This is a genomic window from Propionicimonas sp. T2.31MG-18 (assembly GCF_964266745.1).
In the GTDB taxonomy this organism is placed as follows: domain Bacteria; phylum Actinomycetota; class Actinomycetes; order Propionibacteriales; family Propionibacteriaceae; genus Propionicimonas.
Genome location: NZ_CAXWGX010000012.1, coordinates 222,869 through 277,841, shown reverse-complemented (window position 1 = coordinate 277,841; position 54,973 = coordinate 222,869). Strand labels below are relative to the sequence as shown.

Annotated in this window: 61 protein-coding genes (2 of these 61 cut by a window edge); 15 read left to right on the top strand and 46 right to left on the bottom strand. The window is 72.1% G+C overall.

Annotated features, from left to right (window positions below):
- The 13 genes from smc to ACFQQJ_RS06210 all read right to left on the bottom strand — a co-directional run.
- Positions 1-995 carry the beginning of a chromosome segregation protein SMC gene (gene smc / locus ACFQQJ_RS06270; protein WP_377105131.1) on the bottom strand. The gene continues 2,566 nt to the left of window position 1, outside the view, so 995 of the gene's 3,561 nt are visible here — the first part of the coding sequence; it begins with the start codon at positions 993-995; its stop codon lies beyond the left edge, outside the window.
- A 7-nt stretch (positions 996-1,002) separates the two neighbouring features.
- Positions 1,003-1,539: a GtrA family protein gene (locus tag ACFQQJ_RS06265; RefSeq protein ID WP_377105487.1), complete on the bottom strand. Its 537-nt coding sequence runs from the start codon at positions 1,537-1,539 to the stop codon at positions 1,003-1,005.
- Positions 1,540-1,565: 26 nt separating this feature from the next.
- Positions 1,566-2,432, bottom strand: coding sequence for a bifunctional DNA-formamidopyrimidine glycosylase/DNA-(apurinic or apyrimidinic site) lyase (mutM, locus tag ACFQQJ_RS06260; RefSeq protein ID WP_377105130.1), 867 nt, complete (start codon positions 2,430-2,432; stop codon positions 1,566-1,568).
- Positions 2,425-3,246, bottom strand: a complete 822-nt coding sequence (rnc, locus tag ACFQQJ_RS06255) for a ribonuclease III (protein ID WP_377105129.1) — start codon at positions 3,244-3,246, stop codon at positions 2,425-2,427. Before rnc ends, mutM begins: the two co-directional genes overlap by 8 nt.
- The gene (gene rpmF, locus ACFQQJ_RS06250) at positions 3,195-3,386 is read right to left on the bottom strand and encodes a 50S ribosomal protein L32 (RefSeq protein ID WP_377105128.1); all 192 of its coding nucleotides are present in this window, start codon (positions 3,384-3,386) and stop codon (positions 3,195-3,197) included. The genes rnc and rpmF overlap by 52 nt, the downstream gene beginning before the upstream one ends.
- Positions 3,387-3,390: 4 nt before the next feature.
- Entirely contained in the window at positions 3,391-3,951 is a 561-nt protein-coding gene (locus tag ACFQQJ_RS06245) for a YceD family protein (RefSeq protein WP_377105127.1), read from the bottom strand.
- A 103-nt stretch (positions 3,952-4,054) separates the two neighbouring features.
- The gene (locus ACFQQJ_RS06240; RefSeq protein ID WP_377105126.1) at positions 4,055-4,552 is read right to left on the bottom strand and encodes a hypothetical protein; all 498 of its coding nucleotides are present in this window, start codon (positions 4,550-4,552) and stop codon (positions 4,055-4,057) included.
- On the bottom strand, positions 4,545-5,036 hold the full coding sequence (gene coaD / locus ACFQQJ_RS06235) for a pantetheine-phosphate adenylyltransferase (RefSeq protein WP_377105125.1): 492 nt from the start codon (positions 5,034-5,036) through the stop codon (positions 4,545-4,547). Before coaD ends, ACFQQJ_RS06240 begins: the two co-directional genes overlap by 8 nt.
- Positions 5,033-5,617, bottom strand: coding sequence for an RsmD family RNA methyltransferase (locus ACFQQJ_RS06230; protein ID WP_377105124.1), 585 nt, complete (start codon positions 5,615-5,617; stop codon positions 5,033-5,035). Before ACFQQJ_RS06230 ends, coaD begins: the two co-directional genes overlap by 4 nt.
- A 27-nt stretch (positions 5,618-5,644) precedes the next feature.
- Positions 5,645-7,828, bottom strand: coding sequence for an ATP-dependent DNA helicase RecG (locus ACFQQJ_RS06225; protein ID WP_377105485.1), 2,184 nt, complete (start codon positions 7,826-7,828; stop codon positions 5,645-5,647).
- A 94-nt stretch (positions 7,829-7,922) separates the two neighbouring features.
- On the bottom strand, positions 7,923-8,375 hold the full coding sequence (locus tag ACFQQJ_RS06220; protein ID WP_377105123.1) for a hypothetical protein: 453 nt from the start codon (positions 8,373-8,375) through the stop codon (positions 7,923-7,925).
- A gap of 118 nt (positions 8,376-8,493) precedes the next feature.
- Positions 8,494-8,679 carry a 50S ribosomal protein L28 gene (rpmB, locus tag ACFQQJ_RS06215; RefSeq protein WP_294127552.1) on the bottom strand — a complete coding sequence of 62 codons (186 nt, stop codon included), beginning with the start codon at positions 8,677-8,679 and terminating at the stop codon, positions 8,494-8,496.
- A gap of 120 nt (positions 8,680-8,799) precedes the next feature.
- Positions 8,800-10,482: a ribonuclease J gene (locus ACFQQJ_RS06210; protein WP_377105122.1), complete on the bottom strand. Its 1,683-nt coding sequence runs from the start codon at positions 10,480-10,482 to the stop codon at positions 8,800-8,802.
- A gap of 80 nt (positions 10,483-10,562) precedes the next feature.
- On the opposite strand from ACFQQJ_RS06210, the gene ACFQQJ_RS06205 reads away from it, so the two are divergent.
- Positions 10,563-11,093: a GNAT family N-acetyltransferase gene (locus ACFQQJ_RS06205; protein ID WP_377105121.1), complete on the top strand. Its 531-nt coding sequence runs from the start codon at positions 10,563-10,565 to the stop codon at positions 11,091-11,093.
- 5 nt (positions 11,094-11,098) lie between these two features.
- On the opposite strand, the gene ACFQQJ_RS06200 is transcribed toward ACFQQJ_RS06205, so the two are convergent.
- The 4 genes from ACFQQJ_RS06200 to rpsO all read right to left on the bottom strand — a co-directional run bounded on the left by ACFQQJ_RS06200 (position 11,099) and on the right by rpsO (position 15,486).
- The gene (locus tag ACFQQJ_RS06200) at positions 11,099-11,788 is read right to left on the bottom strand and encodes a DUF2993 domain-containing protein (protein ID WP_377105120.1); all 690 of its coding nucleotides are present in this window, start codon (positions 11,786-11,788) and stop codon (positions 11,099-11,101) included.
- Between the two features lie 2 nt (positions 11,789-11,790).
- The gene (gene dapB / locus ACFQQJ_RS06195; protein ID WP_377105119.1) at positions 11,791-12,525 is read right to left on the bottom strand and encodes a 4-hydroxy-tetrahydrodipicolinate reductase; all 735 of its coding nucleotides are present in this window, start codon (positions 12,523-12,525) and stop codon (positions 11,791-11,793) included.
- Between the two features lie 301 nt (positions 12,526-12,826).
- Positions 12,827-15,034: a polyribonucleotide nucleotidyltransferase gene (locus tag ACFQQJ_RS06190; protein ID WP_377105118.1), complete on the bottom strand. Its 2,208-nt coding sequence runs from the start codon at positions 15,032-15,034 to the stop codon at positions 12,827-12,829.
- Between the two features lie 188 nt (positions 15,035-15,222).
- A complete protein-coding gene (gene rpsO, locus ACFQQJ_RS06185) occupies positions 15,223-15,486 on the bottom strand; it encodes a 30S ribosomal protein S15 (RefSeq protein ID WP_377105117.1) in 264 nt (87 codons plus the stop codon).
- A gap of 269 nt (positions 15,487-15,755) precedes the next feature.
- Between rpsO and ACFQQJ_RS06180 the strand changes: the two genes are divergently transcribed.
- Positions 15,756-17,309 (top strand): Re/Si-specific NAD(P)(+) transhydrogenase subunit alpha, encoded by a 1,554-nt coding sequence (locus tag ACFQQJ_RS06180; RefSeq protein WP_377105116.1) that lies wholly within the window; start codon positions 15,756-15,758, stop codon positions 17,307-17,309.
- Positions 17,310-17,311: 2 nt separating this feature from the next.
- On the top strand, positions 17,312-18,739 hold the full coding sequence (gene pntB, locus ACFQQJ_RS06175; RefSeq protein ID WP_377105115.1) for a Re/Si-specific NAD(P)(+) transhydrogenase subunit beta: 1,428 nt from the start codon (positions 17,312-17,314) through the stop codon (positions 18,737-18,739).
- A gap of 109 nt (positions 18,740-18,848) precedes the next feature.
- Here pntB and ACFQQJ_RS06170 read toward each other — a convergent pair whose 3' ends face one another.
- Entirely contained in the window at positions 18,849-19,652 is an 804-nt protein-coding gene (locus ACFQQJ_RS06170; protein ID WP_377105114.1) for a DUF6612 family protein, read from the bottom strand.
- Between the two features lie 188 nt (positions 19,653-19,840).
- On the opposite strand from ACFQQJ_RS06170, the gene ACFQQJ_RS06165 reads away from it, so the two are divergent.
- Positions 19,841-20,332: a GNAT family N-acetyltransferase gene (locus tag ACFQQJ_RS06165; RefSeq protein WP_377105113.1), complete on the top strand. Its 492-nt coding sequence runs from the start codon at positions 19,841-19,843 to the stop codon at positions 20,330-20,332.
- A 19-nt stretch (positions 20,333-20,351) separates the two neighbouring features.
- On the opposite strand, the gene ACFQQJ_RS06160 is transcribed toward ACFQQJ_RS06165, so the two are convergent.
- The 6 genes from ACFQQJ_RS06160 to ACFQQJ_RS06135 form a co-directional block, all read right to left on the bottom strand.
- Entirely contained in the window at positions 20,352-20,792 is a 441-nt protein-coding gene (locus ACFQQJ_RS06160) for a hypothetical protein (RefSeq protein ID WP_377105112.1), read from the bottom strand.
- 38 nt (positions 20,793-20,830) lie between these two features.
- A complete protein-coding gene (locus tag ACFQQJ_RS06155) occupies positions 20,831-21,766 on the bottom strand; it encodes a bifunctional riboflavin kinase/FAD synthetase (protein ID WP_377105111.1) in 936 nt (311 codons plus the stop codon).
- A 41-nt stretch (positions 21,767-21,807) separates the two neighbouring features.
- Positions 21,808-22,743 carry a tRNA pseudouridine(55) synthase TruB gene (gene truB, locus ACFQQJ_RS06150; protein WP_377105110.1) on the bottom strand — a complete coding sequence of 312 codons (936 nt, stop codon included), beginning with the start codon at positions 22,741-22,743 and terminating at the stop codon, positions 21,808-21,810.
- Between the two features lie 22 nt (positions 22,744-22,765).
- A complete protein-coding gene (rbfA, locus tag ACFQQJ_RS06145; RefSeq protein WP_377105109.1) occupies positions 22,766-23,206 on the bottom strand; it encodes a 30S ribosome-binding factor RbfA in 441 nt (146 codons plus the stop codon).
- A 33-nt stretch (positions 23,207-23,239) separates the two neighbouring features.
- Entirely contained in the window at positions 23,240-26,140 is a 2,901-nt protein-coding gene (gene infB / locus ACFQQJ_RS06140) for a translation initiation factor IF-2 (protein WP_377105108.1), read from the bottom strand.
- Between the two features lie 165 nt (positions 26,141-26,305).
- Complete coding sequence (locus ACFQQJ_RS06135) at positions 26,306-26,551, bottom strand: YlxR family protein (protein WP_377105107.1); 246 nt, start codon at positions 26,549-26,551, stop codon at positions 26,306-26,308.
- 179 nt (positions 26,552-26,730) lie between these two features.
- Between ACFQQJ_RS06135 and ACFQQJ_RS06130 the strand changes: the two genes are divergently transcribed.
- Positions 26,731-27,261 carry a PT domain-containing protein gene (locus tag ACFQQJ_RS06130; protein WP_377105106.1) on the top strand — a complete coding sequence of 177 codons (531 nt, stop codon included), beginning with the start codon at positions 26,731-26,733 and terminating at the stop codon, positions 27,259-27,261.
- Between the two features lie 4 nt (positions 27,262-27,265).
- On the opposite strand, the gene nusA is transcribed toward ACFQQJ_RS06130, so the two are convergent.
- From nusA to ACFQQJ_RS06110, 4 genes are all read right to left on the bottom strand, one after another.
- Positions 27,266-28,234 (bottom strand): transcription termination factor NusA, encoded by a 969-nt coding sequence (gene nusA / locus ACFQQJ_RS06125; protein ID WP_377105105.1) that lies wholly within the window; start codon positions 28,232-28,234, stop codon positions 27,266-27,268.
- A 1-nt stretch (position 28,235) separates the two neighbouring features.
- Positions 28,236-28,730, bottom strand: a complete 495-nt coding sequence (gene rimP, locus ACFQQJ_RS06120) for a ribosome maturation factor RimP (RefSeq protein ID WP_377105104.1) — start codon at positions 28,728-28,730, stop codon at positions 28,236-28,238.
- Positions 28,731-28,823: 93 nt separating this feature from the next.
- A complete protein-coding gene (locus ACFQQJ_RS06115) occupies positions 28,824-30,608 on the bottom strand; it encodes a proline--tRNA ligase (RefSeq protein ID WP_377105103.1) in 1,785 nt (594 codons plus the stop codon).
- 43 nt (positions 30,609-30,651) lie between these two features.
- Positions 30,652-31,401: a siderophore-interacting protein gene (locus ACFQQJ_RS06110; protein WP_377105102.1), complete on the bottom strand. Its 750-nt coding sequence runs from the start codon at positions 31,399-31,401 to the stop codon at positions 30,652-30,654.
- A 149-nt stretch (positions 31,402-31,550) separates the two neighbouring features.
- Between ACFQQJ_RS06110 and ACFQQJ_RS06105 the strand changes: the two genes are divergently transcribed.
- Positions 31,551-31,955 (top strand): DUF1304 domain-containing protein, encoded by a 405-nt coding sequence (locus ACFQQJ_RS06105; RefSeq protein ID WP_377105101.1) that lies wholly within the window; start codon positions 31,551-31,553, stop codon positions 31,953-31,955.
- Positions 31,956-31,959: 4 nt separating this feature from the next.
- On the top strand, positions 31,960-32,439 hold the full coding sequence (locus ACFQQJ_RS06100) for a YbaK/EbsC family protein (RefSeq protein ID WP_377105100.1): 480 nt from the start codon (positions 31,960-31,962) through the stop codon (positions 32,437-32,439).
- Between the two features lie 40 nt (positions 32,440-32,479).
- Here the strand turns inward: ACFQQJ_RS06100 and ACFQQJ_RS06095 are convergent, their stop codons facing one another.
- The 5 genes from ACFQQJ_RS06095 to dxr all read right to left on the bottom strand — a co-directional run bounded on the left by ACFQQJ_RS06095 (position 32,480) and on the right by dxr (position 37,489).
- A complete protein-coding gene (locus tag ACFQQJ_RS06095) occupies positions 32,480-32,857 on the bottom strand; it encodes a VOC family protein (protein ID WP_377105099.1) in 378 nt (125 codons plus the stop codon).
- Positions 32,858-32,908: 51 nt separating this feature from the next.
- Positions 32,909-33,736: a GNAT family N-acetyltransferase gene (locus ACFQQJ_RS06090; RefSeq protein WP_377105098.1), complete on the bottom strand. Its 828-nt coding sequence runs from the start codon at positions 33,734-33,736 to the stop codon at positions 32,909-32,911.
- A gap of 19 nt (positions 33,737-33,755) precedes the next feature.
- The gene (ispG, locus tag ACFQQJ_RS06085; protein WP_377105097.1) at positions 33,756-34,904 is read right to left on the bottom strand and encodes a flavodoxin-dependent (E)-4-hydroxy-3-methylbut-2-enyl-diphosphate synthase; all 1,149 of its coding nucleotides are present in this window, start codon (positions 34,902-34,904) and stop codon (positions 33,756-33,758) included.
- Between the two features lie 139 nt (positions 34,905-35,043).
- Positions 35,044-36,333, bottom strand: a complete 1,290-nt coding sequence (locus ACFQQJ_RS06080; protein WP_377105096.1) for a M50 family metallopeptidase — start codon at positions 36,331-36,333, stop codon at positions 35,044-35,046.
- A 1-nt stretch (position 36,334) separates the two neighbouring features.
- On the bottom strand, positions 36,335-37,489 hold the full coding sequence (dxr, locus tag ACFQQJ_RS06075) for a 1-deoxy-D-xylulose-5-phosphate reductoisomerase (RefSeq protein WP_377105095.1): 1,155 nt from the start codon (positions 37,487-37,489) through the stop codon (positions 36,335-36,337).
- Between the two features lie 232 nt (positions 37,490-37,721).
- Between dxr and ACFQQJ_RS06070 the strand changes: the two genes are divergently transcribed.
- Together ACFQQJ_RS06070 and ACFQQJ_RS06065 are read left to right on the top strand one after the other, a co-directional pair.
- Positions 37,722-38,069, top strand: a complete 348-nt coding sequence (locus tag ACFQQJ_RS06070) for a DUF1330 domain-containing protein (protein WP_377105094.1) — start codon at positions 37,722-37,724, stop codon at positions 38,067-38,069.
- Positions 38,066-39,160 (top strand): LOG family protein, encoded by a 1,095-nt coding sequence (locus ACFQQJ_RS06065; protein WP_377105093.1) that lies wholly within the window; start codon positions 38,066-38,068, stop codon positions 39,158-39,160. The genes ACFQQJ_RS06070 and ACFQQJ_RS06065 overlap by 4 nt, the downstream gene beginning before the upstream one ends.
- Positions 39,161-39,193: 33 nt before the next feature.
- Here the strand turns inward: ACFQQJ_RS06065 and rlmN are convergent, their stop codons facing one another.
- From rlmN to rpsB, 6 genes are all read right to left on the bottom strand, one after another.
- The gene (gene rlmN / locus ACFQQJ_RS06060; protein WP_377105483.1) at positions 39,194-40,432 is read right to left on the bottom strand and encodes a 23S rRNA (adenine(2503)-C(2))-methyltransferase RlmN; all 1,239 of its coding nucleotides are present in this window, start codon (positions 40,430-40,432) and stop codon (positions 39,194-39,196) included.
- The gene (locus ACFQQJ_RS06055; RefSeq protein ID WP_377105481.1) at positions 40,426-41,241 is read right to left on the bottom strand and encodes a phosphatidate cytidylyltransferase; all 816 of its coding nucleotides are present in this window, start codon (positions 41,239-41,241) and stop codon (positions 40,426-40,428) included. Before ACFQQJ_RS06055 ends, rlmN begins: the two co-directional genes overlap by 7 nt.
- A gap of 63 nt (positions 41,242-41,304) precedes the next feature.
- Entirely contained in the window at positions 41,305-41,859 is a 555-nt protein-coding gene (frr, locus tag ACFQQJ_RS06050; protein WP_377105479.1) for a ribosome recycling factor, read from the bottom strand.
- Positions 41,860-41,893: 34 nt separating this feature from the next.
- Positions 41,894-42,607, bottom strand: a complete 714-nt coding sequence (gene pyrH / locus ACFQQJ_RS06045; RefSeq protein ID WP_377105092.1) for a UMP kinase — start codon at positions 42,605-42,607, stop codon at positions 41,894-41,896.
- A 370-nt stretch (positions 42,608-42,977) separates the two neighbouring features.
- Positions 42,978-43,793: a translation elongation factor Ts gene (tsf, locus tag ACFQQJ_RS06040; protein WP_377105091.1), complete on the bottom strand. Its 816-nt coding sequence runs from the start codon at positions 43,791-43,793 to the stop codon at positions 42,978-42,980.
- Positions 43,794-43,807: 14 nt separating this feature from the next.
- Complete coding sequence (gene rpsB, locus ACFQQJ_RS06035) at positions 43,808-44,815, bottom strand: 30S ribosomal protein S2 (protein WP_377105090.1); 1,008 nt, start codon at positions 44,813-44,815, stop codon at positions 43,808-43,810.
- Between the two features lie 313 nt (positions 44,816-45,128).
- On the opposite strand from rpsB, the gene ACFQQJ_RS06030 reads away from it, so the two are divergent.
- Entirely contained in the window at positions 45,129-46,082 is a 954-nt protein-coding gene (locus ACFQQJ_RS06030) for a peptidoglycan DD-metalloendopeptidase family protein (RefSeq protein WP_377105089.1), read from the top strand.
- An 8-nt stretch (positions 46,083-46,090) separates the two neighbouring features.
- On the opposite strand, the gene ACFQQJ_RS06025 is transcribed toward ACFQQJ_RS06030, so the two are convergent.
- Positions 46,091-47,029 (bottom strand): tyrosine recombinase XerC, encoded by a 939-nt coding sequence (locus ACFQQJ_RS06025; protein ID WP_377105477.1) that lies wholly within the window; start codon positions 47,027-47,029, stop codon positions 46,091-46,093.
- A gap of 211 nt (positions 47,030-47,240) precedes the next feature.
- On the opposite strand from ACFQQJ_RS06025, the gene def reads away from it, so the two are divergent.
- The gene (gene def, locus ACFQQJ_RS06020; RefSeq protein WP_377105088.1) at positions 47,241-47,831 is read left to right on the top strand and encodes a peptide deformylase; all 591 of its coding nucleotides are present in this window, start codon (positions 47,241-47,243) and stop codon (positions 47,829-47,831) included.
- A 42-nt stretch (positions 47,832-47,873) separates the two neighbouring features.
- Here def and ACFQQJ_RS06015 read toward each other — a convergent pair whose 3' ends face one another.
- On the bottom strand, positions 47,874-48,677 hold the full coding sequence (locus ACFQQJ_RS06015; RefSeq protein ID WP_377105087.1) for a TrmH family RNA methyltransferase: 804 nt from the start codon (positions 48,675-48,677) through the stop codon (positions 47,874-47,876).
- Between the two features lie 105 nt (positions 48,678-48,782).
- Between ACFQQJ_RS06015 and ACFQQJ_RS06010 the strand changes: the two genes are divergently transcribed.
- Entirely contained in the window at positions 48,783-49,781 is a 999-nt protein-coding gene (locus tag ACFQQJ_RS06010) for a bile acid:sodium symporter family protein (RefSeq protein ID WP_377105086.1), read from the top strand.
- Positions 49,782-49,814: 33 nt separating this feature from the next.
- Positions 49,815-50,402, top strand: a complete 588-nt coding sequence (locus ACFQQJ_RS06005; protein ID WP_377105085.1) for a TetR/AcrR family transcriptional regulator — start codon at positions 49,815-49,817, stop codon at positions 50,400-50,402.
- A 25-nt stretch (positions 50,403-50,427) separates the two neighbouring features.
- Here the strand turns inward: ACFQQJ_RS06005 and ACFQQJ_RS06000 are convergent, their stop codons facing one another.
- The 5 genes from ACFQQJ_RS06000 to fabG all read right to left on the bottom strand — a co-directional run bounded on the left by ACFQQJ_RS06000 (position 50,428) and on the right by fabG (position 54,522).
- Complete coding sequence (locus tag ACFQQJ_RS06000; protein WP_377105475.1) at positions 50,428-51,621, bottom strand: SPFH domain-containing protein; 1,194 nt, start codon at positions 51,619-51,621, stop codon at positions 50,428-50,430.
- A gap of 72 nt (positions 51,622-51,693) precedes the next feature.
- The gene (locus tag ACFQQJ_RS05995) at positions 51,694-52,149 is read right to left on the bottom strand and encodes an NfeD family protein (protein ID WP_377105084.1); all 456 of its coding nucleotides are present in this window, start codon (positions 52,147-52,149) and stop codon (positions 51,694-51,696) included.
- A 25-nt stretch (positions 52,150-52,174) separates the two neighbouring features.
- Positions 52,175-52,990: an ABC transporter ATP-binding protein gene (locus tag ACFQQJ_RS05990; protein ID WP_377105083.1), complete on the bottom strand. Its 816-nt coding sequence runs from the start codon at positions 52,988-52,990 to the stop codon at positions 52,175-52,177.
- A gap of 19 nt (positions 52,991-53,009) precedes the next feature.
- The gene (gene fabI, locus ACFQQJ_RS05985; RefSeq protein ID WP_377105082.1) at positions 53,010-53,780 is read right to left on the bottom strand and encodes an enoyl-ACP reductase FabI; all 771 of its coding nucleotides are present in this window, start codon (positions 53,778-53,780) and stop codon (positions 53,010-53,012) included.
- A gap of 13 nt (positions 53,781-53,793) precedes the next feature.
- A complete protein-coding gene (gene fabG, locus ACFQQJ_RS05980; protein WP_377105081.1) occupies positions 53,794-54,522 on the bottom strand; it encodes a 3-oxoacyl-ACP reductase FabG in 729 nt (242 codons plus the stop codon).
- A gap of 53 nt (positions 54,523-54,575) precedes the next feature.
- Here fabG and ACFQQJ_RS05975 point away from each other — a divergent pair, with 53 nt between their 5' ends.
- Positions 54,576-54,890 (top strand): DUF3099 domain-containing protein, encoded by a 315-nt coding sequence (locus ACFQQJ_RS05975; protein ID WP_377105080.1) that lies wholly within the window; start codon positions 54,576-54,578, stop codon positions 54,888-54,890.
- Positions 54,890-54,973, top strand: partial view of an SURF1 family protein gene (locus ACFQQJ_RS05970; RefSeq protein WP_377105079.1) — the beginning only. It continues 720 nt past the right edge of the window; only the first 84 of its 804 coding nucleotides appear in the window; its start codon is at positions 54,890-54,892; the stop codon falls past the right edge of the window. Before ACFQQJ_RS05975 ends, ACFQQJ_RS05970 begins: the two co-directional genes overlap by 1 nt.

Here is a 54,973-nt window from a genome sequence, read left to right as displayed (position 1 = left end):
CGCTCGATGGCCTCCGGGTCACGGCCGGGGCGGTCCTCCGTGCCGACGTTCTGCGCGTTGCGCAGCCGCTCCGCGGCGATCGAGGACGTGCTGGCGACACGTTCGGCCAGCCCGGCGAGGGCGTACCACGTCTCCTGCGCTGTGGTCAGCCGGGGCAGCGCGTCGCGCGCGGCGGCCTCGGCCTCCTGCTCCTGCGCGCGCGCCCTGGTGAGATCCTCCTCCAGGCGCAGGCGCCGCTGCTTGAGCTCCGCCTCGGCCGCGAGCTCCACCTCCAGCCGGCCGGTGAGGCCCACCAGTTCGTCGGCGAGCAGCCGTGCCCGCGCGTCCCGCAGGTCGGCCTGGATGACCGCGGCCTTGCGGGCCACCTCGGCCTGGCGTCCCAGCGGCTTGAGCTGGCGGCGGATCTCGCCCAGGAGGTCGCTGAGCCGGTTGAGGTTGACCGCGGTCGCCTCGAGCTTCCGCTCAGCCTTCTCCTTGCGCTTGCGGTGCTTCAGGACGCCCGCGGCCTCCTCGATGAAGCCGCGCCGCACCTCGGGTGTCGCCTGGAGGATCGAGTCGAGCTGGCCCTGGCCGACGATCACGTGCATCTCGCGGCCGATGCCGGAGTCGCTGAGCAGGTCTTGCACGTCGAGCAGGCGGGCCGGGGAACCGTTGATCGCGTACTCCGAGCCGCCCGCGCGGAACATCGTCCGGCTGATCGTCACCTCTGTGTAGTCGATCGGCAGGGCGCCGTCGGAGTTGTCGATGGTGAGCACGACCTCCGCGCGTCCCAGCGGGGCGCGGCCGGACGTGCCGGCGAAGATGACGTCCTCCATCTTGCCGCCGCGCAGGGTCTTGGCGCCCTGCTCGCCCATCACCCAGGCGAGGGCGTCCACGACGTTGGACTTGCCCGAGCCGTTGGGGCCGACCACACACGTGATGCCCGGCTCGAAGACCATCGTCGTGGTCGAGGCGAACGACTTGAAGCCGCGCAGCGTCAGGCTCTTCAGGTACATGGGCGGCTCAGGCGTCGATGGTGGTGGCGTGCTTGTTGCGGACGTGGCGGAACGTCCACAGCTTGTTCACCACGAAGTTCAGCGGCATCGTGATCAGGATCGTGAGCAGCTGCGCCCAGTACTCCCGCGACTGGAGACCGGCGTTCTCGTGGAACCAGGGCTCGGGGAGGTAGAACGGCGAGGTCGGGTTGGTGAAGCCGATCTTGATGAAGATGCCCGCCAGGGCCGCGGCGCTGCCGACAGCGAGGAACGGCCAGAACTCCCGCAGCCACGGGGCCTTCTGGGTGTGCCGGAAGGTCCACGAGCGGTTCAGCTGGAAGTTGAACACGTTCGCGACGAGGAAGGCCACGATCCACACCAGCGTGGTGTAGCGCAGGTTGTACGGGGTGCCCGGGAACGACAGGATCACCCGCTGCGCGTTCACGGTGCCGCCGTTGGCCTTGTTCATCGCGATGGCCACCAGCATGTTCACCACGACGCCCGCGCCGCCGACCAGCCCGAACTTCACGAACTGGCGCAGCACGTGCCCGTAGCGGCTGTACATGTCGGCGGGGGTCACGAGTGCGAACATTACCGTCCGGCGGCGCCGGCCGGGGGACGCGGACGCCGCTGGCAGGCGGGGCAGCGGTAGCTGGAGCGGTTCATGAACGGCTCCCGGACGATGGCGCGCCCGCAGCGCGGGCACGGCAGCCCCTCGCGCCCGTAGGCGGACAGCGACCGCTCGAAGTAGCCCGAGCTGCCGTTCACGTTCACGTAGAGCGCGTCGAAGGAGGTCCCGCCCTCCGCGAGCGCGTCGCCCATCACGTCCCTGGCCGCGGTGAGCAGCTCCCGCACCCGGGCCGGCGACAGCCGGTCGGCAGGGGTGTCGTAGTGCAGGCGGGCCCGCCACAGCGACTCGTCGGCGTAGATGTTGCCGATCCCCGACACCACCGTCTGGTTCAGCAGCACCCGCTTGATGCCCGAGCGCCGCCGGCGGACGGCGGCCACCACGGTGGCGAGGTCGAGCTCGGGATCGAAGAGGTCGCGCGCGATGTGGGCCACCTCCGCGGGCAGCTCTGCTCCCCCGCGGCTGATCCACAGGCCGCCGAACATCCGCTGGTCGGCGAAACGCAGTTCGGGGCCGCCGTCGGTGAAACGGAACTCCAGCCGGCACTGCGGCGGGTGGGGGGCGCCCGGGTCGTCCAGGCGGAACTGACCGCTCATGCCCAGGTGGGCCATCAGGGCGTCCCCGTCGGTGAACGGCAGCCACAGGTACTTGCCGCGACGGCGCGGCTCGGCGAACGTCCGGCCGACGAGGGATGCGGCGAAGTCGTCCGGGCCACCAGGATGGCGACGGACCGGGCGCGGATGGAGGACGGTGACCCCGGCGAGGGTGCGCCCGGTCACGGCCGCGTCCAGCCCGGAGCGGACCACCTCCACCTCGGGAAGCTCAGGCATCACCCTGTCCGGCGCGCGCCGTGCCGGCGGGCTCCGCGGCCGTGGAGTCCTGGCCGGTGAGGCCCTCGAAGGCGTTGCGGGCCGCGCCCTGCTCCGCCTGCTTCTTCGAGGTCCCCGTGCCTGCCGGGTAGGCCTGGTTGCCGACGATGGCGACCGCCTCGAAGCGCTTGTCGTGGTCGGGGCCGGACTCGGTCACCCGGTAGCTCGGCGAGCCGAGGTCGCTCTCCGCGGCCAGCTCCTGGAGGCTGGTCTTCCAGTCCAGGCCGGCGCCGAGGGCAGCCGCCTCGAGCACGAGCGGGTCGAACAGGTGGTGCACCAGCCGGTCGGCGGCGTCGCGGCCGGCGGAGATCAGGACCGCGCCGAGGAACGCCTCGAACGCGTCGGCGAGGATCGAGGACTTGTCGCTGCCGCCGGTGGCGATCTCGCCCTTGCCCAGCAGGATCTGGCTGCCGAGGTCGAGCGAACGGGCCACGTCGGCGAGGCTCTGGGCGTTCACGACGGCCGCGCGCAGCTTGGCAAGGCGGCCCTCGGGGAGGTCGGGGAACCGCCGGTAGAGGAACTCGGTGACGACCACGCCGAGGACGGCGTCACCCAGGAACTCGAGCCGCTCGTTGTGCGGCAGCCCGCCGTTCTCGTACGCGTACGAGCGGTGGGTGACGGCAAGCCGAAAGAGCTGGGGATCGAGGTCGATCCCCAGCTGCTCGATCAGCTCGAGGGTGCGGCCAGGGGCCGCGTCGGTGCCGGTCGTGGCCGGACCCGGCGTCAGGGCTCGAGGATCTGCCGACGAGCGGCGCGCGGGCCGTACTGGCCGCACTCGGGGCAGGCGGTGTGCGGCAGGTGCTTCGCACCGCACGCCGCGTTGGCGCAGGTCACCAGGGTCGGCGCGGAGGTCTTCCACTGGGAACGGCGGGCCCGCGTGTTGGCGCGGGACATTCTCCGCTTGGGAACGGCCACGGCGTTACTCCTTGTTGTTCGGTTCGTTCGTCGGTTCCGTCCACCCCTCGAGCCCGGCCCACCGGGGATCGGTGGGTTCGGCGTGGCCGTGGTCCGGGTCGCGGTTCAGGTTGGCCCCGCAGTCGGGGCACAACCCGGCACAGTCCGGGCGGCACAGAGGCGTGAACGGCAGGTCGAGCACCACCGCGTCCCGCAGGACGGGCTCGAGGTCGATCATCTCGCCCTCGATGCGCAAGGCCTCGGCATCGTCGAGCTCCTTGCCCGGGTAACAGAACAGCTCCTGGAGGTCGACCTCCTCGGTACGGGAGATCTCGTCCAGGCAGCGTGCGCAGTTCCCCGACAGCCGGACCTTGGCGGTACCGGTGACCAGGACCCCCTCCACCACCGACTCCAGCCGGAGGCTGAGGTCGACGGGTGAGCCGGGTGGCACCCCGATTACTTCGATGCCGAGATCCGCCGGAGCCTCCGCGACCCGCGTGACCTCCTTCAGCGTCCCTGCCCTCCGACTCAGTTCGTGAGTGTCCAGGACGAGCCCGGATCGGGGGTCAGGCAGACGGGGAGGCACGATGGATCCCTTCAGCAGCGGCACGACAGCGTCATAACCAACGCAGAACTCTACCGTGCGGCCGGACCGGGCACCAAAACGCCGGTCGCGGCCCCCGGCGGAGTCACAGCTGGAGGCGCGGCAGGGCCTGGGTGGAGGTGTCGTCGAGGGAGGACCTGCTCGCCAGTCGGTCGCGCATCGTGCGCACCTGGGACATCGTCTTGTGCAGCCCGGCCTCGAAGGAGGCGATCCGGGCGTCCACGTAGGCGTCGGCCTCGCGGCGCAGCGCCTCGGCGTCGGCCAGGGCCCTCGCCTCCAGCTGGGCGGCCTTCTTGCGGGCGATCTCCATCACCGGGGTCTGGCCGGCCAGGAACTGCGCACGCTCCTCCGCGGACGCGATGATCTGCGCGGCCTCCGCCTGCGCCCGCTCCAGCGTCTCCAGGGAGGTCGCGGTGACCCGCTGCGCCTCGCCGACGTCGCTGTCGAGGGCCTGGGTGGCCTGGTCGATCAGGCTCAGCGCCTCGGTGCGGTTCACCATGCACGACGCCGACATGGGCACGGACTTGGCGCCCTCGACGAGCTGGCGGAGTTGCTGGAGCACTTCCCTCGTGCGCTCAACCATTGGCCTGCTCCATTCCCTGGGTCTTCTGGCGGATGCGCCGGGCGACCACGTCCGGCACGAAGGCGGAGACGTCCCCACCGTAGGAGGCGACCTCGCGCACCATCGTGGAGGACAGCGTGGACCAGACCGGCGACGCGGGCAACATCACGGTCTCGACCGGACCGACGACGGCGTTGATGTGGGCCATCTGCAGCTCGAAGTCGACGTCGGAGGCGAACCGGATGCCCTTCACCAGTACCCCGGCACCGTGCCGTCGCGCGAACTCGACCAGGAGCCCGTCCAGCGCCTCCACGCTCACGGTGGGCAGGTGGGCCGTCGTGGCCCGCACCAGCTCGAGGCGCTCCTCGGTGCTGAACAGGTAGTTCTTGGCCGAGTTCCGGCCCACGGCGACCACGACCGACTCGAACAGCGCGGCGGCGCGCGTGATGATGTCGAGGTGCCCGTGGGTGACCGGGTCGAACGACCCTGGGCAGATCGCGATCATGCGGGGGACCTTCCGGCGAAGTACAACGTCGTCTCACCGTAACGCCGATCCCAGCGCTCGGACAGTTCCCGCGGCCAGACGGGCGCGAGGTCTCGAGTGGCCCGTTCGACTACCAGCAGCCCGTCGGTGGCGAGCCATCGCTCCTGGACCGCTGCGAGCACGGGAGCCAGGCGCTCCCCGGGAAGGTCATAGGGCGGGTCGGCCCACACCACGTCGAAGCGGGCCGGGGGCGGCGCGCCGAGGGCCTTCTCCACCGTGGTGGCCACGACGGTCACGGGCAGCCCGGTGGCGGTGGCGTTGCCACGGGCGATCCGGGCGGTGCCGGCGTCGCTCTCCACCGCCCACACCGGACGGGCGCCGCGGCTGGCCGCCTCCAGGGCCACGGCCCCGGAGCCGGCGTACAGGTCGAGGAACGACAGCCCCTCCAGCATGCGTTCGGCCGGCTCGCCCAGCGTGCCCGCCCAGTCGCCGACCAGCGAGAAGGCCGCCTCGCGCACCCGGTCGGTCGTCGGACGCGTCGCCGAGTGCGCGGGCGTGCGCAGGCGGCGTCCCCCCGCGGAACCGGCGATGATCCTCGTCACCGGTTCAGGGTATTCGAGACGCGGCTGTCAGTTGCGCTCGAGCCAGTCCGGCGAGGCGAGCAGCTCCGTGGCCCGGATCGCGTCGGCGAACCCGGGCGTGGCCGCCCCCGGGTCGCGGGCCACGCACTCCGCGGCCAGGTCGCGCGCCTGGGCGATGAGGTCGGCGTGCTCGAGCACCCGCAGCAGTCGCAGGCTGGACCTGCTGCCCGCCTGGCTGGCGCCGAGGACGTCGCCCTCGCGCCGCTGCTCGAGGTCGAGCTCTGCCAGCTCGAAGCCGTCGCGCGTGCCGGCCACGACGTCCAGCCGGTCGCGGGCCGGCTCGCCGGCCGGCACGCGCGTGACCAGCAGGCACACGCCGGGGTGGGCGCCGCGGCCGATGCGCCCGCGCAGCTGGTGGAGCTGGGAGATGCCGAACTTGTCCGCGTCCCAGATGACCATCATCGAGGCGTTCGGCACGTCGACGCCCACCTCGATGACCGTGGTCGCGACCAGCACGTCGAGCGCACCGGCGACGAAGGCCCCCATGGCCTCGTCCTTGGCCTCTGTGGGCAGCTGCCCGTGCAGGACGCCGACCCGCAGGCCGGCCAGCGGTCCGGAGCGCAACTCGTCGGCGAGCTCGACCACGCCGGCACCGTCGGCCGACGACCCCCCACGGCCACCGATCCGCGGCACGACGACGAACACCTGGCGCCCGGTGGACACCTCCTCGCGCACGCGCTCCCAGGCCCGGTCCACCCACTGGGGGCGGCTGGCAGCGTCCACGACCACCGTGCTCACCTCTGCCCTGCCAGAGGGCAGTTCGGCGAGCGTGGAGACGTCGAGGTCGCCGAAGATCGTCATCGCCACCGAGCGCGGGATCGGCGTCGCCGTGAGCACGAGGACGTGCGGGCGCCCGGCGGCCTTGTCGGCCAGGACGGCGCGCTGCTCGACGCCGAACCGGTGCTGCTCGTCGACGACGATCAGGCCCAGGTCGGCGAACTGCACGCGGTCGGACAGCAGCGCGTGGGTGCCGATCACGATCCCCGCCTCGCCGCTGGCTGCACGCAGCAGCGCCGTCCTCTTGGCTGCGGCCGACAGCGAGCCGGTGAGCAGGACCACGTCGGTGGCCACGTCGGGTGCGCCGAGCATGCGCCCCTGGCCGAGGTCGCCCAGCAGCGCGCGGATCGTCTGGTAGTGCTGGGACGCGAGCACCTCCGTCGGCGCGAGCAGCGCCGCCTGGCCGCCGGCGTCGACCACCGTGAGCATCGCGCGGAGCGCCACGACCGTCTTGCCGGAGCCGACCTCGCCCTGGAGCAGCCGCTGCATGGGCCGCGAGCGCGCCAGGTCGGACTGGATCGCTGCGCTCACCGAGGACTGGCCGTCGGTGAGCCGGAAGGGCAGCCGCTCGTCGAAGGCGTCGAGCAGGCCCCCCGGCACCGGGACGCGGGGTACGGCGGGCCGGTTGGCCGCGTCCGCGCGGCGGTAGGCCATCGTCAGCTGGGTGGCCAGCGCCTCGTCGAACCGGAGGCGCTCGGCGCCACGCCCGGCCTCGGCCAGGCTCGCGGGCTCGTGGACGGCGGCGAGGGCCGTCGGCAGGTCGAGGACGCCCGCCCTTTCGCGCAGCCAGGCCGGCCACGGGTCGTCCACCCCGGCCAGCGCCGCCAGCGCCAGCCGGGCGCACTCGGCGACCTTCCAGGTCGGCAGCCTGGCCGTGGCCGGGTACAGGCCCACCAGTCCGCCCGTGGCCAGGGTGGCGATCCGCTCCTTCTCCTCGGAGGTGGCGACGATCCGGCCTGATCCGTCCATCATCGCGAAGACCGGGTGGCTCATCTGGAGGTTGCCGCGGAAGCTGCCCACCTTGCCGACGAACACGCCGGCGACGCCCTCGCGGAGCTGGCGTTCCCACCACGTGAGCAGGTGGGTCTTGCCGAAGAAGGTGGCCGTGAGCCGCCCGTGGCCGTCGCTGAGCAGAACCTCGAGCCGTCCCGGGCGTGCGGACCGTCCGGGCTGGCCGTGGCCCTCGTGCCGGCGGATGTCGGCCACCCGGGCGATCACGGCGACGTGCTCGCCCTCGCTGAGGGTGGCCAGGTCGGTGAGGTCGGTGCCGGACAGGTAGCGCCGCGGGATGAACCTCAGCAGGTCGCCGACGGTGTGGATGCGCAGGGACGCGAACTCCTTCGCCGTCCGCTCTCCCACGACCGGGCCCAACGGCGCGTGCAGCTGCGCGTACATCGCCGTGCGCCAGCCACCCAGTCCCGCCTCCACGGTGCCACAGCCTAGGCGCTGGCCCCGACACCGCGGACGCCGACACGTCCGCCCCCGCCGGCTACCGCGGGAGCATGCTCCAGGCCAGGCGGGCGAGGAACACCGTGACCGCTGCACCGACGAAGAACTGCGCCGTCGACCCGCCCGCAGCCTCGGACGCGAACAGGGTCGTCAGGGTGAACCCGAGCGCCAGCACGAAGGCCAGCAGGGTGGGCCCGAGCAGGCGGGAGGCCGCCCGGGTGCGCGGCGTCCGCCTCGCAGGGACCGCCTCCACCGGAGGGGGTGCCGCCGGGCGCGGGGTCGCCGGCCGAGGCGCCGCAGGACGAGGTACCGCCGAAGGGTGGGGTGCGTGGGGGGCGGGTGCGAGGCCGGCCACGCCGGGCACGCGGGCCGGTTCGTCGACGCGCACCGTCTCAGGTAGGGGTGGCTCGACGCCGGGGCCCTCCGCAGGCGCCCAGGACAACGGGAGGTCGGGCGCCCAGCCGAGGAAGTCGGGGTCGGGGGTCCTGGTCACGCCGTCATGCTGGCACACCGGCACCCACCCGCGGGGGGCGAGGCGACGATCAGGAGCGTTCTCCCGGCCCCGGACATGCGAAGAGACCCGCCGCAGCGGGTCTCTCCTTCGGGTGCGGTCAGCGGGTGACCCGGCCGGCCTTCAGGCAGGAGGTGCACACGTTGAGGCGCTTGGGGGTGCCGTTGACGACCGCGCGGACCCGCTGGATGTTCGGGTTCCAGCGCCGGTTGGTCTTCTTCTTCGACCACGGCACGTTGTGCCCGAAGCCGGGCCCCTTGGCGCAGATGTCACAGACGGCAGCCACCGGAGTACTCCTCGTTGTCTAGCGAAATGGCGCGTCCAGCACGCGCAGGCACAGGGCCCCCGAAGCGGGGACCTGCCTACGATACCCGACGCGCGGGCGTGGGCGCGAATCGGCTCCTCGTCAGCTGGCCACCACGATCGGCAGGATCATCGGCCGGCGACGGAAGTTGTTGTTCACCCAGCGCCCGATCGTCCGCCGGACGAGTTGCTGCAACTGGAAGGTGTCCTCCACCCCGTCGGCGAGCGCCTTCTCGATCACCTGCACCAGCTCGGGACGGATGTCGTCGAACACCTGGTCGTCGTCGGCGAACCCGCGCGCGTGGATGTCGGGGCCGCTGACGAGGGTGTTGGCGTGGAAGTTCACCACGGCCACGACGGAGATGAATCCCTCCTCACCGAGGATCTTCCGGTCGGTCAGCTCGGTGTCGCCGATCTCCCCCTCGGTGAGCCCGTCGACGAAGATGTAGCCGCAGTCGAGCTGTCCCACCAACCGGGCGCGACCGTTGGCCAGGTCGATGACGGCGCCGTCCTCCACCGCGAGCGCGCGGTCGGCCGGGACCCCGGTGGCCACAGCGAGCTGGGCGTTCGCGATCAGGTGGCGCACCTCGCCGTGGACCGGCAGCACGTTGCGCGGCTTGAGCAGGTTGTAGCAGTAGAGCAGCTCCCCCGCGCTGGCGTGACCGGACACGTGCACCATGGCGTTGCCCTTGTGCACCACCGTGACCCCGTTGCGGGACAGCCCGTTGATCACCCGGTACACCGAGTTCTCGTTGCCCGGGATCAGCGAGGACGCGAGCAGCACGACGTCGCCGGGCCCTGCCGTGATCACCGGGTGCTCGTGGTTGGAGATGCGCGACAGCGCGCTCAGCGGCTCCCCCTGGGAACCGGTGGAGATGATCACCACCTCGTCGTCGCGGTAGTTCTCGATCTGCTTGAGGTCGATCAGCGTGTTCTCCGGGACGTGGAGGTAACCCAGTTCCCTGGCCACGCTCATGTTCCGTTGCATGGAGCGGCCGACGTAGACCACTTTGCGGCCGTGGCGGACGGCGGCGTCCATCACCTGCTGCACGCGGTGCACGTGGGACGCGAAGCACGTGACGATCAGCTTCTGCTTCGCCTCCGCGAACACGCGCTCCATGGCCGGCTGGATGTCGCGCTCGTGGGTGGTGAAGCCCGGGGTCTCGGCATTGGTGGAGTCGGGCATGAACAGGTCGAGGCCCTCCTCGCCGAGGCGGGCGAACCCGCGCAGGTCGGTGAGCCGGCCGTCGAGCGGCAGCTGGTCCATCTTGAAGTCGCCGGTGTGCAGCACAGAGCCGCCACGGGTGCGCATCACCACGGCCAGCCCGTCGGGGATGGAGTGGTTGACCGAGAGGAACTCCAGGTCGAACTCGCCGATGGTCAGCCGGTCACCCTCGGCCACGACGCGCAGGTCGACGTCGCGGATGCGGTGCTCGCGCAGCTTCTCGCGCACCAGCGCGAGCGTCAGCCGCGAGCCGAGCACCGGGATGTCGCTGCGCCGGCGCAGCAGGTACGGGACGGCGCCGATGTGGTCCTCGTGGCCGTGGGTGAGGACGAGCGCGCGCACCTGGTCGAGGCGGTCCTCCACCAGGTGGAGGCCCGGCAGGATCAGGTCGACGCCGGGGTGCTCCTCGGAGGGGAACAGCACACCGCAGTCGATGAAGAGCAGTTCGCCGTTGATCTCGAACGAGCTCATGTTGCGGCCGATGTTGCCGTGACCGCCCAGCGGCGTGATCCGCAGCGTGTCCCTGGCCAGCCGGGGTGGGTTCTTCAGGCTCTCTCGCACGCGCCCAACCTAGCCCGCCGGGCCGCGATCGCGCTCGTCGGCACCCCGGGGTGGTCCGGCTGCTGGGTACAGTGACCCCCATGCTCGCCGACTCCGTCCGTCTCGCCCTGCCCGGGGAAGCCGCGGCGATCGCCGCCCTGCAGCGGCGGGCCTGGACACGGTCGCTGCCCCCCGACGTCGCAGAAGCGGTGCTGTCGGCGGTCGACCTCGCCTCCATGACCGACAGCTGGGAGGCCGCCATCCGGCGTCCCCCGCTGGCGCAGTTCCGGGTGCTGGTCGCGGTCGGCTCCGACCGCGTGGTCGGGTTCGCCGCCCTCGGCCCGTCCGACGACCCGGACGCCGAGGCGGGCGCGGACGCCCTCGTCGCCGAGTTCGAGGTCGACCCGGTCGCGCAACGGCAGGGACACGGCTCCCGCCTGCTGAACGCCGTGGTCGACACCCTGCGCGCCGACGGCTTCACGCGGGCGACGTGGTGGGTGCGTTCGTACGACGATGTACTACGCCAGTTCCTCGTGGAGGCCGGGTGGGACGCCGACGGCGCACACACGGAGGTGGCGCTCGGCGACGACGGGCCACGGCTCAAGCTGTTGCGCCTGCACACCGCGATCTGACGGACTCAGGCCACGGGCAGCGACACCCCGGTGACCACAGCGGCGACGGCCACGCCGCCGTCCGACGGTGCGAAGGACACCAGGCGGGCGCCGTTCCCGAGCCCGACGGGGATCGGCGCTGCCACCCGGGCCAGTTGCGCCCTGGACAGCCGGATCGTGTTCCGGCTCGACGCGTCCTGCTCGGGCTCGGTGAGCCGGATGGTCCCCGCGTCGGTGTCGAGGACGGGCAGCGCGGTGATGCCGACGCTCACGTCCTGCGGCCCCGCGTCGACGGTGTAGGTGGCCGTGATGCGCCCGTCCCCTGCGTAGGCCACCGGCACGCCGATGATCGCGGAGAGGTCGCCGTAGTCCAGGACGCCGGTGGCCTCGGCCCGCGCCACGCGGACGGTGTCGCCGGCGAGGCTGATCCCGCTCGCCTGCACGCGGACGCCGCTGAGGCTCACCCGGGACGTCCCCACCTCGAGGGGCACCTGGGCCGCGGTCGCCCTCGCGTCCGGGACCGTGCCGGTCAGGAGCGCGAGCGTGAACGGGAACCCGCCGAGGGAGACCTGGGGTGCCTGGTCGAGGGACAGCCGCGTTCGGAGCGCAGAGGCCGCCTCGGACTCGACGCGGCCCCGCACGGCGGCGTCGGCCACGTACCCGCCGACCCCGAGGACGGCCAGCACGACCAGCCCGACCAGGAGGCCCCTGCGCACGCCTACAACCCCAGCAGGCGGTCGATGCCGACGGTGAGGCCGGGCAGCCCCCCGACGGCGCGGACGGCGGCGAGCACGCCCGGCATGAAGCCCGCCCGGTCGAGGGAGTCGTGGCGGATCGTCAGGGTCTCCCCCTCCGCCCCGAACAGCACCTCCTGGTGGGCGATGAGTCCGCGCAGGCGTACCCCGTGCACGTGGATCCCGGCGACCTTCGCCCCGCGGGCACCCGGGAGGCCGGACGTCGTCGCGTCCGGGACCGGCCCCAGTCCCGCCTCCGCGCGCGCCCGTCCGATCCGGGTGGCGGTCGCCTGGGCCGTCCCCGACGGTGCGTCCACCTTGTTCGGGTGGTGCAGTTCGATGATCTCCGCGGACTCGAAGAAGCGGGCCGCCTGCTCGGCGAAGTGCATCATCAGCACCGCGCCGATCGAGAAGTTCGGCGCGACGAGCACGCCCACACCGGGACGCGCCGCGGTCAGCTCACGCACGCGGTCGAGCCGCTCCTGCGTGAACCCCGTCGTGCCGACGACCATGTGGATGCCACGTTCGACGCACCAGGCGACGTTGTTCATCACCGCGTCCGGGACCGTGAAGTCCACCACGACGTCCGCGGCCTCGACGGTCGACCGGTCGTCCCCGGCGTCCACCGCTGCGACCAGTTCGAGATCGTCCGCGGCCTCCACCGCACGGCAGACCTCCGCCCCCATCCGTCCACCGGCCCCGAACACCGCAACGCGCATGCTGCTCCCTTTCCTCGGCCCGCCCATCCTACGGGCGCCTCCGTCACGGCACCCCCACCCCACGGTCCCACCGCTTCGCCCACCGTCCACCCAGCCGGCGCCACGCATCGTGGATCCCACGTGGCGAAGCGACGACGGGGACGCCCTCGGCGTGCGTCAGGACGCCCGACGGAGGCCCGGCGCGAGAGCGAAGCCGCCATCGACGATCAGCCGGGGCGGATGCGCGGGCGGGCGGAGTGGTCCGGAGACGGCAGGAGCCGGCGCCCCCAGGGGGACGCCGGCTCCGCCGGTGACGCGGGACTCAGGCCTCGGCGGGCGCCGCGGCAGCCTCCTCGACGACCGGGATCAGCGACAGCTTGCCCTTGTCGTCGATCTCGGAGATCTCCACCTGGATCTTCTGGCCGACGCTGACGACGTCCTCCACGTTCTCCACGCGGGCGCCGCCGGCGAGCGGACGCAGCTTGGAGATGTGCAGCAGGCCGTCCTTGCCGGGCAGCAGGGAGATGAACGCGCCGAACGGCATGATCTTCACCACGGTGCCCAGGTAGCGCTCGCCCTTCTCCGGCATCGTCGGGTTGGCGATGGCGTTGATCAGGGTGCGCGCGGCCTCGGCGGCCTCGCCGTTGTCGGCACCGATGTAGATGGTGCCGTCGTCCTCGATCGAGATGTTCGCGCCGGTGTCGTCCTGGATCTGGTTGATCATCTTGCCCTTGGGGCCGATGACCTCGCCGATCTTGTCGACCGGGATCCGGATGGTGATGATCCGCGGAGCGTAGGGGCTCATCTCGTCGGGGGTGTCGATGGCCTCGGCCATCACCTCGAGGATGGCGTGGCGGGCCTCACGGGCCTGCTGCAGCGCACCCGCGAGCACCTCGGACGGGATGCCGTTGAGCTTGGTGTCCAGCTGGAGGGCGGTCACGAAGTCCTTCGTGCCGGCCACTTTGAAGTCCATGTCGCCCAGGGCGTCCTCCGCGCCGAGGATGTCGGTCAGCGCGATGTAGCGCGTCTCACCGTCGATCTCCTCGCTCATCAGGCCCATCGCGATGCCCGCGACCGGGGACTTCAGCGGGACGCCGGCGTTCAGCAGCGCCAGCGTGGACGCACACACCGAACCCATGGACGTCGAGCCGTTCGAGCCCAGCGCCTCGGACACCTGGCGGATCGCGTAGGGGAACTCGTCCCGCTTCGGCAGCACCGGGACCAGGGCCCGCTCGGCGAGCGCGCCGTGGCCGATCTCGCGCCGCTTCGGCGAGCCGACCCGGCCGGTCTCACCGGTGGAGTACGGCGGGAAGTTGTAGTTGTGCATGTACCGCTTGGTGGTCTCCGGGGAGAGCGTGTCGAGCTTCTGCTCCATGTCGAGCATGTTCAGGGTGGAGACGCCCAGAATCTGGGTCTCGCCACGCTGGAACAGCGCCGAGCCGTGCACGCGCGGGAGCACGCCGACCTCGGCGGACAGGGTGCGGATGTCGCGGACGCCACGACCGTCGATGCGGACCTGCTCGGTCAGCGTCTTGTGCCGCACGACCTTCTTGGTCAGCGCGCGGAAGGCACCGGTGATCTCCTTGTCGCGCTCCGGGAAGCGCGGCCCGAGCTCGGACTGCAGCTCGGCGAGCAGCTCCTCGGTGGAGGTCTCACGCTCGGCCTTGCCCGCGATGCTCATCACGGCCTTCAGCCGGTCGGTGCCGGCGGCCGCGACGGCCTCGTACACGTCGGGCTGGTAGTCCAGGAACACCGGGAACTGCTGGACGGGCTTGGGCAGCATCGCGGCCAGCTCGGCCTGCGCGTCGCACAGGGCCTTGATGAACGGCTTGGCAGCCTCCATGCCCTGCGCCACGACGTCCTCGGTCGGAGCGGTGCGGCCGGAGCGGACGAGGTCCCAGGTGGCCTCGGTGGACTCGGCCTCGACCATCATGATCGCGACGTCGCCGTCGGGCAGGACGCGGCCGGCGATCGCCATCTCGAAGGTGGCGTCCGCGGACTGCTCCACGGTCGGGAAGCCGACCCACTTGTCGCCGATCAGCGCGACCCGGAGGCCGCCGACCGGGCCGGAGAACGGCAGGCCCGCCAGGGTGGTGGACGCGGAGCCGGCGTTGATCGCCAGCACGTCGTAGCGGACGTTCGGGTTCAGCGCCATCACGGTGATGACGACCTGCACCTCGTTGCGCAGCCCCTTCACGAAGCAGGGACGCAGCGGGCGGTCGGTGAGGCGTGCGGCGAGGATCGCGCCCTCGGACGGGCGGCCCTCGCGGCGGAAGAACGAGCCGGGGATGCGGCCGGCGGCGTACATCCGCTCCTCCACGTCCACGGTCAGCGGGAAGAAGTCGATGGCGTCGCGCGGGTTCTTGGCCGCGGTGGTCGCCGACAGCAGCATGGTGTCGCCGTCGAGGTAGACCGCGGCGCTGCCGCTGGCCTGCTTGGCCAGGAGGCCGGACTCGAAGCGGACGACGTGCCTGCCGAGCGCGCCGTTGTCGATCACGGCCTCGGTGAAACGAAGGTCAGGACCTTCCATTCGGGGTTCCTTTCGGTTGTACCCGCCGGCCTCGCCCGGTCTTCGATCGAGGCTCGCGGGAGGCCGGCGTCCGGCTGCCCGAAAGTCACTACCGAGGACCAAACCAGGTCCGTGGGCTCTTCTTGGGTTGTATTGCACGACCAGCCGGTGACGGGCTTCCCCGTCACCGGCTGGTCATGAAGCAGGTGTCACCGACGCAGGCCGAGGCGCGCGATCAGCGAACGGTAGTGCTCAACGTCGTTCTTCATCACGTAGTTGAGCAGGCGGCGGCGCTGGCCGACCAGGAGCATCAGGCCACGACGGCTGTGGTGGTCTCCCTTGTGCTCCTTGAGGTGCTCGGTCAGGTGCGCGATCCGCTTGGTGAGCAGCGCGATCTGGACGTCCGGCGAACCGGTGTCACCCGGGGCGACCGCGTACTCTTCGATGATCTTCTTCTTGGTGTCAGCGTCCATTGCTCGAGCTGCTCTCCTCTCGGTTTCCCGTTGCGCGGCGCTCCCTGCCGAGGTGGCACGATGATCGGATTCGAGGATCGTCGGGAGCTCTTGGGCGTCCGCGGCCGTCGTGACGGCGGAAGCAGTCTACCGGTGCCGCCTCGCGGGCGCGAATCAGCCGCTGCGGGCCGGGTGCGACCCGCGCGGGCACGGGCGTCCATCGGTACTTCTGACCACTACGCTACCGACGAGTGCGCAGGTTCGCCCCACCGGAAGGACTGTCAACGAAGATGCAGATCGGGATTCCCCGAGAGGAACTCAGGGGAGAGACACGGGTGGCGGCGACGCCGAAGACGGTCGCCCAGCTGATCAAGCTCGGCCACAGCGTGGTCGTCGAAGCCGGGGCAGGGGCGAAGTCGTCCTACCCGGACGCCGAGTTCGCGGCCGCCGGCGCCACCATCGGCGACCAGACCGAGGTCTGGACCTCCCCCGTCGTGGCCAAGATCAACGCCCCCACCGACGACGAGATCGCACGGCTCACCGACGGCGCCATGCTGATCTCGCTGATCGCGCCGGGACGCAGCCCCGAGCTGCTGGAGAAGCTGGCCGCGCGCCGGATCACCGTCCTGGCGATGGACGCCGTGCCCCGCATCTCCCGCGCGCAGTCGCTGGACGTGCTCTCCTCGATGGCGAACATCGCGGGCTACCGCGCGGTGGTCGAGGCTGCCAACCAGTTCGGCTCGTTCTTCACCGGCCAGGTCACGGCGGCGGGCAAGGTGCCGCCGGCCAAGGTGCTGGTGGCCGGCGCCGGCGTCGCCGGGCTCGCCGCGATCGGCACGGCCAAGTCGCTGGGCGCGATCGTGCGGGCGACCGACACCCGTCCCGAGGTGGCCGAGCAGGTCGCGTCCATGGGTGGCGAGTTCGTCTCGCCGCGGGCGGTCACCCAGGAGATCTCCGCGGACGGCTACGCCAAGGAGATGGGCGAGGACTACAAGCTGGCCGCGGCGGAGCTCTACGCCGAGCAGGCCAGGGACGTCGACATCGTGATCACCACCGCGCTGATCCCGGGCCGCCCCGCGCCCCGGCTGCTCACCGCGGAGATGGTCGCCTCGATGAAGCCCGGCTCGGTGATCGTCGACATGGCCGCGGCCAACGGCGGCAACGTCGAGGGGTCGAAGCCGGACGAGGTCGTCGTGACCGACAACGGCGTGAAGATCATCGGCTACACCGACCTGGCCGGCCGGCTCCCCACGCAGGCGTCGCAGCTGTACGGCACGAACGTGGTCAACCTGTTCAAGCTGCTCACGCCCGGCAAGGACGGCGAGGTCGTGCTCGACCTCGACGACGTCGTCCTGCGCGGCATGACCGTGCAGTCCGACGGCGAGGTGCTGTGGCCCCCGCCCCCGGTGCAGGTGTCGGCGGCGCCGGTCGCCGTCGCGGCCGTCGCGGAGGACCCCGCGGTCAGGGCCGCCCGTGAGGCGGCGCTCGCGAAGTCGCGCAGCACCCGGAGCCTGGTGATGTCGGTCGTCGCGGCGGTGCTCGTGATCGCCGCGGTCACCTTCTCGCCGGCGAGCTTCGTGGGCGCCTTCACGGTGTTCGCGCTCGCGGTCGTGGTCGGCTTCTACGTGGTGAGCGGCGTCTCGCACTCCCTCCACACCCCGCTGATGGCACAGACCAACGCCATCTCGGGCATCATCCTCGTCGGCGCGCTGCTCCAGCTCGGGTCGACCAACCTCGCGGTGCTGGTGATGTCGTTCATCGCCGCCACGATCGCGTCGATCAACATCTTCGGCGGCTTCCTGGTCTCCTACCGGATGCTCGGCATGTTCAAGAAGGAGGCCTGAGCATGCTGCTCTACTTCATCCAGGGGCTGTACATCGTCGCCGGCGTCCTGTTCATCCTTTCGCTCGCGGGGCTGTCCAAGCAGACCACCGCGCGGTCGGGCAACATCGCCGGCATGGTCGGCATGGCGCTCGCGCTGGTCGCCACGATCATCCACTCGCTGTTCCTGTCGGCCGAGGACCCGGCCAACCGGCAGTCCGTGCTGGTCACCGGGCTGCTCATCGTCGCGGTCCTGGTGATCGGCGCCGCGATCGGCACCCCGATCGCACGCAAGGTCGAGATGACCCAGATGCCGGAGCTGATCGCCGCCTTCCACTCGTTCGTGGGCATGGCGGCGGTCCTGGTGGGCTTCAACTCCTTCGCGGTCCCCGAGGGTGCCGGCGGCGCCGTCCACCTCGTCGAGGTCGCCCTGGGCGTGCTGATCGGTGCCTACACGTTCACCGGCTCGGTGGTGGCCTACCTGAAGCTGTCGGCGAAGATGTCGTCGAAGCCGCTCACACTGCCCGGACGCAACCTGCTGAACCTCGGCGGGTTCGTGGTGTTCCTCGTCCTCATGGTCTGGTTCGTCCTGGTGGCCGAGCACGACACCACGCTGGGCTGGGCGCTGATCATCGCGATCGCCGTGATCGGCTTCGCGCTGGGCTACCACATGGTGGCGGCCATCGGCGGCGGGGACATGCCCGTCGTGGTCTCGATGCTCAACTCCTACTCCGGCTGGGCCGCGGCCGCGGCCGGCTTCATGCTGAGCAACAACCTGCTCATCATCACCGGTTCTCTCGTCGGCTCCTCCGGTGCGATCCTCAGCTACATCATGTGCCGGGCGATGAACCGCTCCTTCATCTCTGTGATCCTGGGCGGCTTCGGTTCCGAGGGCGGGACGGTCGCCGCGAGCACCGAGGAGCAGGGCGAGCACCGCGAGATCGACGCGGCCGGCGCGGCCGACATGCTGTGGAACGCCCGCTCCGTGATCATCACGCCGGGCTACGGCATGGCGGTGGCGAAGGCGCAGTACCCGGTCGCAGACCTCACCGCCCAGCTGCGGGCGCACGGTGTCAACGTGCGGTTCGGGGTGCACCCGGTGGCCGGACGCCTCCCCGGCCACATGAACGTGCTGCTCGCCGAGGCCAACGTGCCGTACGACATCGTGCTGGAGATGGACGAGATCAACGACGACTTCGCCGACACCGACGTGGTGCTGGTGATCGGGGCCAACGACACCGTCAACCCCGCCGCGCTCGACGACCCGTCCTCCCCCATCGCCGGCATGCCGGTGCTGGAGGTCTGGAAGGCCGAGAACGTGATCGTCTTCAAGCGGTCGATGGCCACCGGCTACGCCGGCGTCCAGAACCCGCTGTTCTTCAAGGAGAACACCCAGATGCTGTTCGGTGACGCCAAGCAGCGCGTGGACGACATCCTGAAGGCTCTCGGGTAGCCCGGACGGCCGGCGCGCGCCGGCCCCGAACGACGCAGAACCCCCATGGTCGGGGCCCTGACCGGGCCGCCTCCCATGGGGGTTCTGCGTCGGGTGGGCGCGCGCCCCGCTAGCCGCCCATCTCCACGACGTCCTTGGGATCGGGCGCCGTGATGTTCACCGGTTCGTTGAAGTGGCCCATGACACCGTTCACGGTCATCGGGAGCTCCTCGCCGTCGGCGTCGGCCTTCACGTCCATGGAGACCTTGCGCATCAGGTTGGCGTCGTCGAGCCAGACGTCGTAGTCGAACGTGTCGCCGGAGATCTTCGCGTCCGACCCGGTCATCTCCGACAACCCCGCGGCGTCGACGGTGATCCGGTAGTGGTGCACGGCCACGCCGTCGATCGTCTCGTCACCGACGAGGTCGATCTTCTTCATGGCGCCCTTGGCCTTCTCCATGCCGGCGGTGAGGTCCGCGGAGTCGGTGGCGCTCTCGTACTGCGCCATCTGGTCCTTGGGGACCTTCATCCACTGCTTGCCGGTGGCCGCCATCTTCAGGTACATCGCCCCGTCGACCTTCAGCGTCTTCATCTGCATGCCAGCGAAGTCCATGTCCATCGACATGTTGATGTTGGCCGGGTCGCTCTGGTCGACGACACCCTTCATCACGATCTTGGCCGGCTGGCCCGCCATCACGGTCTCCATCGACATGTCCAGGGTGTACGTCTTCACGCCCTTCTGTGCCGCGACCACCTTGGCCATGAAGTCGTCGATGTCGCTGCCGGCGGGTGCGGCCGCCGACGTCGCGGGTGCATCCGAGGCGGGCGGCACGCTGGCCGGGGCCGTCTGCGCGGGCACCGGAGCAGCGGTCGCGCATCCGGCGAGCAGGGTCATCCCGGCGGCGAACGCGACCAGGATGCGAGTGCGGATCATCTCTTCCTTCCCCCTTAACAAGGTTTGGTCCACTCTCTAGCACGTGCACAGGCGGCTCGCAGGAAGCTCCCGAGATCGTGATGATGTCGTTGCACGCCCCTGAGGATCGTCAGGCAAGACGGCGAATGGCGTTGGGGGGGCCCGGGTAAGACTGGGAGCCTGAGTGCCCCCACCACCACGGAGGATGCATGACCCTGGAGCCGATCACCGTGCGCCTGTGCACCGAAGCGGACCTGCCGGCCCTCCACGCGCTGGAGGCCCACCCGTCCGCCCACATCGCGCAACGCCACGCCGAGCGGCAGGCCAGCGGCGACTACTACTACGCGATCGCCCTGCGCGGCGACACGCCCCTGGGCACCAGCGTGCTGGACTGCCGCCCCGACGGACCGCTGTGCCCGGAGCTGAAGAACCTCTGGGTCTACCCGGAGCACCGTCGCCAGGGCGCGGCGCGGGCGCTCACCACCTTCCTCGAGCAGCTGGCTGCCTCCCTCGGCTTCGTCGAGGTGTTCCTCCGGGTCAACCCCGACAACGAGGCGGCCATCCCGATGTACATCGGCCTCGACTACACCCCCACCGGCGACCACGCCCTGACCACCTACGAGGCGGTGGACGCCGGGGGCGCGGTCTACACCACCGAGCAGACCGACGCGATCTACCGCAAGTCGCTGATGACGCGGTGATCCCGGGCGCGCCGGCGCCCTAGCAGGGTTCGGTGATGCCGAGCGCGTGCAACCGCTCGTGGTGGCCGCCGAAGCTCACGTCCACCGTCACCCCGTCCGGCTCCGCGTGGAAGTCGTCGAGGTGGACGGGCCCCAGGTGCACCCCTGCGGCCAGCCGTCCGAGGTCGCCGGCACGACGCCCGCGGACGAGCACCACCGTCCCGTCGGCGAATTGCAGCCCGCCGACGCTGCGCACCTCGCCGGAGCGGAAGGCGCGCACCGGCACCTGGCGCCGGATGAGGCGGGCGAGGTTGGCCGAGAGCACGGCGGGAGAACTCACCCCGTACTCGGCGGCCACCCGGGCACCGATCGCGGAGAGCTCCTCCACGTCCTCCTCGGCAAGGCTGAGTCCGGCGGAGGGAACCTTCGCCGGTACGACCAGCTCCGTCACCCAGCGACGGATCGGACCGAGCCCGAACATTCCCCAATTGTGCCCGCACGGGGGCGAGGCGGGAAGCCTCAGCGGCGCGGATCCACCCCGAGGAGGCGGTGGCACTCCTGGACATCCTCGGCCATCTTGTCGATGAGCTCGTCGATGTCGGTGAAGCGCACCTGGCCGCGGATGCGGGCGGTGAACTCCACCGAGATCGGCGCGTCGTAGAGCTCGAGGTCGTCCCGGTCCAGGACGTAGGACTCCACGCGCCGGGAGAGGCCGTCGAAGGTCGGGTTCGTCCCCACGGAGATCGCCGCCGGCCAGCGCGGCGCCGGCTCGCCGGAGGGCAGTGCCTCGCCGTGGGCGTCCAGGCCGTCGCGCCGGGTCACCCAGCCGGCGTAGACGCCGTCGGCGGGGCAGGCCAGCTTGTCGGGGACGGGCAGGTTGGCGGTCGGGTAGCCCAGCGTGCGACCCCGCCGGTCCCCGTGGGTCACCACCCCGCGGAAGCAGAACGGGCGGCCCAGATGCTCTGCGGCGTGGGCCACGTCGCCGGTGGCGAGTGCCTCACGGATGCGGGTGGAACAGGTCTCCTCGTCGCCGAAGCGCACCAGCGCCAGGCCCTCGACCTCGAACCGGCCGGCGGCGAGCTCGCGCAGGGTGCCGACGTTGCCGGCCGCGCGATGCCCGAACCGGAAGTTCTCCCCCACCACGACCACGGCCGGATCGAGCGGGAGCAGCACGCGCTCGACGAAGTCGGACGGAGACCAGGTGGCGAACTCCGGCGTGAAGTCGATCACCTCGACGCGGTCGGCACCGGCGGCGGTCAGCAGCTCGATCCTCGCCTCGAGGGAGGTGAGCAGCATCGGGCCGACCTCCGGGCGCAGCACGGAGACGGGATGGGGCCAGAAGGTCACCACGATCAGCGGCAGCCCCGGCTGCCTGCGCTTCGCTTCTGCCAGCACCTCACGATGCCCGGGATGAACGCCATCGAAGTTGCCGATGACGACGGTTGCTGAGCTCACTTCCACCTTCCGCGCTGGTCAGGTCGCACCGAACAAGAACCCTAGCAACTCGCCGGGGCCAGGACCGCGACGGGGTGGGCTCGACCGTCCTCGCCGGGGCGGTACAGCGCGAGCAGGCTGTCGCCGGCCACCAGCGCGGTCGGGTCGGCGGGGACGGAGAGGGCGAGGCTGCGGCCGTAGCCGATCTCGCGGGCCACCTCGGCGTCCACCTCGATCGTCGGGAACGCGCGACGGGCCACGTCGGCCGGCGTGAGCAGGACCGGGGCGGAGTCGCCGACGAGCCCCTCGGCGTCCAGTCCCACGAGATCGAGCCCGAACGCGCCGATGCGGGTCCGGCGCAGCGCGGTCAGGTGGCCGCCGCACCCCAGGGCCGCGCCGAGGTCGCGGGCCAGTGCCCGGATGTAGGTTCCCGAGGAGCAGTCGACGACCACGTCCACGTCGAGGACGGGAGTCGCCGCGTCGTCCGCGGCAACGCCGGGGCGCACCCCGAGCACGTCGAACCGGTCGACGACCACCCTCCGGGCGGCCAGCTGGACGTCCTCGCCGGCCCGGACCATCGCGTACGCGCGCCGCCCGTCCACCTTGATCGCAGAGACCGCCGAGGGGACCTGGCTGATCGGGCCGACGAACGCGCCCACGGCGTCGCGGACCATCGCCTCGTCCACCCCGGCGGCGCCGATGGCCGCGGTCACCTCGCCCTCGGCGTCGTCGGTGACGGTCGCCTGGCCGAGCCGGATCGTCGCGGTGTAGGTCTTGTCGTGCCCGGCGAGGTGGCCGAGCAGCCGGGTGGCGCGGTCGGCCCCGACGAGCAGGACGCCGGTGGCCATCGGGTCGAGCGTGCCGGCGTGGCCGACCTTCTTCGTCCCCAGCAGGCGGCGGACGCGCGCGACGACCTGGTGGGACGTCCAGCCCTGGGGCTTGTCGACCACCAGCAGCCCGTCCCGCGCCACGTGCTGTGGGTCGGTCGGCGTACTCACCGCACGCAGGACGGCGACGGGATCACTCGGCGTCCTCGTCGTCGTCCTCACCGGGCTTGCGGTAGGGATCGGGGTCACCGGCATAGGTGGCGCCGGCGGCCTGGGCCGCGACGGCGGCGTCCTGTGCCCGGGCGCGCACGAGCACGTCCTCCAGGTGCGCGGCGTCCTCCTCGACGGCGTCCAGCACGAACTCGAGGGTGGGCGTGAACTTCAGCCCGAGCTGCTTGCCCACGGTCGAGCGCAGCAGTCCGGTGGCCGAGTGCAGGGCGATCGCGCTGGCGGCACGGTCGTCGGCACCGCCGAGGACCGTGTAGAAGACGGTCGCCTCCCGGCCGTCACCGGTGATACGCACGTCCGTGATCGTCACGAACCCGAGCCGGGGATCCTTGATCCGGCGCTCGAGCATGCGGGCGATGATCTCCTTGATCTGCTCGGAGATCTTCGCGTAACGCGGGCTGCTCATGGTTGCTTCCTCTCGAAGAGCTCACCGGTGCGGTCAGTCCCGCGGCTTCTCCACCATCTCGAAGGTCTCGATGATGTCGCCGATCCGGATGTCGGAGAAGTTCGCCAGCGTCATGCCGCACTCGAAGCCCTCGCGGACCTCTGTGGCGTCGTCCTTCTCCCGACGCAGGGACGCGATGCTGGTCTCCGCGACCACGACCCCGTCCCGCAGCAGGCGCGCCTTGGCGTTGCGTCGGATGCTGCCGTCGATCACCATGCAGCCCGCGATCACGCCGAACTTGGAGGACCGGAAGATCTCCCGGATCTCCGCCTGGCCACGGACCTTCTCCTCGAAGATCGGCTTCAGCATGCCCTTCAGGGCCGCCTCGACCTCGTCGATCGCCGCGTAGATCACCGAGTAGTACCGGATGTCGACACCCTCGGCGTCGGCCAGCTGCGTGGCCTTGCCCTGCGGACGGACGTTGAAGCCGATGATCACCGCGTCCGAGGCAGCGGCCAGCGACACGTTGGTCTCGGTGATCGCGCCGACGCCGCGGTCGAGGATCCGCAGGTCGACCTCGTCGCCCACGTCGATCTGCAGCAGCGCGTCCTCCAGGGCCTCCACGGCACCGGCCGAGTCGCCCTTGAGGATGAGCCGCAGCTCCTGGGTCTCGCCCTTCGCGAGCTGCTCGAAGAGCTGGTCGAGCGTCTTGCGCCGGGTCGACTTGGCGAGCAGGGCCGCCCGCTGCCGGGCCTCCCGCTTCTCGGCGATCTGGCGGGCCATCCGGTCGTCCTCGACGACCAGGAAGTTGTCACCCGCCCCGGGCAGCGACGTGAGGCCGAGCACCTGTACCGGCATGGACGGCGGTGCCGCGTCCACGGTCTCGCCCTGGTCGTTGATCAGGGCGCGGACACGACCGTAGGCCGAGCCGGCCACGATCGAGTCACCGGTGTGCAGCGTGCCGCGGTGCACCAGGACGGTGGCCACCGGGCCACGACCGCGGTCGAGGTGGGCCTCGATCGCGACGCCCTGGGCCGGCATGTCCGGGTTCGCCCGCAGGTCCAGCGACGCGTCGGCGGTCAGGACGATCGCCTCCAGCAGCTCGTCCAGGCCCAGCCTGGCCGTGGCGGACACGTCGACGAACATCGTGTCGCCGCCGTACTCCTCCGGCACCAGGCCGTACTCGGTGAGCTGGCCGCGGACCTTGACCGGGTCGGCCGCCTCCTTGTCGATCTTGTTCACCGCGACCACGATCGGCACGTCGGCCGCCTTGGCGTGGTTGAGCGCCTCGATCGTCTGCGGCATCACGCCGTCGTCCGCGGCCACCACGAGGACGGCGATGTCGGTCGACTTCGCACCACGGGCGCGCATGGCGGTGAACGCCTCGTGGCCCGGGGTGTCGATGAAGGTGATCTTCCGCTCCAGGTCGTCCACCACCGTGGCCACCTGGTAGGCGCCGATCGCCTGCGTGATGCCACCGGCCTCGCCCGCCACCACGTTGGTGTTGCGGAGCGCGTCCAGCAGCTTGGTCTTGCCGTGGTCGACGTGACCCATGACGGTGACGGCCGGCGGACGCGGGGCGAGGTCCTCCTCGCCACCCTCGTTCTCGCCGAACTCGATGTCGAAGCTCTCCAGCAGCTCGCGGTCCTCGTCCTCGGGCGAGACGACCTCGATGTTGTAGTTGAGCTCTGCACCCAGCACCTGCAGGGTGTCGTCGGCCACCGACTGGGTGGCGTTCACCATCTCGCCCAGGTGGAACAGCACCTGCACCAGGGACGCCGGCTCGACGCCGATCTTCTCAGCGAGGTCGGTCAGCGACGCGCCGCGGCGCAGCCGGACGGTCTGCCCGTCGCCCTGGCGGACGCGCACGCCGCCAATGCTCGGGGCCTCCATCTGGTCGAACTCTTGCCTGCGCTGCTTCTTCGACTTGCGCCCACGCTTGGCGGGACCGCCCGGACGCCCGAAGGCGCCCTGGGTACCCGAACCGCCACGGCCGCCACGGCCGCCACGGCCGCCGCCACCGGGCGGGCCACCCGCACCGGGAGGACCACCGACGCCACCACGGCCCGGCGCGCCGCCGGGACGGCCACGGCCGGCGGCACCGACACCGCCGCCGGGACGGCCGGCCCCACCACGGGAGGGTCCACCCAGGCCCGCCGGAGCGGTCTTGGGCATCATCGCCGGGTTGGGACGCGGCATGCCCGCCACGCCACCGCCGGGCCGCGGCATGCGGTCACCGGCCGGACGGGGGCCACCGGGGCGGTCGCCGAAGCTGCGGTCGCCGGGACGGCCCTGGCCCGCCGAACCCTCCGGACGCGGGCGCTGGACGCCCATGCCCTGACGGGACGCGAACGGGTTGTTGCCCGGACGCGGGGCACCCGGCTTGCGGGATCCCTGTCCGGGGAGGCCACCGGTGCCACCGGGGCGCGGGACCGGACGCGGGCGCGGCGACTCGGCGCCGGGCTGCGGTCGGGGTGCCGGCGCGGCCGGACGGGGGCCGGGGGTCGCCGCCGGACGCGCCTCGGTGGGCGCCGCCGGGGCGGGGGCCGCCTCCGCAGCGGGTGCGGGACGGGCGGCCGGGGCCGGGCGCGAGGGCGCGGCGGGGCGTTCCTGGGCTGCCGGGGCGACGGGGGCCGCCGGCGCGGGGGCCGGGGCGGACGGGGCCGGAGTGGGTGCCGGCGCAGGGGCCGGGGTGGCCGGCGCGGGGGCCGCGGCGGCCGGCTGTGCCGGGGCGGGCGTCCGCGTCGGGGCGGACGGACGGGCGGCCGGGGCGCTCGGCGCGGGAGCGCTCGCCGACGAACCGGCGGCCTTCTCCTTCAGCCGGCGCACGACCGGCGCCTCGATGGTCGACGAGGCGGACCGGACGAATTCCCCCATGTCATTGAGGGTCTGCAGAAGTTCCTTGCTTTCGAGTCCGAGCTCCTTCGCGAGCTCGTAGACGCGGACCTTGGCCACTACTCTCCTTCAGGTCCGCGCGGGCGCGACGGACCAGCTAGTTGTGTTCAGTGCTCATTTCGAGGTACTCATCGAGTGGTCATGAGCGTTAGCCCACTTTCTGGTTGTGTTCGCCACGACGGCGGACGCGCGGGCAAGAGTCTATCCTTTTCCGTCCGCAAACCCTTAATCGGGGACGCCGAGCAGCCGGGCGACCTGGCTCCCGTCGACGGGACGGCGCAACGCCCTGGCCACGGCGCGCCGCTTCACGACGGCGGCCGCGCATCCCGGGTGGAGGTAGCAGCCGCGGCCGGGCATCACCTGGGACCCGTCGACGACCACCGTGCCCGTGCCCGGGTTCCACACCAGCCGCACCAGTTCGGCCTTGCCCGCGGTGCCGCGGCACCCGATGCACGTGCGAACTCCGATCACAACGTCGCAGTGTAGGCCGCCTGTTCCCGGTTGCCCGCGCAGGCTGCGGGACCCGCGTCCTGCGTGCACACCCGGGATCCACAGCGGGCTCCCAGCCCGGCCGGGGCCCGACCACAGCAGCTCGCGGTGTGCTGGGCTCCGGGATGGAGCAACGGGCTCCCACAGCGGCAAGGAGACACATGACCAGCAGGGCGACCATCGCGATCGGCGTGGGTTCGGCAGTGATCGCGATCGGGGCGGCGGTCGGTGTCGGCGCGCTCGCGGCCAACCTCGCAGGCGGCCAGGACGGCGCCGCCGCGCCGGCCAGCGCGTCCACCGGCGCCGGCACGGACCGCGACGGGGACGCCGGCCCGGGCTCCGGCCGCGGTGGGTTCGACACCGACCGCCTGGCGGCGTCCCTCGCCGGCAAGCTCGGCGTCGACGAGGCCACCGTCCGGACGGCGCTGGAGGAGGCGGTACCGGCCGGGCGGCCGGACGGCGCGCCGACGGGCGAGCCGACCGGGCAACCGACGGGCGAGCCGACCGGGCGTCCCTCCGGTCAGCCGGACGGCATGGGCGACCGGTCGGGGTTCGCCGAATCGATCGCGAAGACCCTGGCCGACAAGCTGGACCTCGACGAGGCGAAGGTGCTCGCCGCGTTGCAGGAGGCGATGTCGGAACTGCGCGACGACGCCGGCACGCAGCCGTCGGCGACGCCGACGCAGAAGTAGCCGGCTATTCGGCGGTGTCGGGACGGATGTCGATCCGCCAGCCGGTCAGCCGGGCCGCGAGGCGGGCGTTCTGCCCCTCCCGGCCGATGGCGAGCGACAGCTGGTAGTCCGGCACCACCACGCGCGCGGCCCGCGCGGTGGCGTCGGTGACCGTCACCGACGTCACCTTGGCCGGGCTGAGCGCCTGCGCGACGAAGACCTTCGGGTCGTCGGAGTAGTCGATGATGTCGATCTTCTCCTCGTTCAGTTCGTGCATCACCGCGCGCACCCGCTGGCCCATGGGGCCGATGCAGGCGCCCTTGGCGGACACGTCGGGGTTGTTGCTCACCACGGCGATCTTGGTGCGATGGCCGGCCTCGCGGGCGATCGCCTTGATCTCGACGATGCCGTGCTCGATCTCGGGCACCTCCATGCGGAACAGCTTGGCGACGAGGTTCGGGTGGGTGCGCGAGACCACCACCTGCGGCCCGCGCAACTCACGCCGCACGCTGACCACGTACACCCGCAGGCGCAGCCCGTGGCGGTAGTCCTCGCCGGGCACCTGCTCGGCCTGCGGCATGATCGCCTCGATGCTGCCCAGGTCGACGCGGACGGTACGCGAGTCGCGGTCCTGCTGGACGACGCCGAGGACGATGTCGCCCTCGACCCCGGCGAAGTGGCCGAACTTCTGCTCGTCCTCCGCCTCGCGGAGCCGCTGGAAGATCACCTGCCGGGCCGTCGTGGCGGCCACGCGCCCGAAGCCCTCCGGGGTGTGGTCGAACTCGCCGATCCGGTTCTCCTCCTCGTCGAGCTCCGGGGCGAACACGGTCACCTTGCCCGAGCGCCGGTCGATCTCGACCCGCGATCCCGGCACGGCGCCGGGGGTCTTCTCGTAGGCGTTCAGCAGCGCCTCCGACAGGGCGCCGATCAGCACGTCCATGCTGATCTCCTTGTCGCGCTCCAGCTGCTTGAGCGCACTCATGTCGACGTCCACGTCAGACCTCTGCTTCCTCTTCGGTGTCCTCGCCCTCGACCGGCCGGTTCAGTTCCACCTGCACCAGTGCCCGCCGCACGTCCGCCAGCGCCACGCGCCGTGGGGTGCCGTCGACCTCGACCTCGACCGACTCCTCGTCCGCGGCGAGCACCCGTCCGGTCACCGTGCCCTCGGCCAGCGCGAGCTCGACCAGGCGTCCGGTGTTGCGGCGGAAGTGCCGGGGGTGGGTGAGCGGACGGCTCACCCCGCGCGAGGAGACCTCGAGGGTGTAGGGGCGGCCCTTGGTGATGTCCGCGGCGTCAAGGACCGCGGAGATGGCCCGCGTCGCCTCGGCGATCTCGTCCAGGGACGGCCCGCGGCCCGCCGGGCCGTCGCCGTCGAGGAAGACCCGCACCACCGAGCGCTTGCCCGCGGTCATCACCTCGAGCCGGTCCACCTCGAGGGAGTGCGACGCGGCCACAGGTGCGACCAACGCCTCCAGGTCAGCGGTGTTCATGGCCAGTCCCTCGATCCGATTGTGCGAATGCGGTTGTGTTGTGCTGCGCAGGCTGCCAATTCTAGGCCCCGGACGGGGCCGGCGGTGCCGGGGTCAGCCGCGGACGGCTGCGAGCACCGCGTCCACGGCACCCGCGACCGGCACCTCGGCACGCTCGCCGGTGGCGCGGTCGCGCACCTCGACGAGCCCGTCGGCCAGTCCGCGCCCGACCACGACCGAGACCGGCATGCCCATGATCTCCGCGTCGGCGAACTTCACCCCGGGGCTCGCCTTGCGGTCGTCGAGCAGCACGCGGACGCCACGCGCGTCGAGGTCGTGTGCCAGCTGCTCGGCGGCGGCAGCGATCTCGTCGCCCTTGCCGGTGGCCAGCACCTGCACGTCGAAGGGCGCGAGCGCGCGGGGCCACGCCAGGCCGCGCTCGTCGCAGGTCGCCTCCGCCACGGCGGCCACGGCGCGGGACACGCCCACGCCGTAGGAGCCCATCGTGACCGTCACGAGCTTGCCGTTGGCGTCGAGCACCTTCAGCCCCAGCGCATCGGCGTACTTGCGGCCGAGCTGGAAGATGTGGCCCATCTCGATGCCACGGGCCAGGCTGAGCGGGCCGGAGCCGTCGGGGGCGGGATCGCCCTCGCGGATCTCGGCGACGTCGAGCACGCCGTCGGAGGTGAAGTCGCGGCCGGCCACCACGTCGACCATGTGGGTGTCGACGACGTTGGCGCCGGTGATCCAGGCGGTGCCGTCCACGACCCGCGGGTCGGTCAGGTAGCGCACCTTCAGCGGGCCCTCGGCCCCGAGGTACTGCACGGCCTCACCCGTGGCCAGCGACACCGGGCCGATGTAGCCCTTCACCAGGCCGGGGTTGTCGGCGAAGTCCTCGTCGGTGACGGGCGCCGCCTCGGCCGGCGACACGGCGGCCTCGAGCCGCTTCATGTCCACGTCGCGGTCACCGGGCAGGCCGACGACCAGGAGCTCGCTTCGGCCGTCGGGCTGGACGAGACGGAACACCACGTTCTTGAGGGTGTCGGCCGCCGTCCAGGCGCGGTCGGGGCGCGGGAACTTCTGGTTGGCCACGTCGACCAGCTCGACGATCGTGCCGGTGTCCGGGGTGTCGACGGTGCGCGCCGGGCCGATTCCTTCGGCGTCCTGCGCGGGCGGGGGTGCGATGCGGACGGCCTCCACGTTCGCCGCGTAGCCGCCCGGTGAACGCACGAAGGTGTCCTCGCCCGTCGGGGAGACGGCGAGGAACTCCTCCGACGCCGAACCGCCCATCGCGCCGGAGGTGGCCTTCACGATCACGTAGGTGAGCCCCAGGCGCTCGAAGATGCGGACGTACGCGCGCCGGTGCGCCTCGTAGGACGCGGCCAGCCCCTCGTCGTCGACGTCGAAGGAGTAGGAGTCCTTCATCACGAACTCACGGCCGCGCAGCAGGCCGGCCCGGGGCCGTGCCTCGTCGCGGTACTTGGTCTGGATCTGGTACAGCGACAGCGGGAGGTCCTTGTACGAGGAGTACAGGTCCTTCACCAGCAGGGTGAACATCTCCTCGTGCGTCGGGCCGAGCAGGTAGTCGCCGCCCTTGCGGTCCTTGAGGCGGAACAGGTTGGGCCCGTACTCGGTCCAGCGGTGCGTGGCCTCGTAGGGCTCTCGGGGGAGCAGCGCGGGGAAGCGCACCTCCTGCGCGCCCATCGCGTCCATCTCCTCGCGGACGATCCGCTCGACCTGCTGGAGGACCCTCAGTCCCAGCGGCAGCCAGGTGTAGATGCCGGGGGCGGTGCGCCGGATGTAGCCGGCACGGACCAGCCAGCGGTGGCTGGGGACCTCGGCGTCCGCGGGATCCTCACGCAGGGTACGGACGAACAGCTGGGAAAGGCGGGTGATCACCGGGCGATCTTAGCGAGCCGCGGGGACCCTCCCCCGCCTGCGGTCACCCGTGGCGCCAGTAGCCCTTCACGATGACGGCCTCCGCGGGCAGCTCCCAGCGTCCCAGCAGCAACGCGCGGGCCGCCGGAACCACCTCTGCCTCGGACGCGACGAAGCCCAGCACCGACCCGGACGGCCGGTCGCTCTCCCCCAGCGCGGCCAGCGCGTCGGTGAGACGGTCGCGGCCACGGACCAGCACGGTGACGTGCGCGGCGGCGTCGCCGGGGATCGGCACCAGCTCGTTCTCCGGTGCGACCTCGACGAGCACGCGGGCCGGCGTGCCGGGACGCCGGGAGCGGAGGAAGCGGGAGATGGCCGGGACGGCGGTCTCGTCCCCGGCGAGGAACCAGGCGTCGGGCTCCGCGGTGACGGCGTTCGTCCGCCGCGGCCCGGCGACAGCCAGCGCGGAGCCGAGGGGCGCGGCCGAGGCCCACTGCGAGCCGGGGCCGTCGCCGTGGATCACGACGTCGAACTCGACCCAGCCCTCGACCGGGTCGGCGTTCATCGGCGTGTACTCACGGCTCGGCAGCTCGCGCCACTCCTCCGGCGTCGCGGGCAGGGCCACGCCGGCCGGGGCGAAGAAGAGCCGGACGTGGTCGTCCGCCCCGGGAGCCTCGAAGCCACGCAGGTCCTCGCCGGCGACCCGGATCCGCACGTAGCCGGGCGTGAGCCAGGTCCGGGCGACGAGTTCCGCCGGACGCAGGCGCGCCTCCAGCGGGACGGTCTCGAACGCGGCAGGGGTGGTGACGGTCACGGCGGAAGTCCTTCGTCCTCGGGCGGTGCACTGAGGTTAGCCTCACCTCACAAGACCCGGCACCGGCCCGGTCGTCCCTCGGGGCGGGGAATACCCGGGCGCCGCCGGGGTTGTGGTGGGCGCACGCCATCGACCAGGGGGAACAGCACATGCTCGTGACCGGCCTCGTCCTCGCCGGACTCGCCGCGGGGATCCACGTCTACATCTTCGCCCTGGAGTCGCTGTGGTGGACCGGCCCCCGGGGGCGCGCGGCCTTCGGCACCACCCCGCAGCAGGCCGAGGCCACCAGGGAGCTGGCCTTCAACCAGGGCTTCTACAACCTGTTCCTCGCCGTGCTCGTGGCCGCGGGCATCGCCCTGTTCGCACTCGGCCACTCCCTCGTGGGCGCGACCCTGGTCCTCGCCGGCACGGGATCGATGGTGGCGGCCGGCCTGGTGCTCGCGCTGTCCTCGCCGGCCAAGCGGCGGGCGGCGCTGGTGCAGGCCGGTCCCCCGCTGCTCGCCATCCTGCTGCTGGGCACGGCCCTGGCGGGTGGCGCCACGATGGCAGGATGACCGCGTGACGCAGACCCCGATCCCCGACGGCGCCCGCCGCGTCGGCGAGACCCTGGCCGGGCTCGGCCACCCGCACGAGGTCGTGATGCTGCCGGTCACCGGACGCACCGCGGCGGACGCCGCGTCCGCGCTCGGCGTCCAGCTCGGCCAGATCGCGAAGAGCATCGTGTTCCGGCGCCTGTCCGACGACGCCGCGGTTCTCGTGGTGACCTCCGGCGACCTGCGGGTGGACGAGAAGAAGGTCTCCGCCCTGGTCGGGAAGGTGGGCCGTGCGGACGCGGACTTCGTGAAGGCGTCCACGGGGTTCTCGATCGGCGGGGTCTCCCCGATCGGCCACACCAGCGCTCCGGTGATCCTCGTCGACCGCGAACTGTTCCGCTTCGACCAGGTCTGGGCCGCCGCCGGGCACCCCTACGCCGTCTTCCCGCTCTCGCCCGACGAGCTCGTCCAGCTCACCGGCGCCCCGGTGGAGGAGATCGCCTGAGGGCTGCCCCTCGGCGAACGGCGAGGAACAGAGCGGGTGCTCAGGCCTCGATCCAGAGGCAAAAGGGGTGCCCGGCCGGGTCGAGGCAGACCCGCACGTCGTCCTGGGGCTGGAACGCGGCCAGCCGGGCGCCGCACGCCAGCGCGTGCGCGACGCCGGCGTCGAGGTCGTCGACCCTGATCTCGAGGTGCGCCTGCATCTGCTGGGTGCCGGGCCCCTGCGGCCAGACCGGGGGGACGTGGGTGGGCTCCGCCTGGAACGCGAGCCCGATGCCGCCGGACGGATTGCGCAGCGCCAGCCAGTCGTCGTCACCGGTCGTGGGCTCCGCCCAACCGAGCAGGCGGGCGTAGAAGCGGGCCAGCGCGAGGGGTTCGGGTGCGGCCAGGGTGATCGTGGTGAGGGTGCAGCCGGTGTCCATGCGACCTTCCTACCACGGGGACCGGCCGCCGCCGGAGGGCGGGCCGTCCGCTCAGAACAGGACGGTGGCGAACTCCCCGGACTGCCGGTAGCCGACCCGCTCGTAGCAGCGGATGGCGCGGATGTTGAAGTCGTTCACGTACAGGCAGGCCGTCGGGTACTCGGCGAGCACGTACTCGGTGACCGCGGCGACCGCGGGTTCGGAGAGCCCTCTTCCGCGCAGGGACGGGTCCAGCCAGACCCCCTGGATCTGCGCGACCGGTCCGCTGGCCGCGCCGATGTCGCTCTTGAAGACCACCCGGCCGCCCTCGACGATGCCGAACGCGCGCCCGGAATCCACCAGCCAGCGGCAGTAGCTGCGGTAGCTGGTGTCACCGCCGGCGAGCGGGTCGGCCCCCACCTCTTCGGTGTACATCGCGACCGAGGCGGCGAAGTAGGAGTCGAAGTCGGCAGCGGTGATCGGCCTGACGCGAGGGTCGGCGGGCACGGCGGGAGAATCGGTGATCGCCATCACCGGCTGGCGGGGACGGACCTCGCGCACCTGGCTGTACGACTTGCCCCAGCGCTCCCCCAGCGCTCGCCAGAACGGCAGCGCGAACCAGGAGGGCCCCACGATCGACTGGCAGGTGCGCCGGCGTCCCACGGCCTCGACGAACGCAGGGAGCGCCTCGGAGTCCGTGACCACCGGCACCAGGTTCGCCCCGCTGTGCAGCAGCGCGGACGGGTGGTCGCCCGGCCAGCCCCACAGCACGCCGGGGGCGCCGGGGTTGAGCACGCCCGCATCGAGGCGGGAGCCGACGAACACGTTCGCAACCGGGTCCTCGGCGACGAGCCGCCGGGCGGTGCCGGCGTCCCAGGTGGTGAGGATCCGGGCGGACATGGCTACGCGGCGGACATGGTCAGGAGACGCTGACCTCGACGGGGCCGGACGCCGCGTCCGGCATCTCTGCCGCGAGCCGGTTGGCCTCCTCGATCAGCGTGGCGACGATCTCGGACTCGGGCACGGTCTTGATGACCTCGCCACGCACGAAGATCTGGCCCTTGCCGTTGCCGGACGCGACGCCCAGGTCGGCCTCCCTCGCCTCGCCGGGTCCGTTCACCACGCACCCCATGACGGCGACGCGCAGGGGGACCTCCATGCCGGTGAGCCCCTCCGTGACCTCCTCGGCCAGCTTGTAGACGTCCACCTGGGCGCGGCCGCAGGAGGGGCAGGAGACGATCTCGAGGTGGCGCGGGCGCAGGTTCAGAGCCTCCAGGATCTTGATCCCGACCTTCACCTCCTCGGCCGGCGGGGCGGACAGCGACACCCGGATGGTGTCGCCGATCCCCTTGGCCAGCAGCGCGCCGAAGGCGACCGAGGACTTGATCGTGCCCTGGAACGCCGGACCGGCCTCGGTGACGCCGAGGTGCAGCGGATAGTCGCAGGCCTCGCTGAGCTGCTCGTAGGCGCGCACCATCACCACCGGGTCGTGGTGCTTGACCGAGATCTTGAAGTCGCGGAAGCCGTGCTCCTCGAACAGGCTCGCCTCCCACAGGGCCGACTCGACCAGCGCCTCCGCTGTGGGAGCGCCGTACTTGGCCAGCAGCCGCTTGTCGAGGGAGCCGGCGTTGACGCCGATGCGGATGGAGACGCCGGCGTCGGAGGCGGCCTGGGCGATCTGCTTCACCTGGTCGTCGAAGGCACGGATGTTGCCCGGGTTCACGCGGACGGCTGCGCAGCCCGCGTCGATGGCGGCGAACACGTACTTCGGCTGGAAGTGGATGTCGGCGATCACCGGGATCTGGCTCTTCTTGGCGATGATGTGCAGCACGTCGGCGTCGTCCTGGCTGGGGACGGCGACACGGACGATGTCACACCCCGTGGCGGTGAGTTCCGCGATCTGCTGGAGGGTGCCGTTGATGTCGGTGGTCTTGGTGGTGGTCATCGACTGCACCGAGACCGGCGCGCCGCCCCCCACGAGCACCTTGCCCACCCTGATCTGCCGGGTGGGACGTCGCGGTGCGAGGACCGGCGGCGGAGTGGCGGGCATTCCCAGGTTGATGGTCATGGACTCCTCGTTCGACAACACCGACGGCCGTCGACCGGGCCGCCGCAGACAGCCTACCCACCGCCCGCAGGGGCGGGGACGCAGGCGCTGCCGACGCGGCCGGAGGCAGTTGTGCTGCCGCCGCCCCTGGACCGGACCGTCAGAAGAGCTGCACCGGGCTGACGATGTCGGCCAGGATCAGCACGACACCGCTGACCAGCAGCAGCGCACCGACCGCGTACGCGACGGGCAGGAGCTTCGCGGTGTCGAAGAAGCCCGGGTCGCGGCGCCCGAACAGCCGGGCGCCGGTGCGCCGGAGCCACTCGTAGAGGGCGCCCGCGATGTGCCCACCGTCCAGCGGCGGCAGCGGGATGAAGTTGAACAGCGCGAGGAACAGGTTCACCGCTGCGAGCAGGGAGAAGAAGGTCGCCGCCTTCTGCGGCAGGCCCACCTCGCCCGAGGCCACCACCTGGCCGGCCACGGTGCTGGCGCCCACGATGCTGATCGGGTCGTAGACGCTGCGTGGCTGGCCGGTGACCAGCCCCCACACCACGTGCCACACCTTGAGCGGGAACTGCACGAGGGCCACCGCGCTCTGCTGGGTCATCGTCCACATGTCGCCGAGCACGTCGACCGGCCCGCCCCGCACCAGCTGGGTCTGTGGGCTCACGCCGAGCCAGCCACCTTGCACCCGGTTCGACGGGTCGAGCGTGTCGGGGAGGGCGGTGACCACGGTGTGCACCGGGGTCAGGTCGACCAGCGCGCCGTCGCGCTCCACCACGATCCGCGCCTCCGCGTCCCTGTTGGCCCTGATCAGGCCGCTCAGCTGGGCGTAGGAGGTGATCTGGGTGCCGTTGAAGCTCACCACGCGGTCGCCGGGACGCAACCCCGCCGCGGCGGCCGGCGAGGGCGGGTCGGAGGGCGCGCACTCGGTGCGCGCCGGGTCGGCGATGATGCACGCCTGGACATAGGCGATGGTCGTCTGCGGCCGCACCACCCCGTAGGTCGCGGTCACCCCCAGCAGCAGGACGAAGGCGATCAGCAGGTTCATCGCCGGCCCGCCCGCCATGACGACCAGCTTCTGCCAGGTCTTCTTCTGGTAGAACAACCGCTCCTGCTCCACGTCCGTGGGGGTGATCTCCTCCCACTCCGCGGCGCGGGCCGAGTCGGCGAACTCTGCCAGCCGCGTACGGCGCCGCCTCCCGTCCGGGCGCGGCGGGTACATCCCGAGCAGCTGGACGAAGCCGCCCAGGGGGAACCACTTCACGCCGTACTCGGTCTCCCCGCGGCGTGTCGACCACATCGTCGGGCCGAAGCCGACGAAGTAGCGCGGCACGCGGACGCCGAACAGCCTGGCCGGCACCATGTGCCCGATCTCGTGCAGCGCGACCGAGACCATGATCAGGGCGAAGAACGCGACGGCGAAGCCGATCACCGTGAGGGTTTCCATGTCAGTGCTCCCGATCGATCCGTTCGGCTGCGGCCGCGCGCGCCCACGCGTCCGCCCCGAGGACCGAGGAGACGGTGAGCTCTCCGGTCCCTGGCCGGGTCAGGTGGGCGTCGACGACGTCTGCGACCACCTCAACGATGCCAGTGAACCCCAACCGCCCCGCACAGAACGCGTCGACGCACACCTCGTTGGCCGCGTTGTAGACCGCGGGCGCCAGCCCCCCGGCCAGGCCGCACCGCCGCGCGAGCTCGACCGCAGGGAACGCGTCGTCGTCCAGGGGCTCGAAGGTCCAGCTGGTCGCCCGGGTCCAGTCGCACGCCGCGGCGGCGTCCGGCGTGCGCTCGGGCCACGACAGCGCCAGCGCGATCGGTAGCCGCATGTCCGGCGGCGAGCACTGGGCGATGGTCGAGCCGTCGCAGAACTCCACCATCGAGTGGACGACCGACTGCGGGTGGACCACCACCTGGATCGCCTCCAGCGGCACGCCGTACAGCAGGCCCGCCTCCAGCAGTTCGAGCCCCTTGTTGACCAGGGTCGAGGAGTTGATCGTGATCACACGGCCCATCTGCCAGGTGGGGTGGGCCATCGCCTGCTCGGGCGTCACCGACGCCAGGCGCTCGCGGCTCCAGCCGCGGAACGGCCCGCCGGACGCGGTCAGGACCAGGCGCCGCACCTCCTCGGCGCGGCCGGCCCGCAACGCCTGGGCGAAGGCCGAGTGCTCGGAGTCGACCGCGACGATCTGGCCGGGCGCGGCCGCGTCGGTGACCAGGCGCCCGCCGATCACGAGCGACTCCTTGTTGGCCAGCGCGAGCGTCGAGCCCGCGGAGAGGGCCGCGAGGGTGGGCTCCAGCCCGGCCGCGCCGGTGATGCCGTTCAGGACGACGTCGCACGCGAGGGCGGCGAGCCGCGTGGCCGCGTCCGGCCCCGACCACACCGTGGTCCCGGGAAGGGCGTCCGCCACGCGGTCGGCGGCGTCGGGGTCCCCCACGGCGACCACCTCGGGCCGCAGCGCCCGCGCCTGGGCCACGAGGGCGTCCACGGACGAGCCGCCCGCGGCGAGCCCGAGCACCCGGAAGCGCTCCGGGCGCTGCGAGACCACGTCGACCGCCTGGGTGCCGATGGACCCCGTGCTGCCCAGGATCACCACGTCGCGCATCCGCACTCCTTCCGGCCGGCTGTGTCGGGCCCGGCCCAGACGAGGGTAGCCGACGCGTTCCAGCGCAACGCTTCGACGACGTCGCAAAGCCCGGCTGGCGGGCCGTCGCCCCGGTAGGGTCGGAACCGTCCATCCCGCTCCGCGTGGCGAACGAAGGCGACACCGTGCTCGACCGTGTTCCTCCCCCGACGCGTCCGGTCCCCCCGGCGCCGCGACGGCCGGCGTCCGCTGCGTGTCCCGGCTCGCGGGTGGGTACGCCCGGGACGGCGGGCCGACGATGACGGTCTACTTCGTGGCGAACATCCGCATCCACGACGAGGTGGAGTACCGGGCCTACCTCGACGCCTGCGGCGAGGTCTTCGCCCGCTCCACCGGCACCTACCTGGCTGTGGACGCCTCCCCCACCGTCCTCGAGGGCAGCTGGCCGTACTCGCGCTCGGTGATCATCAGCTTCCCCGGCGAGGAGGACCTGCTCGCCTGGTACCGCTCCCCGCAGTACCAGGAGGTCCTGCGGCACCGGCTCGCGGGGGCCGACTGCGACACGATCGTGGTCCACGGCACGGACCCGGGAGCGGCGTGACCAGCCCCCCTCCGGGAACCGGAGGCGAGATCGAGTCGCTCGCCCAGCTCGACGCGCGACTGTCCTCCGGCCAGGGCCTCGCCGAGTGCTACCTGCAGTCGCTCGACCTCACCGCTCACGGCGCGGCGCTGCTGGCCACCGACGTGACCCGGGCCGTGTTCCTCGGGTGCACGTTCGCCCCCGGCGTGGAGGCCGCGCTGGAGGCCGCAGGGGCGCTGGTGTTCCCGACCCTCCCCGACCTGCCCTTCAACCCCTACCGCTCCGGGCTGTACACGCCCCAGGAGCTGTACGCGGGCCTCGACAAGGGCCACCGCTACACCTTCGACGCCCGGGTGTACCGGTGGTGGCGCCACGTCGGCCGGCACCGCAGCCTGACCAGCGAGCTCGCCATGACCCTGCACGACCACGCGATCACGGAGGCGCTGGACGACGTCGGCCTCGACGGCGCGGTGGGGGTGATGGGCGGCCACCAGCTCCTGCGCGGGTCCGCGGACTACACGGGGGCCGCGCACCTGGGCCGCGCGCTGGCCGCGACCGGGCGGACGGTGATCACCGGCGGCGGACCCGGGGCCATGGAGGCGGTGAACCTGGGCGCGGCGCTGCGGGGACCGGTGTCCGCCCTCGAGGCGGCCCTCGCGCTGCTGGCCGAGCGGCCGCGGTTCGCCGACGACGTCGCGTCGTGGGTGGGGGCCGGGATGGCGGTCCGCGACCGGTGGGAGCTCAGCGGCCACAGCTACGGGATCCCCACCTGGCTGTACGGCCACGAGCCGCCCAACGTGTTCAGCGCCGGCATCGCCAAGCTCTTCTCCAACGCCATCCGCGAGGACGTCCTGCTCCGGCACGCCTCCGGCGGCCTGGTCTGCCTCCCGGGAGCGGCGGGCACCGTCCAGGAGGTCTTCCAGGCCGTCACCCCCCGCTTCTACGCTGCCCCCGGCGAGCCGCTGCCGCCGCTGGTGCTCGTCGGCGTGGAGTACTGGACGCGGACGCGCCCGGCCTGGCCACTGCTCACCGCGCTCGCCGACGGCCGGCCCATGGCCGGCGCGATCCATCTGGTGGACGGCGTGGCCGGGGTACCCGCGTTGCTCGGCTGACGGCCGGATGGAGCCCGTCGCCGGGTGACGGCGTCAGCCGCGCGTGGTCTCGGTGGCGGCGAGCTGCCCGCAGGCGCCGTCGATCTCCCGGCCGCGGGTGTCGCGGACGGTGACCGCCACCCCCCTGGCCTCGAGGCGGCGGACGAACTCGATCTCGTCGCCGCGCCGCGACGCCGTCCACTTCGAGCCGGGAGTCGGGTTGAGCGGGATCAGGTTCACGTGCACCCAGCCGAAACCGCCGGGACGGCCCTGGAGGCCCGGCGCCCGCAGCACGTCCGCGAGCGCGTCGGCACGCCACGCCTGGTCGTTCACGTCGCGGATGAGGGCGTATTCGATCGACACCCGCCGTCCGGTGGCCTCGAAGTAGGCGCGGGCCGCGCCGACCACCTCGGCCACGTTCCAGCGGGTGTTGATCGGGCAGAGCATGTCGCGGAGTTCGTCGTCCGGCGCGTGCAGGCTGACCGCGAGCGTCACCGGCAGCCCCTCGGCGGCCAGGCGCCGGATCTGCGGCACCAGCCCGACGGTCGAGACGGTCACACCCCGGGCGGAGATGCCGAGCCCGTCCGGCCCCGGCGCGACGATCGTCCGGACGGCCCGGATCATGGCGGTGTAGTTCGCCATCGGCTCGCCCATGCCCATGAACACGATGTTGTTGACCCGGCCCGGTCCCCCGGGCACCTCGCCGTCGCGCAACCGGCGGGCGGCGTCCATCACCTGCGCGAGGATCTCCGCCGTGCTCAGGTTGCGCTGGAGCCCTCCCTGCCCGGTCGCGCAGAACGGGCACGCCATCCCGCAGCCCGCCTGCGACGAGATGCAGACCGTGGCCCGCTCCCGTCCCGACCCGCTCGCGCGGATGCCCGGGACGCCGTAGCGCATCAGCACGCTCTCCACCAGGGAGCCGTCGTGCAGGCGCCACAGCGTCTTCACTGTGGTGCCGGCGTCGGCCGCCTGGTCGCGCACCCGGTCCAGCAGGGACGGGGCGAAACGCTCGGCGAGCACGGCCCGCTCGGCCTTGGGGATGTCCGTCCACCCCGCGGGGTCGGCCTGGAGCCGTTCGAACAGGTGCCGGGTGAGCTGCGCGGCGCGGAACTTCGGCAGGCCGAGCGCGACGACCGCGTCCGCACGCTCCGCGGCGTCCAGGTCGGCCCAGTGCCGCGGCGGCTTCCCCCGGCGCGGGGCGCCGAGGGCGAGCGGCACCGTCCGTCCGGCCTCCGCGTGGGCGAGGGACTCGGCGTAGGCCGACTCCTCCTCCGGGGTGAGGCCGGTCACCAGCTGACCCCGGCGAGGGTGAACAGCAGCCAGGCCGCCGGTGCGGCGACCAGGGTGGAGTCGAGGCGGTCCATGACACCCCCGTGGCCGGGCAGGAACGAGCTCATGTCCTTGATCCCCACATCCCTCTTGATCAGCGACTCGATGAGGTCGCCCGCCGTGCCGGTGATCACCACGACGACGGCCAGCAGCAGGCCGAACCACCACGGCTGCTTCATCACGAAAACCACCATCAGGATGCCCACGACGCTGGCCAGGACCACCGAACCGGCCATGCCCTCCCAGGTCTTCTTCGGGCTGATCCTCGGGGCCATCGGGTGCCTGCCGAGGGTGGCGCCGGCGGCGTAGCCCCCGGTGTCGCTCCCGGTGATGCACAGCAGCACCGCCACGACCTTCGCCACCCCGTGCTCCTGGGCGAGGATCAGCCCCACGAACGAGGCGAGGAGCGGGACGTAGCCGATGATGAACACGCTCGCGGCGCTGTCGCGGGCGTAGCCCTCCGCCCCGCCGAACATGCGCCAGATCAGCGCGAGCAGGACGGTGCCGCCGATCGTGCCCAGCAGCACCACGTGCCAGGGCATCCGCGTCACCGGCTGGAACACTGCCGCGGCATAGGAACCGCCGATGATGAAGATGTTGCCGATGACCACGGGCACGACGACCGACGTCATGCCGACGCGCTTGAGCGCGTGGTGGAGCTCCACCGCCCCGAGGCTGGTGAGCACGACGAGCAGCACGATGAACCCGACCGGCCACCACGTCAGCGTGGCGACCACGTACCCGAACAGGCCCAGCCCGACCACGATGGCCATGGGCAGGTCCCGCCCCGCACGCGAGGTGCGCGGGGCGGCGTCCTGCGGCTCGCCGTCGGCCACTCAGACCTCCAGCAGTTCGGCTTCCTTGGCCTTCAGCAGCTCGTCGACGGAATCGATGTGCCTCTTGGTGGCCGCGTCCAGCTGCTTCTCCGCGCCGCGGGCGTCGTCCTCGCTGATCTCCTTGTCCTTGACCAGCTTGTTCACCGCCTCGATCGAGTGGCGACGGACGTTGCGCACCGCCACCCGGGCCTCCTCGGCCTTGTGGCGGGTCACCTTGATGTACTCCCGGCGCCGCTCCTCGGTGAGCTGCGGCATGACCAGCCGGATGACGTTGCCGTCGTTGGCCGGGTTCACGCCGAGGTCGGAGTCGCGGATCGCCTTCTCGATGCCGTGCATCGCGCCGCGGTCGAACGGCGTGATCAGCACGGTGCGGGCCTCCGGCACCTGGAAGGTGGCCAGTTGCTGCAGCGGCGTGGGCGCGCCGTAGTAGTCCACCATCAGCTTGTTGAACATGGCCGGGTGGGCCCGTCCGGTGCGGATGGCGGCGAACTCCTCACGGGCGTGGTCGACGGCCACGGCCATCTTGTGTTCGGCGTCCTTGATGATCTCGGGGATCACGAGGTCCCTTCCCTTCTCGTTCTCTGCGCGCTCACGCGTGCAGGGTGGTTCCGATCTTCTCACCTGCGACCACCCGGGCGATGTTTCCGGTGACGCCGAGGTCGAAGAAGATCATCGGCAGCGCGTAGTCGCGGGCCAGGCTGACCGCCGTGGCGTCGGCGACCTTCAGGTCGGCGGCGAGGAACTCGTCGTAGGTGAGCTCGTCGTAGCGCTTGGCATCCGGGTTCGTGCGGGGGTCGGAGTCGTACACGCCGTCCGTGCCCTGCTTGGCCATCAGGAGGACGTCGGCGTGCACCTCGAGGGCCCGCTGCGCGGACACGGTGTCGGTGGAGAAGAACGGCATGCCCGACCCGGCGCCGAAGATGACCACGCGGCCCTTGTCCATGTGGCGGATGGCCCTCAGCGGGACGTACGGCTCGGCGACCTGGCCCATCGCGATCGCTGTCTGGACGCGGCTCTGGGCGCCGGCCTTCTCCAGGAAGTCCTGGAGGGCCAGCGCGTTCATGACCGTGCCCAGCATGCCCATGTAGTCGGCGCGGGCGCGGTCCATGCCGCGGGTCTGCAGCTCGGCGCCACGGAAGAAGTTCCCCCCGCCGGTGACGATCGACAGCTGGACGCCGCTGGAGACGACCTCGGCGATCTCGGCGGCGATGCCGGAGATGACGTCGGGGTCGACCCCGAGCTTGCCGCCGCCGAACGCCTCCCCCGAGAGCTTCAGCAGGACGCGGCGGTACGGGCTGGTCATGGGTTCTCCTCGGGCAGGTGTTCGGGGATGCGGCACCACCCTAGACGACGAGGCGCCGCCCCGCGTAAGCGGCGCCCGCTCGCCCGCCGTTCCTGCTGTCCCGGTCACGCCGCCCGCCCTGTCGCCGGCGCCCCGCTCCCCACCTGGCGCCCGGCTCCCCACCTGGCGCCCGGTTCCCCACCGGCCGCACGCCCAGCGGCCGTTCGCGCCCCCGAGTGCAACTCCTGCTGCCGGAATTCCGGCGGCGAGAGTTGCACTCGGTGGCAAGGGCGGGATCGAGAGGGGCGGAGGGACGCGGACAGACGCGGCTGGACGGGGACGCAGAACGGCCGCCCAGCGAGCTGGGCGGCCGTCCTGTGGTGCGGTGTGCTCAGGCGCCGGCGGCGAACCGGACGAAGCGCTTGACCTCGACCCCGTTCTTCTTCAGCAGCTGGCCGACGGTGAGCTTGTCGTCGGACACGCTCGCCTGCTCGACGAGGCAGACCTCCTTGAAGAAGCCACCGAGGCGGCCCTCCACGATCCGGGGGATGATGGCCTCCGGCTTGCCCTCCTCCTGCGCGGTGAGGGTGGCGATCTTGCGCTCGTTCTCGAGCACGGCCTCGGGCACCTCGTCGCGGGTGACATACGCCGGGGACATGGCCGCGATCTGCATCGCGATGCCCCGCACGAACGCCTCGTCCCCGCCCTCGAACTCGACCATCACGCCCACCTGAGGCGGCAGGTCGGCAGACCGCTTGTGCAGGTACACGCTGACCGGGCCGGCGAAGGTGGCGGCCGCCGCGAGCTCGAGCTTCTCGCCGATCTTGGCGCTGAGCTCTGCGACGGCGTCCGCGACGGTCTGGCCGGACGGGAGCGCCACGGCGGAGGCCGCCTCGACACCGTGGGCGCCGGCGGCGTCCACGGCCTTGGCGATCTCGTCGGCGAGCGCCATGAACTCGGCGTTCTTCGCGACGAAGTCGGTCTCGGCACCCAGCTGGATGACCGTCTTGCCCGCCGACGCGACGAGGCCGTTGCTGGCCTCGCGGTCGGAGCGCTTGGCCATCTTGGCCGCGCCCGTGACCCGGAGGATCTCGATGGCGGCGTCGAAGTCGCCGTCGGCCTCGGTGAGGGCCTTCTTGGCGTCCATCATTCCGGCGCCGGTGGCGTCGCGGAGCTTCTTGACGTCCGCGGCAGTGATCGTTGCCATAACTTCGGTGTTCCTTACTTGGTCTTCTTGGCGGGCTTGGCCGGCGTCGCGGCCTCTTCTTCTGCGACGGCCTCTGCGGCCGGGGCCTCCTCGACCGCGGCCTCGGGGGCCTCCTCGACCGGAGCCTCCTCGACCGGAGCCTCGGCGGGGACGTCCTCGGTGGCGGGCGCCTCGACGGCGAGCTCCTCGGCGACGGCGGCGGAGACCGGCTCCACGACGACGACGTCCTCGACGGTCGGCTCGGCCACAGCCTCGGCCGCGGTCGCGCCGGCGAGCAGGTCACGCTCCCAGTCGGGCATCGGCTCGACCTCTTCGCCGGTGGTTGCGCCGGCGGAGCGGGCCAGCAGGCCCTCGGCCACGGCGTCGGCGAGCACGCGGGTCAGCAGCGCCACCGAGCGGATCGCGTCGTCGTTGCCCGGGATGGGGAAGTCGACGTGATCGGGGTCGCAGTTGGTGTCGAGGATGCCGACGATCGGGATCCGCAGCTTGCGGGCCTCGTCGATGGCGAGGTGCTCCTTGTTGGTGTCGACCACCCAGACCGCCTGCGGGAGGCGGTGCATGTCGCGGATGCCGCCGAGGGTCTTGGCCAGCTTCTCCTTCTTGCGCTTCTGCTGGAGGAGCTCCTTCTTGGTGAGGCCGGAGGAGGCGACGTCGTCGAAGTTCAGGCCCTCGAGCTCCTTCATCTTCGCGATGCGCTTGCTGATGGTGCCGAAGTTGGTGAGCATGCCGCCCAGCCAGCGCTGGTTGACGTAGGGCATGCCGACGCGGGTGGCCTGCTCGGCGATGGCCTCCTGGGCCTGCTTCTTGGTGCCGATGAACAGGACCTGGCCGCCGCGCGCGACGGTCTCCTTCACGAAGGCGTATGCCGAGTCGATGTAGGACAGCGACTGCTGGAGGTCGATGATGTAGATGCCGTTGCGCTCGGTGAAGATGAACTTCTTCATCTTCGGGTTCCACCGGCGGGTCTGGTGCCCGAAGTGGACGCCGCTGTCGAGCAGCTGGCGCGTGGTGACGACGGCCATGGCCGTTCCTTTCTGCGCGGGGTGTCCGGGCATGCCGGACCCGCTTGGGTTGTCCGGACCGAGCTCTTCGGTCCGCCTGACGCGGTCGCCGGGTGCCCACCCATCGCTGGGACCACGGGGCCGGCCCGCCCTGAGGCGGTAGGACTGCGTGCGAAGTCGACCCGGATCTGCCGGGACGCTGCGCAGATTGTACGCGCTGGGGCGGTGCGCCCGCCAACCGGGCCGCGGCGCCCGTCGTCCACAACCGCCCCGTTGTCCACAGGCGGCGCCCCGCCCTGACGCGGCACGGGCCCGGCCCGCGGAGGATGGCGGTATGGGGACGGTGCGCAACCACGCTGTCGCGTGGCTCACGGCGGTGCTGGTCGCGCTCGCGGGGGCGGTCGCCGTGGCCGCTCCCGCGCGGGCGGCGGGATGGGGGGTCCTGCCGCTCGCCGGTCCCGTGGCCCGCGGGTTCGACCCGCCGGCGATGCCGTGGCTGTCCGGCCATCGAGGGGTCGACCTGCTCGGCGCGGTGGGCACCGAGGTGGTGGCGGCCATGGCGGGTCGGGTCGTCTTCGCCGGAACGGTGGCCGGACGGGAGGTGGTGGTCGTCTCGCACGGGGAACTGCGCACGACCTACCTCCCGGTCCGTCCCCTGGTGCGGGTGGGCACCCGGGTCTCGACCGGGCAGGTGATCGGCCGGCTGGCCGCGGGCCACGCCTGCCCCGGCGGGCAGTGCCTTCACTGGGGGTTGAGGCGCGGCGAGGCGTATCTCGACCCGCTCGAACTGCTGGGCACCTCGGGGGTCCGCCTGCTGCCCGGGGACGCTGCGGCCCGCGTGGTGGCCCTCGAGGGCTACCGGCACGACGCCCTCGGCGCAGGTGGCGCCGTGGTGGGCGTGCTCGACCCGCCGGTGCCGGGGGCGGTGGGCTCGGGCTTCGGCCGTCGGCTGCACCCCATCTTCCACGAGTGGCGGCTGCACGCCGGGGTGGACCTCCGGGCCGGGTGCGGTGAGCCGATCAGGGCAGCGGCGCAGGGACGCGTGGCCCGCGTGAGCCACGACCCGGCGTCCGGCCACCGGCTGGAACTCGACCACGGCACCGTGGGCGGCCACCACCTCGTCACCGTCTACCTGCACGCCACCGGCTACCGCGTCCGGCCCGGCCAGTGGGTGCGACGTGGCGAGGTCGTCGGCTCGGTGGGCAGCACCGGCTGGTCGACGGGCTGTCACCTGCACTTCGGCGTCCTTGTCGACGGCCGGTACGTCGACCCGGAGCGCTTCCGGTGACGACCGGCTCAGGCCCGGGGGTGCGCCTGCTGGTAGGCCCGACGCAGGCGGTCGCCCGACACGTGCGTGTAGAGCTGCGTCGTCGCCAGCGAGGAATGGCCCAGCAGCTCCTGGACCGAGCGCAGGTCCGCGCCACCCTCGAGGAGGTGGGTCGCCATCGCGTGCCGCAGGCCGTGGGGGCCGAGGTCCGGAGCGTCGGGAACGCCCGCCAGAGCCCGGTGGACGAGCCGGCGGACCACACGGGGATCGATCCGGGCACCGCGGTCGCCGACGAAGAGGGCCTGGCCCGCCGCCGGACGGGCGAGACGCCCGCGCACCGCCAGCCAGCCGTCCAGAGCCCTCAGCGCCGGCACGCCCAGGGGCACCGTCCGCTGCTTCCCCCCCTTGCCGAGCACCCGCAGCAGGCTGCGCTGGGCGTCCAGGTCGGGCAGGTTCAGTCCGGCGAGCTCGGAGACGCGGATCCCGGCCGCGTACAGCACCTCCACCATGGCGAGGTCCCGGCGTCGCGCGGCCAGCTCGTCGGGCTCGGTCGCCTCGTCGACGCGCGCAGCGAGGCCGTCCAGCACGGCCCGTGCCTGGTCCACCTCGATCGTGGGCGGGAGGCGCCGGTCCACCCTCGGCGAGCGCAACGACTGCGCCGGATCGGACGGCAGCCGGCCCGTGCGGGCGGCCCAGGCGAAGAACGTGCGCGCCCCCGCCGCCCGACGCTGCAGGGTGGCGCGGTCGGCGCCGGTGGCGTGCTGGTTGGCGAGCCACGTCCTGAGGTCGGCGAGCGTCACGTCGCCGGCGCCCCCGTCGCCGACGTGGGCGAGGTGCACGAAGAGGCTGGTCAGGTCACCGGTGTAGGCGCGCACGGTGTGGGGAGACAGGCCCCGTTCCAGCCGCAGGTGGTCGGCGAAGGCGGCCAGCAGCGCGACCTCCGCCGGACCGATCTCCTCGCGCTGCACCACCCGGCCAGCGTCGCCCCGGCCCGCCCCGGCGCGCAAGCGGCCGCGCCGGGGAACAGGGAGTCGCGGACCCGCGCGCCCGGTGGTGGTCGGCCGGCGCGGCCTCCCGCGCGTCCGCCGGATCGGTGCGCACAGGGGCGGCAGCGTCGGGGGCCCCGGCGATGGTGGTCCTAAGATGACACCCGTTCGACGAGACGTGAAACGGATGGGCATGGGCATCGAGGAGCTGACCACGGGCGGCGCGCTGCGACGGATCACTCGCTGGGGGGAACCGGTGATGCACGCGCCGACGCGACCCGTCACCAGCTTCGACGACGACCTGCGCACGCTCGTCCGCGACATGTTCGCGACCATGGAGGCGTCGCACGGGGTGGGCCTGGCCGCCACCCAGGTCGGCGTGGACCTGTCGCTGTTCGTCTACGACTGCCCGGACGAGGACGACGTCAACCGGGTAGGCGCGATCTGCAACCCGGTGCTGATCCTGCCCGAGGGCGACCAGCGCAACCTCGAGTCGACCGACGAGGGCTGCCTGTCCCTGCCCGGTGGCTACCAGCCGCTGGCACGCCCAGACAAGGCCTCCGTGACCGGGCTCGACCCGTGGGGGAACCCGGTCACCGTGCACGGCACCGGGCTGCTCGCCCGCTGCCTGCAGCACGAGACCGACCACCTCAAGGGCACGGTCTTCGGCGACCGGCTGTCCAACCGGCTGCGGCGGAAGCTCTACGCCCAGCACGAGGAACTGTCCCACCTCTACCCGGAGGACTGGCCGCTGACGCCGCGGAAGACCTCAGCCGCCGAGTGACGGCTGGCCTGCGGCCAGCCCTCGGGCGGTCGCAGGGCCGCCTCAGGCGAGCACGTAGCCGGCGATCGCACTCGTCGCGGCCACGTTGAGCGAGTCGACACCCGCCCGCATCGGGATCCGCACGACGGCGTCGGCCGCCGCGACCCAGGCGTCGCTCAGCCCGTGCCCCTCCGTCCCCAGCAGCACCGCCACCCGGTCCTGCGGCGTGACGGTCGCGGCGAAGTCGGCGAGATCGACGGCATCGTCGGACAGCGCGAGCGCGGCGACGCGGAAGCCGGCCCCGTGGAGCAGGTCCCCGATCGCGACCCGCGGCTCGAGCCGGGCCCACGGCAGCGAGAACACCGTCCCCATCGAGACCTTCACCGAGCGCCGGTACAGCGGGTCGGCGCAGTGCGCGCTGACCAGCAGCCCGTCCCACCCCAGGCCGGCGGCGTTCCGGATGATCGCGCCGACGTTCGTGTGGTCGACAAGGTCCTCCAGCACCATCACGCGTCGCCCGGAGAGCACGTCGGCCACCCCGTGCCGTGACACCCGGTGCAGGGACGCGAGCGCGCCCCGATGGACGTGGAAGCCGGTCACCTCCTCCGCCAGCTGCTCGCTCACCACGTAGACTGGCGCGTCCAGCGGCTCGACGATGTCGGCGAGCTCCGCCAGCCAGCGCTCGGCCAGCAGGAAGGACCGCGGCGGGTAGCCGGCGGCGAGGGCCCGCCGGATCACCTTGCTGCCCTCCGCGATGAAGACGCCCTGCTCGGTCTCCAGCAGGTGCCGGAGGGTGGCCTCCCGCAGCCCCACGTAGTCGGCAAGCCGCGGGTCCGCCGCGCTCTCGACACGGATCACGGTGGCCACGGCGGTGATCCTATGCCCGGCGCTCGACGCTCCGGACGCCGGTCGCCGGTGCGCCGGCGTGGCCACGGCGGGCATCCACCCGCAGGCTGGGTAGTCTGTGCGGCGATGTCCTGGCTCACGCGCTTGCCGATCGACCGGTTCCTGCTCGCCATCGTCACGGCGGCCGTCCTGGCCTCGATCTTTCCCGCCTCCGGCGTCTGGGCCGACGCCCTCGAGGTCGCCACCACCGCAGCGATCGCCCTGCTGTTCTTCCTCTACGGGGCTCGCCTGAGTCCCGCGGAGACGCTCGCCGGCCTGCGGCACTGGCGGCTCCACGGCGTCATCCTCGCGTTCACCTACGTCGCGTTCCCGCTCCTCGGCCTGGCCCTGGTCGCGGCCACCGGCTCCGTGCTCGATCCGGGACTCCAGTCGGGGTTGCTCTACCTGACGCTCGTGCCGTCCACCGTGCAGAGCTCGATCGCCTTCACCTCGATCGCCCGTGGCAACGTCGCGGGAGCGGTGGTCAGCGCGTCCGCGTCCAACATCCTCGGGGTCTTCCTCACCCCCCTGCTGTGCTGGCTGCTGATGAGCGGGACGGGCCACGTGGCGTTCACGACCTCGACCATCGTCGAGATCGTGCTCCAGCTGTTCCTTCCGTTCGTGCTCGGCCAGCTGTCGCGCCGGTGGACGGCGGGCTTCGTCGCCGCCCACCCCCAGCTGAAGCTCGTCGACCGCGGCTCGATCGTCCTCGTCGTGTACGCGGCGTTCTCCGCGGGGATGCGCGAGGGCATGTGGACGCAGACCTCCTGGGTCTCGCTCCTGGTGCTGCTCCTGATCTGCCTGGTGGTGCTGGCCGTGATGCTCGGCCTCACCTGGTGGACGGCGCGGGCCCTCGGCTTCTCGCGCGAGGACGCGATCGCGATCCAGTTCTGCGGAACCAAGAAGTCGCTGGCCAGCGGGTTGCCGATGGCGGGTGTCCTGTTCGCCGGCCAGCCGCTGGGGCTGTTGATGCTGCCGCTGGTGCTCTTCCACCAGGCGCAGTTGATGGCGTGCAGCGCCCTCGCCGGACGCTACGCGCGCGCGGCCGGCGCCGACGCCGCCGATCCCACGCCCTCGCCGTCCTGAGCCCGGGGCACGTGCTCGCCCTACGATGAGCAGGTGCCACGCCCCGCCCGCTACGCCAAGGGCCTTGCCAAGCGCGAGGAGATCCTGGCCACCGCGCTGGAGGTCATTGCCCGCACCGGCTACCGGCGGACGTCCGTCCGTGAACTGGCCACGGCGGTCGGGCTGAGCCAGGCCGGGCTGTTGCACTACTTCTCCTGCAAGGAGGAGCTGTTCGCCGAGGTCCTGCGCAAGCGCGACGAGGTCGATCGTGCCCGCAGCGCGCCCGGGGCCGGGACGGTGCCGGACCTGCTGGTGAAGGTCGTGCGGCACAACGCGGACGTCCCCGGCCTGGTGCAGCTGCACGCCCAGTTCTCCGTCGAGGCGACCGACCCCGCCCATCCTGCCCACCAGGCGTTCGTCGAGCGGTACGGGCGGTTGCGCCAGCGGATGGCCGACGACCTGCGCGCCCGCCAGGCGGCCGGCACGCTCAGCGACACCCTGGACGCCGACCGGGTCGCCGCCCTCCTGCTGGCGGTCGCCGACGGCCTCCAGACCCAGTGGCTGCTGGACCCCGGCATCGACATGGCCGGGCACCTGGACTACCTGGTCGACCTGCTCGGCCTGGGCGGCGCGCCCGGCTGAGCCGGGCCCACGCGCGCCCGCCGGCTCACTCCGCGGGACGCTCCTGCGGCTGCTGCTCCGGCGTCTCCTCGAGGTCCGCCCGCTGGGGAGCCGCGTCCGGACGCCCCGTGGTCAGCGCGTTGCCGGCCTCGGTGGCCAACCGTGCGGCCCGGCGTCCCTCGAGCGCCTCCGCCTCGGCGATCGCCTGCTGCACCGACGCCTGGGAGTTGGCCTCGTCGATCTTCTTCTGCGCCTCGATCTCGGCGAACACGTCGACGGGCTTCGGCGCGGAGAACTCGCCCTCCTCGGCCTCCTCGGCCCCGGCGCGGAGACCCCCGGCGGCCGCCGTCCCGGCGAGCTGGCCCAGGCCCTTGAGCGCGTCGTTCAGCTCGCTCGGCACGATCCAGACCTTGTTCGACTCGCCGCGGGCGAGGTTGGGCAGCATGCGCAGGTACTGGTAGGCCAGCAGCGACTGCGTCGGCTTGCCGGCGTGGATCGCGTTGAAGGTCGTGGTGATGGCCTGCGCCTCGCCCTCGGCCCGCAACATCGCCGCCTGGCGGTCGGCCTGCGCGCGCAGGACCGCGGACTCGCGTTCGCCCTGCGCGCGCAGGATCGACGCCTCCCGGTCGCCGGACGCGGACAGGATCTGCGACTGGCGCTGGCCCTCGGCCAGCAGGATCGCCGCGCGCTTGTCCCGCTCGGCCCGCGCGCCCTTCTCCATCGCGTCCCTGATCGTGGCCGGCGGCTCGATCGAGCGCAGCTCGACGCGGTTCACCTTGATGCCCCACTTGCCGGTCGCCTCGTCCAGCACGGCGCGCAGCTTCTGGTTGATCTCCTCGCGGCTGGTCAGCGTCTGCTCGAGGTCCAGGCCACCGATGATGTTGCGCAGCGTGGTCATCGTGAGCTGCTCGATGGCCTGGATGTAGTTCTGGGCCTCGTACGCCGCCCGGACCGGGTCGACGACCTGGTAGTAGATCACCGAGTCGATGTTCACCATCAGGTTGTCCTCGGTGATCACGCCCTGCGGCGGGAACGGCACGACCGCCTCGCGCATGTCCATGGTGTAGCGGACGGCATCGATCACCGGCACCAGGAGGTGCGGCCCGGGCTCGAGGGTGCGGCGGAACTTGCCCAGCCGCTCCACGACGCCCACCTGTTGTTGCCGGATCACCCGCACGGCGCGCAGCAGGATGGTCACCACCACCGCGGCGATCATCAGGCTGATGATGATGGACAGGATCTCGGGCATCGGGGTTTCTTCCTGTTCGGGTTCTCAGGTGTTCGGGCTTTTCAGGTGTTCACGCGCTCCGGGTCAGGGCAGCGCGATGTTGCGGGGGTAGACGATGGCGATGGCGCCGTCGATGCGGTAGACCTCGACCTCCGTACCCGCGGGAATGCTCCCCTCGAGGCTGTGGGCCGACCAGACCTCCCCGGACACCTTCACCTCGCCGGTGGCGGCGGTGACCTCGGTGAGCGCGACGCCCGGGCTGCCGACCATCTTGTCGACGCTCGAGCGGTAGCCGGGCAGCGCCCGCACCCGGCGCAGCAAGGTGGGGCGAAGCAGGCCGAGCATCGCCACGGCTACCACGACGGCGGCGAGGATCTGCACCCACAGCAGCCCGGGGAACAGCAGCGCGGCGGCCCCGCCGGCGAGGGCTCCCCCCGCCAGCATCAGCAGCGTGAAGTCGAGCGTGAGGAGCTCGGTGACGCCCAGGATCGCCGCGATCGACATCCACACGACCCACACGTGCTCAGTCAGCCACTCCATCGTGCGCCACCTCCTTCGCCCTCCATCATGCCAAGCGCGCGGGAGGCCGGTGCCCCGCGCGGGAAGCCGCCCGTGCGGACCAGCGCCCGTCCACGGCGCTGACCTCGAGCAGGATGTCGAACGTGGCACTCAGCCGGGGGCCGGTGAGCACCCGGTCGATCGGGCCGGCGGCGACGATGCGTCCGTGCTTGAGCAGGAGGGCGTGGGTGATCCCACGCGGGATCTCCTCCACGTGGTGCGTGACCAGCACGGTGGCGGGGGCGTACGGGTCGGAGCAGATCTCCGACAGCGTGCTGACCAGGGCCTCCCGGCCGGTGAGGTCGAGGCCGGCCGCCGGCTCGTCGAGCAGGAGCAGTTCCGGGTCGGTCATCAGCGCCCGAGCGATCTGGACGCGCTTGCGCTCGCCCTCGCTGAGCGTGCCGAAGGTGCGGTCGGCGAGGTGGTCGACCTGCAACTGCTGCATAAGCTGGCGGGCGCGCTCGTGGTCGAGGTCGTCGTAGGACTCGCGCCAGCGCCCCATCACGGCGTAGGCGGCGGACACGACGACGTCGGAGACGCGCTCGCCCTTCGGGATCCGGTCGGCGAGCGCCGCGGAGGTGACGCCGATGCGGGGACGCAGCTCGAACACGTCCACCGCGCCGAGGGTCTCCCCGAGGACCTCAGCGGTGCCCCTGCTCGGGTGCCACTGGGCACCCAGGATCTGCAGCATGGTGGTCTTGCCGGCGCCGTTGGGCCCGATCACCACCCAGCGCTCGCCCTCCTCGACCGTCCAGGTGACGTCGTTGAGCAGGGTGGAACCGGATCGGACGATCGAGACACCCCGCAGTTGGACGACACTCATGCGGCCAACTTACCTACCCTCACGCCCCCGTGGAGTGCAGCCCGCCGTCGACATGCACCATTTCGCCGGTCGTCGCCGGGAACCAGTCGCTGAGCAGCGCCACAACGGCCTTCGCCGTCGGGGTCAGGTCCTTCGGGTCCCAGCCGAGCGGTGCCCGGGTGCCCCAGATCGCGTTGAACTCCTCCGAGCCGGGGATGGCCTTCTTCGCGATCGTCTCCAGCGGACCGGCCGCGACGAGATTGCAGCGCACGCCGTCGGGGCCGAGGTAGCGGGCGAGGTAGCGGGAGGCACTCTCCAGCGCGGCCTTGGACACGCCCATCCAGTCGTAGATGGGCCACGACACCGTGGCGTCGAAGGTCATCCCCACCACCGAGGCCGACGGGGCGAACAGCGGCTTGCAGGCCATGGCCAGGCTCACCAGCGAGTACGCCGAGACGTGGACGGAGAAGCCCACGTCGTCGAACGGGGTGGAGAGGAACTTGCCGCCGAGCGCGGTCTCCGGGTTGGCGAAGGCGATCGAGTGCACGACCCCGTCGAGGTGGTCGACGTGCTCGCGGAGCCGGTCCGGAAGGGTGGCCAGGTGCTCGGCGTCGGTCACGTCCAGCTCGATCAGGGGCGGCTCGGGGTCGAGGCGCCGCAGCACCCGCTGGGTCAGGCTCATCGCGCGGCCGAAGTTCGACACCACCACCGTGGCCCCCTCGGCCTGGGCGAGCTCGACGACGCGGTAGCCGATCGAGGTGTTCATGGTCACGCCGGCGACCAGGATGTTCTTGCCTTCGAGGATTCCCATGCCCGGCCTCCCGTCAGTGGCCCATGCCGAGGCCGCCGTCGACCGGGATCACGGCGCCGGAGATGAAGCCCGCGTCCTCCGAGGCGAGGAAGGCGACCGCTGCGGCCACCTCGTCCGGCCGGCCCAGGCGTGCGGCGGGGATGGACGCCAGGTACTTCGCGATGACGTCCTCGGGGAGCACGGCGGTCATGTCGGTCTCGATGAAGCCGGGGGCGACCACGTTGGCCGTGACCCCACGGCTGCCGATCTCGCGGGTGAGCGAGCGCGCCATGCCGACGAGCGCCGACTTCGAGGAGGAGTAGTTCACCTGGCCCGGCGAGCCGTACAGGCCGACGACCGAGCCGGTGAGCACGATGCGTCCCCACTTGCCCCGGATCATGCTCTTCGCCGCGCGGCGGGCGCAGCGGAAGGCGCCGGTGAGGTTGACGTTGATGACCGCGTCCCAGTCGGCGTCGGTCATGCGCAGGATGAGGGTGTCCTTGGTGATGCCGGCGTTGGCCACCAGCACCTCGACCGGCCCGTGGGCCGCCTCTGCCTCGGCGAAGGCCGCGTCCACCTGCTCCTGGTCGGTGACGTTGCAGGTGACCCCGAGGGCCCCGGCCGGGGCCTCCCCGCCCATGTCGAAGCTGGCCACCTTGTGGCCGGCGGCGAGGAAGCGTTCGACGATGGCCCGCCCGATGCCCCGGTTGCCACCGGTCACGATCACGCTGCGGGCAACTGCACTGGTTGAGGTTTCAGTCACGGCGGCAACCGTAGCGGACGGAGCACCAGAAGTCTGCGACCTAGTCTTGTGACGTGAGCCCCCTGCACCTGCCCAGGCCGACGCTGATCACCAGCGCGCGCCCCGGCAGGACGCTCGACACCCACGACCGCCAGGTGCGCTACCTGTGGACCATGGCGGTCCGCGTGGCCTGCTTCATCGCGGCCACGCTCACACCCCTGCCGTGGAACCTGCTGCTCCTTCTCGCCGCCGCCGTGCTGCCGGCGATCGCGGTGATGCTCGCCAACGCCATCGACCAGCGCCGGCCGCCGGAGCCTCCCGCCCCGGAGCCCGTGTCGCGGCCCGAACTCGCCGGCCCGGGCACCGTGAAGGGTACGGTCGAGGACTGATGAGTTTCCTGAGGGCGCCGATGGGCGCCGCACCCACGCGTGGCCGCCGGTGGCTGCGCTGGCTCGTGCTCGCGGCCTTCGTC

What these genes read in the sequence shown, in the direction of transcription:
- ACFQQJ_RS06130 (WP_377105106.1), top strand. Translation starts at nt 26,731, where the DNA reads ATGACCAGCAGGGCGACCATCGCGATCGGCGTGGGTTCGGCAGTGATC.
- dapB (WP_377105119.1), bottom strand. Translation starts at nt 12,525, where the DNA reads ATGCGCGTTGCGGTGTTCGGGGCCGGTGGACGGATGGGGGCGGAGGTC.
- ACFQQJ_RS06180 (WP_377105116.1), top strand. Translation starts at nt 15,756, where the DNA reads ATGCAGATCGGGATTCCCCGAGAGGAACTCAGGGGAGAGACACGGGTG.
- rpsB (WP_377105090.1), bottom strand. Translation starts at nt 44,815, where the DNA reads ATGGCCGTCGTCACCACGCGCCAGCTGCTCGACAGCGGCGTCCACTTC.
- tsf (WP_377105091.1), bottom strand. Translation starts at nt 43,793, where the DNA reads ATGGCAACGATCACTGCCGCGGACGTCAAGAAGCTCCGCGACGCCACC.
- ACFQQJ_RS06080 (WP_377105096.1), bottom strand. Translation starts at nt 36,333, where the DNA reads ATGGAAACCCTCACGGTGATCGGCTTCGCCGTCGCGTTCTTCGCCCTG.
- coaD (WP_377105125.1), bottom strand. Translation starts at nt 5,036, where the DNA reads ATGATCGCGATCTGCCCAGGGTCGTTCGACCCGGTCACCCACGGGCAC.
- ACFQQJ_RS06240 (WP_377105126.1), bottom strand. Translation starts at nt 4,552, where the DNA reads ATGGTTGAGCGCACGAGGGAAGTGCTCCAGCAACTCCGCCAGCTCGTC.
- rpsO (WP_377105117.1), bottom strand. Translation starts at nt 15,486, where the DNA reads ATGGACGCTGACACCAAGAAGAAGATCATCGAAGAGTACGCGGTCGCC.
- ACFQQJ_RS05995 (WP_377105084.1), bottom strand. Translation starts at nt 52,149, where the DNA reads ATGGAGTGGCTGACTGAGCACGTGTGGGTCGTGTGGATGTCGATCGCG.
- ACFQQJ_RS06225 (WP_377105485.1), bottom strand. Translation starts at nt 7,828, where the DNA reads ATGTACGCGCAGCTGCACGCGCCGTTGGGCCCGGTCGTGGGAGAGCGG.
- ACFQQJ_RS06055 (WP_377105481.1), bottom strand. Translation starts at nt 41,241, where the DNA reads ATGGCCATCGTGGTCGGGCTGGGCCTGTTCGGGTACGTGGTCGCCACG.
- ACFQQJ_RS06165 (WP_377105113.1), top strand. Translation starts at nt 19,841, where the DNA reads ATGACCCTGGAGCCGATCACCGTGCGCCTGTGCACCGAAGCGGACCTG.
- ACFQQJ_RS06010 (WP_377105086.1), top strand. Translation starts at nt 48,783, where the DNA reads ATGTCCTGGCTCACGCGCTTGCCGATCGACCGGTTCCTGCTCGCCATC.
- ACFQQJ_RS06030 (WP_377105089.1), top strand. Translation starts at nt 45,129, where the DNA reads ATGGGGACGGTGCGCAACCACGCTGTCGCGTGGCTCACGGCGGTGCTG.
- mutM (WP_377105130.1), bottom strand. Translation starts at nt 2,432, where the DNA reads ATGCCTGAGCTTCCCGAGGTGGAGGTGGTCCGCTCCGGGCTGGACGCG.
- ispG (WP_377105097.1), bottom strand. Translation starts at nt 34,904, where the DNA reads ATGACCATCAACCTGGGAATGCCCGCCACTCCGCCGCCGGTCCTCGCA.
- ACFQQJ_RS06090 (WP_377105098.1), bottom strand. Translation starts at nt 33,736, where the DNA reads ATGTCCGCCCGGATCCTCACCACCTGGGACGCCGGCACCGCCCGGCGG.
- fabI (WP_377105082.1), bottom strand. Translation starts at nt 53,780, where the DNA reads ATGGGAATCCTCGAAGGCAAGAACATCCTGGTCGCCGGCGTGACCATG.
- ACFQQJ_RS06105 (WP_377105101.1), top strand. Translation starts at nt 31,551, where the DNA reads ATGCTCGTGACCGGCCTCGTCCTCGCCGGACTCGCCGCGGGGATCCAC.
- rimP (WP_377105104.1), bottom strand. Translation starts at nt 28,730, where the DNA reads ATGAACACCGCTGACCTGGAGGCGTTGGTCGCACCTGTGGCCGCGTCG.
- dxr (WP_377105095.1), bottom strand. Translation starts at nt 37,489, where the DNA reads ATGCGCGACGTGGTGATCCTGGGCAGCACGGGGTCCATCGGCACCCAG.
- ACFQQJ_RS06190 (WP_377105118.1), bottom strand. Translation starts at nt 15,034, where the DNA reads ATGGAAGGTCCTGACCTTCGTTTCACCGAGGCCGTGATCGACAACGGC.
- ACFQQJ_RS06265 (WP_377105487.1), bottom strand. Translation starts at nt 1,539, where the DNA reads ATGTACAGCCGCTACGGGCACGTGCTGCGCCAGTTCGTGAAGTTCGGG.
- ACFQQJ_RS06170 (WP_377105114.1), bottom strand. Translation starts at nt 19,652, where the DNA reads ATGATCCGCACTCGCATCCTGGTCGCGTTCGCCGCCGGGATGACCCTG.
- rbfA (WP_377105109.1), bottom strand. Translation starts at nt 23,206, where the DNA reads ATGAGCAGCCCGCGTTACGCGAAGATCTCCGAGCAGATCAAGGAGATC.
- ACFQQJ_RS06205 (WP_377105121.1), top strand. Translation starts at nt 10,563, where the DNA reads ATGCTCGCCGACTCCGTCCGTCTCGCCCTGCCCGGGGAAGCCGCGGCG.
- pntB (WP_377105115.1), top strand. Translation starts at nt 17,312, where the DNA reads ATGCTGCTCTACTTCATCCAGGGGCTGTACATCGTCGCCGGCGTCCTG.
- ACFQQJ_RS05990 (WP_377105083.1), bottom strand. Translation starts at nt 52,990, where the DNA reads ATGAGTGTCGTCCAACTGCGGGGTGTCTCGATCGTCCGATCCGGTTCC.
- pyrH (WP_377105092.1), bottom strand. Translation starts at nt 42,607, where the DNA reads ATGACCAGCCCGTACCGCCGCGTCCTGCTGAAGCTCTCGGGGGAGGCG.
- ACFQQJ_RS06160 (WP_377105112.1), bottom strand. Translation starts at nt 20,792, where the DNA reads ATGTTCGGGCTCGGTCCGATCCGTCGCTGGGTGACGGAGCTGGTCGTA.
- ACFQQJ_RS06095 (WP_377105099.1), bottom strand. Translation starts at nt 32,857, where the DNA reads ATGGACACCGGCTGCACCCTCACCACGATCACCCTGGCCGCACCCGAA.
- def (WP_377105088.1), top strand. Translation starts at nt 47,241, where the DNA reads ATGGGCATCGAGGAGCTGACCACGGGCGGCGCGCTGCGACGGATCACT.